The sequence below is a fragment of the Pseudarthrobacter adonitolis genome (assembly GCF_055412845.1).
Genome location: NZ_JBVAYW010000009.1, coordinates 56,593 through 111,202, shown reverse-complemented (window position 1 = coordinate 111,202; position 54,610 = coordinate 56,593). Strand labels below are relative to the sequence as shown.

53 protein-coding genes, 3 tRNA genes and 4 pseudogenes (2 of these 60 running past the window's edge) are annotated in these 54,610 nt (G+C 64.1%); 24 read left to right on the top strand and 36 right to left on the bottom strand.

Annotated features, from left to right (window positions below; genetic code table 11):
- Positions 1 to 351, top strand: partial view of a sodium-independent anion transporter gene (locus tag ACZYZ4_RS11705; protein WP_463861013.1) — the 3' portion only. 168 nt of this gene lie to the left of the window's left edge; only the last 351 of its 519 coding nucleotides appear in the window; its start codon lies beyond the left edge, outside the window; it ends in the stop codon at positions 349 to 351.
- Here ACZYZ4_RS11705 and ACZYZ4_RS11700 read toward each other — a convergent pair.
- From ACZYZ4_RS11700 to ACZYZ4_RS11665, 8 genes are all read right to left on the bottom strand, one after another.
- Entirely contained in the window at positions 341 to 565 is a 225-nt protein-coding gene (locus tag ACZYZ4_RS11700) for a DUF3188 domain-containing protein (protein ID WP_463861011.1), read from the bottom strand. The two genes, ACZYZ4_RS11705 and ACZYZ4_RS11700, sit on opposite strands and share 11 nt — an antisense overlap.
- A 22-nt stretch (positions 566 to 587) precedes the next feature.
- Positions 588 to 1,529: a DUF2797 domain-containing protein gene (locus tag ACZYZ4_RS11695; RefSeq protein ID WP_463861009.1), complete on the bottom strand. Its 942-nt coding sequence runs from the start codon at positions 1,527 to 1,529 to the stop codon at positions 588 to 590.
- 32 nt (positions 1,530 to 1,561) lie between these two features.
- On the bottom strand, positions 1,562 to 2,425 hold the full coding sequence (locus ACZYZ4_RS11690; protein WP_463861008.1) for an HpcH/HpaI aldolase/citrate lyase family protein: 864 nt from the start codon (positions 2,423 to 2,425) through the stop codon (positions 1,562 to 1,564).
- A 134-nt stretch (positions 2,426 to 2,559) separates the two neighbouring features.
- Positions 2,560 to 2,982: an arsenate-mycothiol transferase ArsC gene (locus ACZYZ4_RS11685; RefSeq protein WP_463861006.1), complete on the bottom strand. Its 423-nt coding sequence runs from the start codon at positions 2,980 to 2,982 to the stop codon at positions 2,560 to 2,562.
- Positions 2,979 to 4,382, bottom strand: a complete 1,404-nt coding sequence (locus ACZYZ4_RS11680) for an FAD-dependent oxidoreductase (protein ID WP_463861004.1) — start codon at positions 4,380 to 4,382, stop codon at positions 2,979 to 2,981. Before ACZYZ4_RS11680 ends, ACZYZ4_RS11685 begins: the two co-directional genes overlap by 4 nt.
- Positions 4,383 to 4,563: 181 nt before the next feature.
- On the bottom strand, positions 4,564 to 5,541 hold the full coding sequence (trxB, locus tag ACZYZ4_RS11675; protein WP_463861002.1) for a thioredoxin-disulfide reductase: 978 nt from the start codon (positions 5,539 to 5,541) through the stop codon (positions 4,564 to 4,566).
- Between the two features lie 39 nt (positions 5,542 to 5,580).
- The gene (locus tag ACZYZ4_RS11670) at positions 5,581 to 6,003 is read right to left on the bottom strand and encodes an arsenate reductase ArsC (protein ID WP_463861000.1); all 423 of its coding nucleotides are present in this window, start codon (positions 6,001 to 6,003) and stop codon (positions 5,581 to 5,583) included.
- A gap of 86 nt (positions 6,004 to 6,089) precedes the next feature.
- Positions 6,090 to 6,764 carry an arsenate reductase/protein-tyrosine-phosphatase family protein gene (locus ACZYZ4_RS11665; RefSeq protein ID WP_463860999.1) on the bottom strand — a complete coding sequence of 225 codons (675 nt, stop codon included), beginning with the start codon at positions 6,762 to 6,764 and terminating at the stop codon, positions 6,090 to 6,092.
- Positions 6,765 to 6,810: 46 nt separating this feature from the next.
- Between ACZYZ4_RS11665 and ACZYZ4_RS11660 the strand changes: the two genes are divergently transcribed.
- Both ACZYZ4_RS11660 and ACZYZ4_RS11655 read left to right on the top strand, forming a co-directional pair.
- The gene (locus ACZYZ4_RS11660; RefSeq protein WP_463860997.1) at positions 6,811 to 7,551 is read left to right on the top strand and encodes an aquaporin; all 741 of its coding nucleotides are present in this window, start codon (positions 6,811 to 6,813) and stop codon (positions 7,549 to 7,551) included.
- A 76-nt stretch (positions 7,552 to 7,627) separates the two neighbouring features.
- Complete coding sequence (locus ACZYZ4_RS11655) at positions 7,628 to 7,978, top strand: ArsR/SmtB family transcription factor (RefSeq protein ID WP_463860995.1); 351 nt, start codon at positions 7,628 to 7,630, stop codon at positions 7,976 to 7,978.
- Between the two features lie 5 nt (positions 7,979 to 7,983).
- On the opposite strand, the pseudogene ACZYZ4_RS11650 reads toward ACZYZ4_RS11655, so the two are convergent.
- Positions 7,984 to 8,924 (bottom strand): annotated as a pseudogene (locus tag ACZYZ4_RS11650) (aldo/keto reductase).
- Positions 8,924 to 10,630 (bottom strand): glycoside hydrolase family 13 protein, encoded by a 1,707-nt coding sequence (locus ACZYZ4_RS11645; protein ID WP_463860994.1) that lies wholly within the window; start codon positions 10,628 to 10,630, stop codon positions 8,924 to 8,926. Before ACZYZ4_RS11645 ends, ACZYZ4_RS11650 begins: the two are co-directional and overlap by 1 nt.
- A gap of 110 nt (positions 10,631 to 10,740) precedes the next feature.
- Between ACZYZ4_RS11645 and ACZYZ4_RS11640 the strand changes: the two genes are divergently transcribed.
- Positions 10,741 to 11,904: an ROK family protein gene (locus ACZYZ4_RS11640; RefSeq protein WP_463860992.1), complete on the top strand. Its 1,164-nt coding sequence runs from the start codon at positions 10,741 to 10,743 to the stop codon at positions 11,902 to 11,904.
- Between the two features lie 16 nt (positions 11,905 to 11,920).
- Here ACZYZ4_RS11640 and ACZYZ4_RS11635 read toward each other — a convergent pair whose 3' ends face one another.
- The 7 genes from ACZYZ4_RS11635 to ACZYZ4_RS11605 all read right to left on the bottom strand — a co-directional run bounded on the left by ACZYZ4_RS11635 (position 11,921) and on the right by ACZYZ4_RS11605 (position 17,856).
- Positions 11,921 to 12,577, bottom strand: coding sequence for an SDR family oxidoreductase (locus ACZYZ4_RS11635; RefSeq protein WP_463860990.1), 657 nt, complete (start codon positions 12,575 to 12,577; stop codon positions 11,921 to 11,923).
- Positions 12,578 to 12,593: 16 nt separating this feature from the next.
- Positions 12,594 to 13,151, bottom strand: coding sequence for a dihydrofolate reductase family protein (locus ACZYZ4_RS11630; protein WP_463860988.1), 558 nt, complete (start codon positions 13,149 to 13,151; stop codon positions 12,594 to 12,596).
- A gap of 103 nt (positions 13,152 to 13,254) precedes the next feature.
- Positions 13,255 to 14,034, bottom strand: a complete 780-nt coding sequence (gene yidC, locus ACZYZ4_RS11625; protein WP_463861029.1) for a membrane protein insertase YidC — start codon at positions 14,032 to 14,034, stop codon at positions 13,255 to 13,257.
- Between the two features lie 139 nt (positions 14,035 to 14,173).
- Positions 14,174 to 14,247 (bottom strand) — tRNA-Met (locus ACZYZ4_RS11620).
- A gap of 62 nt (positions 14,248 to 14,309) precedes the next feature.
- Positions 14,310 to 14,381 (bottom strand) — tRNA-Thr (locus ACZYZ4_RS11615).
- 235 nt (positions 14,382 to 14,616) lie between these two features.
- Positions 14,617 to 16,794, bottom strand: a complete 2,178-nt coding sequence (locus tag ACZYZ4_RS11610; protein ID WP_463860986.1) for a DEAD/DEAH box helicase — start codon at positions 16,792 to 16,794, stop codon at positions 14,617 to 14,619.
- 405 nt (positions 16,795 to 17,199) lie between these two features.
- Complete coding sequence (locus ACZYZ4_RS11605; protein WP_463860985.1) at positions 17,200 to 17,856, bottom strand: MOSC domain-containing protein; 657 nt, start codon at positions 17,854 to 17,856, stop codon at positions 17,200 to 17,202.
- A gap of 169 nt (positions 17,857 to 18,025) precedes the next feature.
- Here ACZYZ4_RS11605 and ACZYZ4_RS11600 point away from each other — a divergent pair, with 169 nt between their 5' ends.
- Genes ACZYZ4_RS11600 through ACZYZ4_RS11585 form a run of 4 tightly spaced genes read left to right on the top strand, consistent with a single transcriptional unit; the run spans position 18,026 to position 22,585 of the window.
- Entirely contained in the window at positions 18,026 to 18,595 is a 570-nt protein-coding gene (locus tag ACZYZ4_RS11600; RefSeq protein WP_463860983.1) for a Tat pathway signal protein, read from the top strand.
- Positions 18,596 to 18,597: 2 nt separating this feature from the next.
- Positions 18,598 to 19,809: a glutathionylspermidine synthase family protein gene (locus ACZYZ4_RS11595; protein WP_463860982.1), complete on the top strand. Its 1,212-nt coding sequence runs from the start codon at positions 18,598 to 18,600 to the stop codon at positions 19,807 to 19,809.
- Between the two features lie 31 nt (positions 19,810 to 19,840).
- Positions 19,841 to 21,367 (top strand): APC family permease, encoded by a 1,527-nt coding sequence (locus ACZYZ4_RS11590; protein ID WP_463860980.1) that lies wholly within the window; start codon positions 19,841 to 19,843, stop codon positions 21,365 to 21,367.
- A 9-nt stretch (positions 21,368 to 21,376) separates the two neighbouring features.
- Positions 21,377 to 22,585, top strand: coding sequence for an acyl-CoA dehydrogenase family protein (locus ACZYZ4_RS11585; protein WP_463860978.1), 1,209 nt, complete (start codon positions 21,377 to 21,379; stop codon positions 22,583 to 22,585).
- Positions 22,586 to 22,588: 3 nt separating this feature from the next.
- Here the strand turns inward: ACZYZ4_RS11585 and ACZYZ4_RS11580 are convergent.
- The 5 genes and pseudogenes from ACZYZ4_RS11580 to ACZYZ4_RS11560 form a co-directional block, all read right to left on the bottom strand.
- Positions 22,589 to 23,788: pseudogene (locus ACZYZ4_RS11580) on the bottom strand (MFS transporter); the annotation flags it as partial.
- A gap of 16 nt (positions 23,789 to 23,804) precedes the next feature.
- Positions 23,805 to 24,293 (bottom strand): winged helix-turn-helix transcriptional regulator, encoded by a 489-nt coding sequence (locus ACZYZ4_RS11575; protein ID WP_463860976.1) that lies wholly within the window; start codon positions 24,291 to 24,293, stop codon positions 23,805 to 23,807.
- Between the two features lie 59 nt (positions 24,294 to 24,352).
- Positions 24,353 to 25,516 (bottom strand): cystathionine gamma-synthase, encoded by a 1,164-nt coding sequence (locus ACZYZ4_RS11570; RefSeq protein WP_463860974.1) that lies wholly within the window; start codon positions 25,514 to 25,516, stop codon positions 24,353 to 24,355.
- A gap of 13 nt (positions 25,517 to 25,529) precedes the next feature.
- Complete coding sequence (locus tag ACZYZ4_RS11565; protein WP_463860972.1) at positions 25,530 to 26,915, bottom strand: cystathionine beta-synthase; 1,386 nt, start codon at positions 26,913 to 26,915, stop codon at positions 25,530 to 25,532.
- Between the two features lie 43 nt (positions 26,916 to 26,958).
- Complete coding sequence (locus ACZYZ4_RS11560; protein WP_463861027.1) at positions 26,959 to 27,351, bottom strand: VOC family protein; 393 nt, start codon at positions 27,349 to 27,351, stop codon at positions 26,959 to 26,961.
- 131 nt (positions 27,352 to 27,482) lie between these two features.
- Here ACZYZ4_RS11560 and ACZYZ4_RS11555 point away from each other — a divergent pair, with 131 nt between their 5' ends.
- From ACZYZ4_RS11555 to ACZYZ4_RS11545, 3 genes are all read left to right on the top strand, one after another.
- Positions 27,483 to 28,454 carry a DNA-3-methyladenine glycosylase family protein gene (locus ACZYZ4_RS11555; protein ID WP_463860970.1) on the top strand — a complete coding sequence of 324 codons (972 nt, stop codon included), beginning with the start codon at positions 27,483 to 27,485 and terminating at the stop codon, positions 28,452 to 28,454.
- A gap of 181 nt (positions 28,455 to 28,635) precedes the next feature.
- Complete coding sequence (locus ACZYZ4_RS11550) at positions 28,636 to 29,604, top strand: ABC transporter ATP-binding protein (RefSeq protein ID WP_463860969.1); 969 nt, start codon at positions 28,636 to 28,638, stop codon at positions 29,602 to 29,604.
- Entirely contained in the window at positions 29,604 to 30,410 is an 807-nt protein-coding gene (locus ACZYZ4_RS11545; RefSeq protein WP_463860967.1) for an ABC transporter permease, read from the top strand. The genes ACZYZ4_RS11550 and ACZYZ4_RS11545 overlap by 1 nt, the downstream gene beginning before the upstream one ends.
- Here ACZYZ4_RS11545 and ACZYZ4_RS11540 read toward each other — a convergent pair.
- Positions 30,403 to 32,085, bottom strand: coding sequence for a LuxR C-terminal-related transcriptional regulator (locus tag ACZYZ4_RS11540; protein ID WP_463860965.1), 1,683 nt, complete (start codon positions 32,083 to 32,085; stop codon positions 30,403 to 30,405). The genes ACZYZ4_RS11545 and ACZYZ4_RS11540 overlap by 8 nt on opposite strands.
- Positions 32,086 to 32,277: 192 nt before the next feature.
- On the opposite strand from ACZYZ4_RS11540, the gene ACZYZ4_RS11535 reads away from it, so the two are divergent.
- Positions 32,278 to 32,700, top strand: coding sequence for an ester cyclase (locus ACZYZ4_RS11535; protein WP_463860963.1), 423 nt, complete (start codon positions 32,278 to 32,280; stop codon positions 32,698 to 32,700).
- A gap of 34 nt (positions 32,701 to 32,734) precedes the next feature.
- Here ACZYZ4_RS11535 and ACZYZ4_RS11530 read toward each other — a convergent pair whose 3' ends face one another.
- On the bottom strand, positions 32,735 to 34,411 hold the full coding sequence (locus tag ACZYZ4_RS11530) for an AMP-binding protein (RefSeq protein ID WP_463860961.1): 1,677 nt from the start codon (positions 34,409 to 34,411) through the stop codon (positions 32,735 to 32,737).
- A gap of 103 nt (positions 34,412 to 34,514) precedes the next feature.
- Here ACZYZ4_RS11530 and ACZYZ4_RS11525 point away from each other — a divergent pair, with 103 nt between their 5' ends.
- Positions 34,515 to 34,793 (top strand): putative quinol monooxygenase, encoded by a 279-nt coding sequence (locus ACZYZ4_RS11525; RefSeq protein WP_463860959.1) that lies wholly within the window; start codon positions 34,515 to 34,517, stop codon positions 34,791 to 34,793.
- An 88-nt stretch (positions 34,794 to 34,881) separates the two neighbouring features.
- On the opposite strand, the gene ACZYZ4_RS11520 is transcribed toward ACZYZ4_RS11525, so the two are convergent.
- A complete protein-coding gene (locus tag ACZYZ4_RS11520; protein WP_463860957.1) occupies positions 34,882 to 35,325 on the bottom strand; it encodes a thioredoxin family protein in 444 nt (147 codons plus the stop codon).
- A gap of 159 nt (positions 35,326 to 35,484) precedes the next feature.
- Between ACZYZ4_RS11520 and ACZYZ4_RS11515 the strand changes: the two genes are divergently transcribed.
- On the top strand, positions 35,485 to 36,423 hold the full coding sequence (locus tag ACZYZ4_RS11515) for an ABC transporter ATP-binding protein (RefSeq protein ID WP_463860955.1): 939 nt from the start codon (positions 35,485 to 35,487) through the stop codon (positions 36,421 to 36,423).
- On the top strand, positions 36,420 to 37,220 hold the full coding sequence (locus ACZYZ4_RS11510; RefSeq protein ID WP_463860953.1) for an ABC transporter permease subunit: 801 nt from the start codon (positions 36,420 to 36,422) through the stop codon (positions 37,218 to 37,220). The genes ACZYZ4_RS11515 and ACZYZ4_RS11510 overlap by 4 nt, the downstream gene beginning before the upstream one ends.
- Positions 37,221 to 37,236: 16 nt before the next feature.
- On the opposite strand, the gene ACZYZ4_RS11505 is transcribed toward ACZYZ4_RS11510, so the two are convergent.
- On the bottom strand, positions 37,237 to 37,791 hold the full coding sequence (locus ACZYZ4_RS11505) for an acyl-CoA thioesterase (RefSeq protein ID WP_463860951.1): 555 nt from the start codon (positions 37,789 to 37,791) through the stop codon (positions 37,237 to 37,239).
- Positions 37,792 to 38,059: 268 nt separating this feature from the next.
- On the opposite strand from ACZYZ4_RS11505, the pseudogene ACZYZ4_RS11500 reads away from it, so the two are divergent.
- A pseudogene (locus tag ACZYZ4_RS11500) lies at positions 38,060 to 38,293 on the top strand (LysM peptidoglycan-binding domain-containing protein); the annotation flags it as partial.
- A 104-nt stretch (positions 38,294 to 38,397) separates the two neighbouring features.
- On the opposite strand, the gene ACZYZ4_RS11495 reads toward ACZYZ4_RS11500, so the two are convergent.
- The 3 genes from ACZYZ4_RS11495 to ACZYZ4_RS11485 all read right to left on the bottom strand — a co-directional run bounded on the left by ACZYZ4_RS11495 (position 38,398) and on the right by ACZYZ4_RS11485 (position 41,059).
- The gene (locus ACZYZ4_RS11495) at positions 38,398 to 38,829 is read right to left on the bottom strand and encodes a CBS domain-containing protein (RefSeq protein ID WP_463860949.1); all 432 of its coding nucleotides are present in this window, start codon (positions 38,827 to 38,829) and stop codon (positions 38,398 to 38,400) included.
- 452 nt (positions 38,830 to 39,281) lie between these two features.
- Positions 39,282 to 40,559: a hypothetical protein gene (locus ACZYZ4_RS11490; protein WP_463860947.1), complete on the bottom strand. Its 1,278-nt coding sequence runs from the start codon at positions 40,557 to 40,559 to the stop codon at positions 39,282 to 39,284.
- A complete protein-coding gene (locus ACZYZ4_RS11485) occupies positions 40,556 to 41,059 on the bottom strand; it encodes a hypothetical protein (RefSeq protein ID WP_463860946.1) in 504 nt (167 codons plus the stop codon). Before ACZYZ4_RS11485 ends, ACZYZ4_RS11490 begins: the two co-directional genes overlap by 4 nt.
- A 71-nt stretch (positions 41,060 to 41,130) precedes the next feature.
- Between ACZYZ4_RS11485 and ACZYZ4_RS11480 the strand changes: the two genes are divergently transcribed.
- Positions 41,131 to 42,075, top strand: a complete 945-nt coding sequence (locus ACZYZ4_RS11480; RefSeq protein ID WP_463860944.1) for a DUF4393 domain-containing protein — start codon at positions 41,131 to 41,133, stop codon at positions 42,073 to 42,075.
- Positions 42,076 to 42,100: 25 nt separating this feature from the next.
- Here ACZYZ4_RS11480 and ACZYZ4_RS11475 read toward each other — a convergent pair whose 3' ends face one another.
- The 3 genes from ACZYZ4_RS11475 to ACZYZ4_RS11465 all read right to left on the bottom strand — a co-directional run bounded on the left by ACZYZ4_RS11475 (position 42,101) and on the right by ACZYZ4_RS11465 (position 44,957).
- Entirely contained in the window at positions 42,101 to 42,334 is a 234-nt protein-coding gene (locus ACZYZ4_RS11475; RefSeq protein ID WP_463861025.1) for a helix-turn-helix domain-containing protein, read from the bottom strand.
- Between the two features lie 50 nt (positions 42,335 to 42,384).
- The gene (locus ACZYZ4_RS11470; RefSeq protein WP_463860942.1) at positions 42,385 to 42,777 is read right to left on the bottom strand and encodes a hypothetical protein; all 393 of its coding nucleotides are present in this window, start codon (positions 42,775 to 42,777) and stop codon (positions 42,385 to 42,387) included.
- Between the two features lie 122 nt (positions 42,778 to 42,899).
- Positions 42,900 to 44,957 carry an alpha/beta hydrolase gene (locus ACZYZ4_RS11465; protein WP_463860940.1) on the bottom strand — a complete coding sequence of 686 codons (2,058 nt, stop codon included), beginning with the start codon at positions 44,955 to 44,957 and terminating at the stop codon, positions 42,900 to 42,902.
- Between the two features lie 217 nt (positions 44,958 to 45,174).
- Between ACZYZ4_RS11465 and ACZYZ4_RS11460 the strand changes: the two genes are divergently transcribed.
- From ACZYZ4_RS11460 to ACZYZ4_RS11450, 3 genes are all read left to right on the top strand, one after another.
- Positions 45,175 to 47,385 carry a hypothetical protein gene (locus ACZYZ4_RS11460; RefSeq protein ID WP_463860938.1) on the top strand — a complete coding sequence of 737 codons (2,211 nt, stop codon included), beginning with the start codon at positions 45,175 to 45,177 and terminating at the stop codon, positions 47,383 to 47,385.
- Positions 47,386 to 47,875: 490 nt separating this feature from the next.
- Positions 47,876 to 48,253, top strand: a complete 378-nt coding sequence (locus ACZYZ4_RS11455) for a hypothetical protein (RefSeq protein ID WP_463860937.1) — start codon at positions 47,876 to 47,878, stop codon at positions 48,251 to 48,253.
- Positions 48,246 to 49,502 carry a site-specific integrase gene (locus ACZYZ4_RS11450; protein ID WP_463860935.1) on the top strand — a complete coding sequence of 419 codons (1,257 nt, stop codon included), beginning with the start codon at positions 48,246 to 48,248 and terminating at the stop codon, positions 49,500 to 49,502. The genes ACZYZ4_RS11455 and ACZYZ4_RS11450 overlap by 8 nt, the downstream gene beginning before the upstream one ends.
- Positions 49,503 to 49,540: 38 nt before the next feature.
- Here ACZYZ4_RS11450 and ACZYZ4_RS11445 read toward each other — a convergent pair.
- Both ACZYZ4_RS11445 and ACZYZ4_RS11440 read right to left on the bottom strand, forming a co-directional pair.
- Positions 49,541 to 49,625, bottom strand: a tRNA-Tyr gene (locus ACZYZ4_RS11445).
- 181 nt (positions 49,626 to 49,806) lie between these two features.
- Positions 49,807 to 50,061 (bottom strand): hypothetical protein, encoded by a 255-nt coding sequence (locus ACZYZ4_RS11440; RefSeq protein WP_282329555.1) that lies wholly within the window; start codon positions 50,059 to 50,061, stop codon positions 49,807 to 49,809.
- Between the two features lie 206 nt (positions 50,062 to 50,267).
- Here ACZYZ4_RS11440 and ACZYZ4_RS11435 point away from each other — a divergent pair, with 206 nt between their 5' ends.
- Positions 50,268 to 50,759, top strand: a complete 492-nt coding sequence (locus tag ACZYZ4_RS11435) for a YajQ family cyclic di-GMP-binding protein (protein WP_463860933.1) — start codon at positions 50,268 to 50,270, stop codon at positions 50,757 to 50,759.
- An 82-nt stretch (positions 50,760 to 50,841) separates the two neighbouring features.
- On the opposite strand, the pseudogene htpX reads toward ACZYZ4_RS11435, so the two are convergent.
- Both htpX and ACZYZ4_RS11425 read right to left on the bottom strand, forming a co-directional pair.
- A pseudogene (htpX, locus tag ACZYZ4_RS11430) lies at positions 50,842 to 51,719 on the bottom strand (zinc metalloprotease HtpX).
- A gap of 48 nt (positions 51,720 to 51,767) precedes the next feature.
- Complete coding sequence (locus ACZYZ4_RS11425) at positions 51,768 to 53,039, bottom strand: MFS transporter (RefSeq protein ID WP_463860931.1); 1,272 nt, start codon at positions 53,037 to 53,039, stop codon at positions 51,768 to 51,770.
- A gap of 78 nt (positions 53,040 to 53,117) precedes the next feature.
- Here ACZYZ4_RS11425 and ACZYZ4_RS11420 point away from each other — a divergent pair, with 78 nt between their 5' ends.
- The 3 genes in view from ACZYZ4_RS11420 to ACZYZ4_RS11410 are tightly spaced (at most 30 nt apart) and all read left to right on the top strand, a layout consistent with a single transcriptional unit that may run on beyond the window.
- Positions 53,118 to 53,945, top strand: a complete 828-nt coding sequence (locus ACZYZ4_RS11420; RefSeq protein WP_463860929.1) for a hypothetical protein — start codon at positions 53,118 to 53,120, stop codon at positions 53,943 to 53,945.
- Positions 53,946 to 53,975: 30 nt separating this feature from the next.
- Positions 53,976 to 54,461 carry a Fur family transcriptional regulator gene (locus tag ACZYZ4_RS11415; RefSeq protein ID WP_463860927.1) on the top strand — a complete coding sequence of 162 codons (486 nt, stop codon included), beginning with the start codon at positions 53,976 to 53,978 and terminating at the stop codon, positions 54,459 to 54,461.
- 7 nt (positions 54,462 to 54,468) lie between these two features.
- Positions 54,469 to 54,610 carry the start of a catalase gene (locus ACZYZ4_RS11410; RefSeq protein WP_463860925.1) on the top strand. It continues 1,346 nt past the right edge of the window, so the window shows 142 of its 1,488 coding nt (coding positions 1–142); the start codon lies at positions 54,469 to 54,471; its stop codon lies off the right edge, out of view.

The following is a 54,610-nucleotide window of genomic DNA, read 5'->3' as shown; positions in this document are numbered from 1 at the left end:
CAGCACATCGCGGTCTTCCGGCTGGACGGGGCCATGTTCTTCGGCGCCGCGGATCGCGTCCTGCAGGAAATCAGCCAGGTCCGGGACATCCAGGTGGCAATCATCCGGCTGTCACAGGTGCGGATGCTCGACGCCACCGGGGCCCACGCACTGGTGGCGGTCATCTCGGCGCTGGAGCTGCGCGGTGTGCCAGTCCTACTGAAGGGCGTCCAGCCGCAACACCTCGAGCTGGTGACCAACGTCGGGGTAATCCGCTCGCTGCGGCATCACAAGCACCTGTTCACGTCCCTGCCCGAGGCTGTGGAGCACGCCCGCAGCCACGTGCTCCGGTACGCTGCCGCTATCGCTTGAGGTTCTTCCGGATGGTCTGGCCCCGCACCACAATCCCGGCGATGTGCAGGACCAGGCCAAGGCCGATGACTACCAGGGATGCCATGGCGAGGTCACGGTTGTTGGTGTTGTTGCCCACCAGGTTCAGGATGATCCCGACGGCGATGAGGCCCATGGCGCCGAAGACCAGGACTTTGTACGAGGTGGGCGCTGACTCCCAGAATTCTTTGAGCACCGTGACAGTCTACCGAGCACGTTCAGAACAGCGATTCCTGCACGGCCGGCACCTCCGAGTCGAAGTCCCCCAGGACGATGGTCCGGGCAGCCAGACGGCCAAGGTTCACCACAAAGGCCGCGTCCGTTCCAGCCAGGCTGGCGAGGGCGTTGGTCCCGCTCAGCGCGGTGATTCCGAAGCCGTGCTTTCCCTGCTCCAAGGGATGGGGGTAGGTGTGGCGCGCCGTTGGGGCACAGAGCCCTGCCGCCTGCGCCGGCCGCACCCACAGTTCGTCCACAAGGCTGAAATCTTCGACGGCTGCCTGGCCCAGCAGCGTGCGGACCGCTGCTGCGTGAGCGCTGTTGATGCCGTCCAGTGCAGCCGTTGGCAACGGCCCCGCGAGGGCTTCGGCCTTGGCGGCGGAGCGGACCTGCTGCGCCAGCCCGGCCTCGCGCGTCACCATGTCCTCGAGGAGCCGCACCACCCGGCCGTCCTCCGTCCTGGCAACGTACCGCGCCACCACGGCTCCCTGTTCCGCGAGCCGGTTCCATTTCCTCAGGTGGGACGCTGTGCCCACCTTGCTGGCGCCGCCGGCGAACGTGGCCACGTAGAGCCAGTGATCCTGCAGAAGGTAGGTGCGCAGCCCGTCCGGAACGCGGCCGCCCCGGTGGAAATCGTGGATGAGGCGGGAATCGTCCAGCACAAAGCAGCGTTCGCACTGCTTGCCTTTCGCGGCGGGGGCGCTTGCCGGGCACAGGATGTGGTCGCGGCTGGTGGCTGAGTGGACCTTGTGGTGCCCCAGGCAGAACCTGCCGTGATCGGCCACCGCGAAACCGAGCTTGGCGCCCGCCTCGAGGCTGACCTCGCGGAGATCCCCGGACGGTGATTGGAGGCGCAGAACCGGGCTGCCGCCGTCGTGCCCTACCGACTGCGCCGGGGCGCCGTCCCAAAAGACCCCGTGAACCAGATAGCGAGTATCGGTCACGGGGTCTCCTGTGCGTTGGTAAACGGGTGGCGCTACAGCGCCGGCTGCACGCCGAATGCTACTGCGAGCTTCATGATCTTTTCGGCACGGCCCAGGCGGGGCAGGTCCGAACCGTCGCGGATGACGCGGCCGTTGGCTTCAAAATCGGACATGAAGTCCGTGGCCCAGGCGACGTCCGACGGGGTGGGGCTGATGACCTCGTTGATGACGTTCGTCTGATCGATGGCCAGGCACAGCTTGCCGGTCATGCCCATCATCACGGTGACGCCGGTCTGCTCGCGCAGGATGGGGTGGTTCGTGCCGACGGTGGGGCCGTCGATGGGGCCCGGCAGGTTGCCGACGCGGCTGGCAACCACCAGTTTTGCGCGCGGGTAGGCCATGGCCTCCGGGGTGGCCGCCATACCGGTGTCGCGGCGGAAATCGCCGGAGCCGAAGGCCAGGCGGAAGGCGCCCTGGGCCTTGGCGATATGGTTGGCTTCCTCAATGCCGAGCGCGGATTCCACGAGCGGGATGACGGGCGTCTTGCCGTCCATCCGGTGGAAGCTTTCAGTCACCTGGTCAGCAGACTCGGTCTTGGCGAGCATCACGCCGAGCAGTCCCGGGGTTCCGCGCAGTCCGGCCAGGTCATCGGCCCAGAACGGGCTGGTGGCATCGTTGATGCGGACCCAGGCCTGGCCGCCGCCGCCGAGCCAGTCAACCACGTGTCCGCGCGCCTCGTCCTTTTGCGACGGGTCCACGGCGTCCTCGATGTCCAGGATGATCGAGTCAGCGCGCGAAACAGCCGACTGGTCAAACAGTTCGGTTTTCATTGCGTTGACCAGAAGCCACGAACGGGCGATTTCTGCTGGGATGTTGCGTTTGGGCCGTAAGGTCTCGGTGGCGGTGGGTGACGTCATGGTACTACCGTATCTGCCCGGGCACCGCCAACGCTAAGCGATGGTGCCGGACGTGCTGAACAATACAAGGAGCACCGGTGGTTGACCTCCTCGAGACCGGGTTTCGACAGGCTCAACCACCGGTTTGGACAAGCTCAATTCCCTGTGAGTTCCGCATACAGCTTCCGGACACGTACGTTGATGTCGTCGCGGACGAGGCGCATGCGTTCCATGCCTTCGATGCCCCGGGTGGAAGGTTCGTCCGTTTCCCAGACCTCGAAGCGGGCAGTGCTGTGGGGTTCGAGTTTGGCTTCGGTGCCCAGGACAATGACGACGTCGACGGCGCCGAGCACCTCGTCGGTGACGGGCTTGGGGTGCTCGCCCGTTACGTTGATGCCGAGTTCGTTCAGGGATTCCACGGCCTGGTTGTTCAGGGAGCTGCCCGGCTTGGTGCCTGCCGAATATACGGTGACGGTTTCCCGGGCGAGGTCCCGCATAAGACCGGCCGCCAGTTGGGACTTGCCGCCGTTCTTGCTGCAAACGAACAGGATGCCGGGAGTTTTGCTGCTTTCGGTCATGCGTTGGTGTCTTCTTTCTGTTCTGTGGAGCGGCCGTGGACCAGCCCCGTGGGGAATCCAACGAGGACCGGTTCGGGCGCGGCGCAACAGCCGCTCTCCGCCGAGCCGGCAAGGTCTGCTGTTGAGGCCGCGGGGACGTCGCAGCTGGTGCCGCCGTCGGTGGAGCAGACCCCGGTTTCGGGCAGTTCGAGGTGGACGGTGTCGGCGGCTTCATGGTCGCCGGCGAGGGCTGCGGCGACGGACCTGACCTGTTCGTAGCCGGTGGCCAGCAGGAAGGTCGGGGCGCGGCCATAGGACTTCATGCCGACGATGTAGAAGTCCTTCTCGGGGTGGGCGAGCAGCTTGGCGCCGTGCGGCTGGACCGTGCCGCAGGAGTGGAATTCGGGGTCGATCAGCGGGCCCAGCTCGACAGGTGCTTCGACGGCAGGGTCAAGGTTGAGCCGGAGTTCGCGCAGGATGTCCAAGTCCGGCCGGAAGCCTGTGCACGGGATAATGACGTCGGCGTCCAGGGTGCGTCCATCGACGGCTTCTACGGTGACGCCGGAATCCAGTGTTTTGAGGGAGGAGATGCCGAAGCCGGTGTGCAGTTCGATGGTTCCGGCCTCAACGAGTCGGCGGAGCCGGGCTCCGAGTTGGCCGCGGGCCGGCAGGCCGTCGGCGTCGCCGCCACCGTAAACCTTTTCGGCGGATGCACCGCGTACGGCCCACAGGATGGTGGTTCCGGGCTCTTCCTTGGCGAAGGAAGCCAGATAGATAAGCGTATTCGCGGCCGAGTGTCCGGCGCCCACAACCAGGACGCGGCGGTTCGCGAAGGAGGCGCGGTCCCGTCCGGTGACGTCCGGCAGCGGAGAGGAGATCCGGTCGGCGGCCGCGTTCTCGCCGATGGCCGGCAGGCCGGAAGTTCCGAGCGGGTTGCGGGTGGACCATGTGCCGGAGGCGTCAATGACGGCTGCCACCGTGTAGTCGCGGACCTCGCCGTTCTCGTGTTCGACCCGGACCGTGAAGGGTGTGGTATCGCGGTTCCGGGTGTGGGTCTTGTCCATGCCCTGCCGGGTCACTGCCAGGACACGGGCGCCGGTCTGGAGCCGGGAGGCGATCGCGGGGATCGCGGCCAGCGGGGCGAGGTAGTGATCGATCAGTTCCCCGCCGTAGGGCAGTGCCGTCAGGCGAGGGGTCTCCCATCCGGTGGCGTCAAGCAAACGCACGGCAGCGGCGTCGAGGTTGAACCGCCAGGGTGAGAACAGCCGGATGTGGCGCCACTGCTCGATGGCGGATCCCGCCGTCGGGCCCGCTTCAAGAACCAAAGGCTCCAGGCCGCGTTCGAGCAGGTGGGCCGCGGTGGCGAGTCCCACGGGGCCCGCGCCGATGACGGCGACGGGAAAGGTCTTCACTGGATCCATAGTGTCCTCTTTTTCATCCGTTGTGTGGCGGTTCGGGTTGAGTGCCTGCCGGATCCTTGTGGGACCGGCAGGCCAGGGCGGCGCTGTTCAGCAGCAGTCCAGATCGTCCTCGTCACAGCAACCCGTGTCGGTGCAGCATCCGGTGTCCATCCAGCTCACCCCCTCTCCCTACCTTGGGTGGTCAGGCGTGGGTCGGCTCTTCGACCAGCGCCGTGGCGATGCTGTCCGCGTCTTCCAGTGCGGCGAGGTAGCGTTCCGCATCGAGGGCGGCGGCGCAGCCGGTGCCAGCGGCCGTGATCGCCTGGCGGTAGCGGTGGTCCACGGCGTCGCCACAGGCGAAGACGCCGGCGAGGTTGGTGACGGTGGTGGGCGAGTCGACCTTGATGTAGCCGTCGTCGTCCAGGTCAACCTGTCCGGCGACGAGTTCAGTGCGGGGCAGGTGCCCGATGGCCACGAAGATCCCGGTGGCAGACTGTTCGCGGGTCTCCCCGGTGCGGGTGTCGGTGAGGGTGACGCCGGTGACTTTGGGTTCGCCGTGGATGGCAGTGATGGCTGAGTTCCAGGCGAAGCTGATCTTGGGGTTGTCCTTGGCCCGCTGGGCCATGATGCGGGAGGCACGCAGCTCGCCCTTGCGGACGACGACGGTCACGGACTTCGCGAACCGCGTCAGGAAGGTGGCTTCTTCCATGGCGGAGTCGCCGCCGCCGACCACGATGATGTCCTGTTCGCGGAAGAAAAAGCCGTCGCAGGTGGCGCACCAGGACACGCCGTGTCCGCTGAGCTTCTTCTCCTCCGGCAGACCCAGTTCCTTGTAGGCCGAGCCGGTGGCAAGGATGACCGCAGGTGCCTCGTGGGTCTCGCCGGCTCCGGTGACCACGCGCTTGAGATGGTCTGCCAGCGTGACGTCAGTGACGTCGTCGAACACGATGCGGGCGCCGAACTTTTCCGCCTGTTCCTGCAGCCCGTCCATCAACTCAGGTCCTTGAACGCCGCCCGGGAAACCGGGGAAGTTCTCCACTTCTGTGGTGTTCATCAAGGCACCGCCGGCGGTGACCGAGCCGGCCAGGACCAACGGGGCGAGACCCGCGCGGGCGGCGTAAATGGCGGCCGTGTAGCCGGCGGGACCGGACCCGATGATGATCAACTGTTCGGTGCTCACGAAGTTCTCTCCTGGTTCTCGAAAATGCGCGGGGGTGGGTTACTTGGCGGCCGGGATCAGCGACTCGATGAGTCCTTCGATGCGGGTCTTGATTTCGTCGCGGATGGGGCGGACAGCGCCCACGCCCTGCCCGGCTGGATCCTCGAGGACCCAGTCCTCGTAGCGCTTGCCCGGGAAGTACGGGCATTCGTCGCCGCAGCCCATGGTGATCACGACGTCGGACTCCTTGACGGCCTCGGTGGTGAGGACCTTGGGGATCTCTGCAGACATGTCGATGCCCAGTTCCGCCATGGCCTCGACGGCGGCCGGGTTGACCTTGTCGGCGGGCTGGGAGCCTGCGGAACGGACCTCAATGCCGCCCTTGGACAGCGTGGTGAGGAAGGCGGCGGCCATCTGGGAACGGCCGGCGTTGTGGACGCAGACGAACAGGACGGAGGGCTTCTTGGCGGTTTCGGTGCTCACGGGTTTCTCCTGGAATCAGAACATTGATAGTGATCGATACAGTGAGTATCAGGTTACATATTGATGCTTGTCAATATATTGCGGCATTAAGCGGCGTGCAGGCGGGGCGAGAGGTCGTCGATGCGGTGGGAAATGTCACTGAAGGCGTCCTCGAAGGCTTTGGCAGTATTGAGCCGCAGGGGATCCGGGACGGACCAGTGGATGCCTCCCAGGCCAGGGAGTTCCTCATGGGCGTTGTCGCACACGGTCACGACGAGGTCTTCATCGCGCGCCACTTGGTCCAGCCGGCGCGGGGCGAGGTCTGCGAGAGTGACGCCGTGGCGGCGGGCGACATGGATGGCCCCCCGCGCAATGCTATCCGCGGGATGAGTTCCGGCCGAGGTCGAGGGGATTTTACTGACCTGATTCCAGAGCGCGGTGGCCAGTTGCGACCGGGCACTGTTCCGCGTGCAGACGAAGAGGACACGACGGGCCCCGCGCTCAGCCCCCGGCGCCAGCCCTTCGAGCGCCCCTTGGGTAAGCCGGAAGTAGCTACGCCGCCGGTCCGCCTCGGATCGGTGACGGGTCGCCAGGCCCGCTCCTTCCAGTGTGCGCAGATGGTGGGACAGCAGGTTGGACGGCATTCCGAGCTCGGCCTGCAGTTCTGTGTGGGAAACGTCGCCCAATGTCAGCAGGTCCACAATGCGCAGCCGCGCAGGATCTGCGAGGGCGGCATGCTTTGCGACCCGCGCCTGAAAGGCTTCAACTGGCTCAGTAATCATTGGTTCAATTTTGACTGAGTTAATTTCTTGAGTCAAGCTTGTTGGCATGACTTCCAACCAGTCGCCGTTGTGGCGCCGCGCCGTCGCCGAACTGCTCGGCACCAGCCTGCTCGTAACCATCGTCGTCGGTTCCGGGATCGCCGCGCAGCAGCTTTCCCCCGATGACGTGGGCCTGCAACTGCTCCAGAACAGCACCGCCACCGTCCTGGGTTTGTCCGTCCTGATCCTCGTGTTCGGCCCCGTCAGCGGCGCGCACTTCAATCCTGTGGTCTCGCTCGTGGACTGGATGCTGGGCCGGCGAAGCGGAACCGGGTTAACCCTGCCGGAGCTCGGCACCTACGTGGCTGCCCAAACCGTCGGCGCAATCAGTGGCAGCGTTCTCGCGAACGCCATGTTTGAGGTGGGAACCTCCATCTCGGTCAAAGACCGCGTCACTACCGGGACCCTATTGGGAGAAGTCATCGCCACTGCAGGACTCGTCCTGCTGATCTTCGCCCTCGCTGCTACCAGCCGGGGCGCCCTCGCAGCTCCGGCCGTGGGTGCCTATATTGGAGCCGCGTGCTGGTTCACGTCCTCGATGTCGTTCGCGAACCCGGCAGTGACCGTCGGCCGCATGTTCAGTGACACGTTCGCCGGCATCGCACCTGCTTCCGTTCCCGGCTTCGTCCTGGCGCAGCTGATCGGAGCGGCGGTAGGCCTGGGACTGGTCGTCGTACTCTTCCCCTCCGCCGCGCGAACCGCGGACGACGTCGTTCTTCCGCACTCCTCAGCAAAGACGAGCACCTAAGCGTCGCCCGCACCGACGGGCAGGGAACGCGCACTCCATACATTGATGCTGGTCAATATTCAGGCATAATGGGTACATGAACGTGCTCCCCACCCTTGAGCCGAGTACGGAAGAAGCCTGCTGTACACCGGCAGGACACCCCGCCCTGGGCGCTGATGAGGCCAAGCAGAAGTCCCTGGTCTTCAAAGCCCTGGCCGACCCGAACCGGCTGCGGCTGCTGTCCATGGTTAAGGCCCAGTCCTCCGGCGAATCCTGCGTGTGCGACCTGACAGCGTCACTGGACCTGGGCCAGCCCACGGTCTCCCACCACCTGAAAATCCTGGTGGACTCAGGTCTGTTGCACCGCGAAAAGCGCGGAACCTGGGCCTATTACTCCTTGGTTCCAGGAGCACTTGACGACGTGGCCGGGCTTCTCACAACCCTCTGACCGCCTCAGGGGATATTGCTGCCCCGCGCAGTAACCCATAGCCCGTACCACTCGGCCCGCGTCAGGGCTTCTGCCACCCGTGCGGCGTCCGCGCAGGCAGCGATCCTTGCCGGATTCACGGTCCCGATCACCGGCGCGATCCCAGCGGGGTGCTTCATGAGCCAGCCCAGGAGGACCGCCTCCCCGGTGGTGTTGTGCTCCCGTGCCAGCTCCCCCACCAGCACTCCAGTGCCAGCTTCCGCCGCCGTCGGGTCATCCGGACCCGCACCGGTGTACAGCCCGCGGGCCAGCGCACCATAGGCCTGGAGGGTGACGCCGTTGCTCGTGCAGTATTCCAGCGTGCCGTGCGGAAAGCTGTAGTCCAGCGACTCGGCATGGTTCACCAGGACGGTACTCTCCAGCCAGGCGCGCTTCAGAAGGCTCATCTCCAGCTGGTTGGCCACCACGGGCACCTCCAGCCGATCCTGCAGGGCCTGGATCTGCGCGCCGGACATGTTGGACACGCCAAGCGCCCGCACCTTGCCCTCGGCCAGCAACTGCCCGACGGCGGCCGCCACCTCCGCAACGTCCGTCAGCGGATCGGGGCGGTGCAACAGGAGCACGTCCACATAGTCCGTCTGCAGCCTCTTCAGGCTGCCGTCGACCCGTTCCAGGATGGATTCCCGGCTGAGGTCATAGTGCGTGGCCAGCCCGCGTCGTTGAGCCGGATCCCGCCCTTGGTCTGCAGCCTGATCCGATCCCGCAGGCCGGGCGTTGCCGACAGCACCTCGCCGAAGACCGCCTCGGACTTGCCGCTGCGGTAGATATCCGCGTGGTCGAACAGCGTGATGCCGGCGGCCAGCGCAGCCTCGACGGCGGCAGCGGCCTCTTCGACATGGTCAATCCCATGCGGTTCGTCGGACCAGCTGCCACCAAGGCCCATGCATCCGTAGATGAGTTCCTGCATCAGCGCAGCCAGGCGGTACTGTTCGCCGGCAGGTTGCCCTCCTCCAGCGGGGAGCTGCTCACCAGCAGCGTTCCTGCCGGCAGTTCGACGGCGGTGTCCCCGAAGTTGGTGACGGACTGCCAGCTACCGGGGCGGCGGAAGTGCAGGACCTCGGGGTTGCCGGTCTCCACCCACTCCAGATCCTCGTTGGCCCGCAGTTGTCGGCGCAGCTTCAGTGCGGTGCGGTACAGCTCCAGGGTGGAACCCTCTGCGCCGTCCTGCGCCTCAACGGCGTACTTGCTGAACCAGTCGGGCTGGGGCAGGTGCGCGCCGCCGTCGCCAAAGCCGAACGAGGTTCCCTCCATCTTCCACGGCAGCGGCACGCGGCAGCCGTCACGGCCAATCTGCACACCGCGGTCACGGAAGAACGCTGGATCCTGGCGCTCGGCGTCGGGGATTTCCGTGACTTCGCGCAGCCCCAGCTCCTCGCCCTGGTAGAGGTAGGCCGAACCCGGGAGCGCGAGCATCAGCAGGGTAGCCGCGCGGGCACGCGACAGTCCCAGCTCCAGGTCCAGTTCCTCGGCGGGGGCGCCGGCCAGCAGCCAGGCCTTGCCGTCCTGGCTTCCGGCGTGCTTGCCGGTGCCCTGCGGCAGGCCATAGCGGGTGGCGTGGCGTACGACGTCGTGGTTGGAAAACACCCACGTGGATGAGGCACCGGTCTCCTTGGCTTCGGCCAGGTTCCGCGTGATGATTTCGCGGTATTCCCCGGCATTGAAGGCGGCCTGGAGCAGGTCGAAGTTGAAGGCCTGGCCAAGGCCTTCGGGGCTGGCGTAGCGGCCACGGCGGGTGGCGTGAACCCACGCTTCGGCCACGGCCGTGCGCGGCGGGTTGTACTCATTGAAGACCTCGCGCCATTCGACGTAGATGTCGTGGACTTCGTCGCGATCCCAGAACGGGTGCGTCCCGTCGTCGAACCCGTCCGTGCCGGTGTTGGCAGCGCTGAGCTCCAGCTGGGAAAGCAGCGGTTCGGTCAGGTCCTTGGTCAGCGCGTGGGCCACGTCCACGCGGAAGCCATCCACACCGCGGTCGGACCAGAAGCGGAGGGTCTTGAGGAAGTCATCGCGGACCTCGCGGCTGGACCAGTTCAGGTCCGGCTGCTCCTTGGCGAAGATGTGCATGTACCACTGGCCGGGCGTGCCGTCAGGTTCGGTGATACGCTCCCAGGCCGGCCCGCCGAAGACAGAGTGCCAGTCCGACGGCGGCAGCTCGCCGTTGGGGCCCTTGCCGTCACGGAAGATATAGCGTTCGCGCGCCGCGGAGCCCTCCGGCGACGCGAGTGCCTCCTTGAACCATTCATGCCGGTTGGAGGAGTGGTTGGGGACGATGTCCGCGATCAGCTTGATCCCGGCGCCGTGCAGCTCCTTGGCCATTTCGTCGAAGTCCGCCAGGGTGCCAAGTTTGGGGTCGACGTCGCGGTAGTCGTCCACGTCGTAGCCGCCATCGGCCAGTGCCGACGGGTAGAACGGGCTGAGCCACACGGAATCGATGCCCAGCGCCTTGAGGTACGGGACCTTGGCCGTGATGCCCTTGATGTCACCCAGGCCGTCGGCGTTGGAGTCGGAGAAGCTGCGCGGGTAGATCTGGTAGACCGCGGCCTGGCGCCACCAGTTGGGATCGCTCATGCGGTCGGGGTCGGACAGGGTTGCCAGCGTGGCGGTGGAATGCAAGGGAATCCTCAGGGGTTCGGGCCGGTCTGATGGACGAGTATATTTAGATAGAATCTAAATATACTCTCGGGATCATTATCCGGCCCCACTCTCTGACAGGTCAAGGACACATGCACGAAACCGGCGCCGCCACCCCGCAGCTGCTGCGGCGCGTCAATGCGCACGCCGTCCTGGGCTGCCTGCGCAACACGGACGTTGCCACGGGAACCGACCTCATGGCGCGGACGGGACTGACCCGCGCATCAGTGATCGCGGTATGCGAGGACCTTATCCGGCGGGGCTGGATCGCCGAGCTGGACTCCCCGCGCGGCGCAGGTCCGCAGAAAGGCAGGCCCGCCCGTCGCTTTGAACTGAACGCCCGGGCCGGCTTTGTCCTGGGAATCGACATCGGGGCCGCAACAACCACCGCGACGGTTGCGGATCTGCGGGGAATCATCGTGGGCACCGCGAGCGGCCGCTTCCGCACCACGGAAATCCCGGCCGCGGAACGGATCGGCGTGGTGGACCAGGCTTGCCGTGCCGCCCTGCAGGCAGCGGGCACAACGCCCGACGCCGTACTGGCAGCCGCGGCCGGCCTGGCGGCCCCGGTGGACCGCAGCGGCAAGGTTCTGGTGACCCAGCCCTTCTGGCGACAGTTCGACGTCGGTCTCCGGGCCGCCCTCGAGGATCTCCACGGCTGGACGGTGCTTTTGGAGAATGACGCCAACCTTGCCGCACTGGGGGAACGGTGGCGGGGGTCCGGCGTCGGCGTTGATGACCTGGTGGTCATCCTGGCCAGTGAGCGGATGGGCGCGGGAATAATCGAATCCGGGCGCCTGCTCCACGGACATTGCGGGGCCGCGGGCGAGATGGGATACCTCGAGATGATCGAGGGCGTAGGAAGCTCAGCCGGCATCGCCGCCCTGGCCCGCGAATGGTTTGCCCCTCCGTTGAACCCCGCCGTGGAGGCCCGCGAAGTCTTCGCGGCCGCCGCGGCGGGCGACCCTGCCGCCGTCGCGGTCCTCGACCGTCTCTCCGAGCGCGTGGCGCGGGTGATCGCATCGGTGGCCATCATGGTCAACCCGGAGCAGGTGGTCATCGGCGGGGGCGTCGCCGAATCCTCCAGCGCCCTGCTGCCCGGTATCACGGCCCTGCTGCCCCGCTTCACAGCGACGGTCCCCCGCGTCACGGTATCCCCCTTGGGCGACACGATCGTGACCGTGGGAGCCGTCCGGCACGCCCTGGACTACGTCGAGGCCCATGCGCTGGACCTGGAGCTTGCGGCCACCACGTAGGGGCGGTGGCCACGCGCTACGGCCGCGGCTCCAGTGCCGCGGCAATGGGCAGCGTGCCGTCGCGGAACTCGATGGTCCGGCCGGCCGTCTCGGGCAGGTCAAGCACCGCGGCAGCCACACTGGCCGTATTGCTGCGGGAGGTTGCCCCACTGCCTTCCCGGCCGGGGTCCACTTCGATAAGCCCTGTCCCCGGCTGATCCGTCAGAGTTCCTGGGCCCAGGATGGTCCAGGCCAGTGGCGTGCCCCGCAGGTACTCATCCGCCGCTGCTTTGGCGTCTGCATAGGCGAAGAAGCTGTTCTCCGTTGGGATGCCGTGGTCCGGTCCCGCGCCCAGGTAAGAGACCATCACATAACGCCCGACGCCGGCTTCGGCCGCCGCGTCCATCGACCGGATGGCCGCGTCACGGTCCACCGCATAGGTGCGCTCCGGACTTCCACCACCGGCCCCGGCGGACCAGACCACGGCGTCATGGCCCCTGAGTGCCTCGGCGATTGCCGCCGTCGTCGAATTTTCAATGTCCAGGACCGACGGCGTGGCGCCGGCAGCGGCGACGTCGGCCGCATGGTCCGGGTTGCGGATGATCGAGGTGACGCTGTGCCCTTCGGTGGTGAGGAGCGCGGACAGGTGGAGGGCCACTTTGCCGTGGCCGCCGATGATAGCGATGCGGGTCATGCCCCCATTCTGCCCCTCATTCACGGGTGCGGTAGCGAAGGTAGACCACGCCGTTGCCGAACCTGTGCTCTTCGAGGAGTTCAAGCTTCAGATTCTGGCCGCCAGGCAGGAAGCGCAGGCCCCCTCCGACCGCAACCGGGTTCAGGAACAACTGGCATTCGTCCACCAGTCCCGCCTGGAGCGCGGCGGCGGCCAGGGTGGGGCCGCCGATACTGATGTTCGTATCGGTAGTGCCTTTCAGTTCCCGGACAGCGCCAGGATCAAAGGTCCGCTCAATCCTGGTTTTGGCAGTGGACGCACCGGTGAGCGTGGTGGAGTAGATAACCTTGTCTGCCCCTTGCCAGATGCGCGCGTAGTCCCGGATGTAGTCCGGCTGATCGGGGGTATCGAAGGTTTCCCACACAGACATGACCTGGTACATACGGCGGCCGAAAAGGTAGGTGCCCACATCGCGTTCGAGATCATTGACGAACGTATGGACTTCCTCGTCTGGCTCGCTCCAGCTGAAGTTGCCGTCCAGGTCCGCCACGTAGCCGTCCAGGGACGCGATGCCTGAGTAGATGAGCTGGCCCATGCGGCCCATTATGCCGCCGTCGCCCGGTGTTGGGTAGGCGCGCCCGCGCTGAGGGGTGGGCTCTCGGCGCTATGCCCCGTCCTTAGCGCCGAGAGCTCGCCACTCACTTAATGAAGAACTGTTGCGCCAAGGTCCAGAGGTTGGTGGTGGTCCAGTAGATCAGGACGCCGATCGGAAAGAGGACGCCGCCAACGCCGAAGATGAGCGGCAAGACATACAGGATCATCTTCTGCTGTCGCATCAAGGGATTATCCGCGGATTCCTCAGGCATACTCCTGGCCATGATCCGTCTTTGCGTGATGAACTGTGCGGCCGTCATGGCCAGGATCATGAGGATAGTCAGGACTGCTACCGCGGCCGGATCACCCCCGCCGTGCAGCACCGACGCTGACAGCGGGGCGCCCAAAATGCTCGACTCGTCGAACTGCACCACCTGCTCGTGACTCATCGCTCCGATGCCCTGGTCTTGCCTGGCTGCACCTGTGATTCCGGAAAGGACCTGGAAGAGGGCGAAGAAGAACGGTACCTGGATCAGCACGGGCAGGCAGGCGGAGAGAGGATTGGTCCGGTGTTCCTTGTACAGGGCCATCTGCTCCTGCGCCATGGCCTGCCGGGACAGCTGATCGGTCCTGCCCTTGTACTTGTCCTGCAGCTTCTTCAGGTCCGGTTGCAGGAGCCGCATCCGGCGCTGGGCGTTGACCTGTCTCAGGAACACTGGAATCAAGGCGGCACGAATGATCAGCACCAGCCCGATGATGGAGAAAGTCCACGTCCAGCCGTTCGCAGCAGGCATGCCGATAGTGCTCAAGACATCGTGGAACCAAACCATGATGGCGGACACCAGCCACTTGAACGGAACCATGATTGTTTCGAAGAAGTCCACCGATATCCCCATCGCCAAGTGCTGCAAAGCTACGGCGAAAAGCCTCGCTTGTCACTGCCTAGCGCCATGGAAACACGCTAGCTCGGCTGGAGAACAGAAAAGCCCCCGGAATCTCGTGGGATTCCGGGGGCTTAGCCTGTAGCGGTGGGGAGGCTCGATCTCCCGACCTCACGATTATGAGTCGTGCGCTCTAACCAACTGAGCTACACCGCCACGAATGAGAAAAACCTGCGCCAAGCCGGTCAAAAACCGCCTTGACACAGGCCCTCATCCAGAGCCCCCCACCGGAATCGATCCGGTGACCTCGTTCTTACCAAGAACGCGCTCTACCACTGAGCTAGGGGGGCAACGAGTAAATACTCTACCGGAAGATTTGGCCACCAACAAATCGGCTTCCGAAGGATGCCAAAAGCGCCAAAAGTGCCGGAAATTCGGGCTCCCTGGGGCCTTCGGACGGCCAATGAACCGGCCCGGGGACGGATCCCTAAGAGGATGTGACCAAGCGAACTTAAGCGGCAAAGTTAAAGCAGAACGGGCCGGCAGGAAGCCGGCCCGTTCTCAGTTCACTTTAGGAAGCAGTGATTACCACTTGTTGCGGGGCTTGAAGCCGCCTTCGGTGCGCGGCTTGCGTGCCGCGTCGGTGCCCACGCTGCGCTCGTTGCGGTCGCTGAAGGAGCGGCCGCCGCGGTCAGCGGAGCTACGCTCGCCGTCGGTCTTGCGGAATTCCTTCTTGAACCCGCCGTTGCCCTTGAAGTTGCCGCCACGGTCTCCGCTACCGGAGCCACCGCCGGAGTAACCGCCGCGGTCGCCGCCACGGTTGCCACCACCGGAGTATCCGCCGCGGTCGCCGCCACGGTTGCCCTGGTAACCGCCGCCGTCGCCGGAGGGCTTGCGGCCGTTGTCCAGCTCGAGATGGATCAGCTCGCCGCCGATCCGGGTGCGGGACAGCGCCTTCAGCTGGTCGGCGCTAAGGTCCGCCGGGAGCTCCACGAGGGAGTGGTCCGCACGGATGTCGATGCCGCCGATGTTGGCCGAGGAGATGCCGCCTTCGTTGGCAATGGCGCCAACGATGGAACCCGGCATAACGCGCTGGCGGCGTCCGACGGCGATCCGGTAGGTGGCGTTGCCCTCGGTGAGGGTACGGGTCGGGCCACGTGAGCCGAAGCCGTCCTTGGAGCGCTCGCGCTTCTGGAAATCGGGAGCTGCGGCCAGTTCCTTGACCAGCAGCGGCTGTCCACCCTGGGCCATCACGGCCAGCGCGGCAGCGATTTCCGAAGCCGGCACGTTGTGCTCTTCCTCGTAGGAGGAGATGAGGTCGCGGAACGGGGCAACGTCCTCGGACGCGAGGGTCTCCGTGATGCGCTCGGCGAACTTGCCCAGGCGCAGCGTGTTCACGCTCTCGGCCGTGGGCAGGTGCATCTGCTCTACCGGCTGGCGGGTTGCCTTCTCGATGGAACGCAGCAGGTACTTCTCCCGCGGCGTCATGAACAGGATGGCGTCGCCGGAACGGCCTGCACGGCCGGTGCGGCCGATGCGGTGGACGTAGGACTCGGTGTCGTGCGGGATGTCGTAGTTGACCACGTGGCTGATGCGCTCAACGTCAAGGCCACGGGCCGCGACGTCGGTGGCCACCAGGATATCGATGCGGCCTTCCTTCAGCGCCTCGACAGTGCGTTCGCGCTGCTGCTGCGGGATGTCGCCGTTGATGGCTGCAGCCTGGAAGCCGCGGGCCTTCAGCTTGTCAGCCAGGTCCTCTGTGGCCATCTTGGTGCGCACGAAGGCGATGACGCCGTCGAACTCTTCGACCTCGAGGATGCGGGTCAGGGCGTCAAGCTTGTGCGGGCCCATGACCTGCAGGTACCGCTGGCGGGTGTTGGCGCCGGTGGTGGTCTTGGACTTGACCGAAATCTCGGCCGGGTTGTTCAGGTACTGCTTGGACATGCGGCGGATCTGGCTCGGCATGGTGGCCGAGAACAGTGCAACCTGGCGGTCCGACGGGGTCTGCTGGAAGATCTGCTCCACGTCTTCGGCGAAGCCCATGCGCAGCATTTCGTCGGCCTCGTCCAGCACCAGGTACTGGAGCTCGGACAGGTCCAGGGAACCCTTGGAGATGTGGTCGATCACACGGCCGGGAGTACCGACAACAACCTGGGCACCGCGGCGCAGGCCGGCGAGCTGGGGGCCGTAGGCGGAGCCGCCGTAGACGGGGAGGACGGTGAAGTCATCGATGTGCTTGGCGTACGAGGTGAAGGCCTCGGCAACCTGGAGCGCGAGCTCGCGGGTCGGGGCCAGGACCAGGGCCTGGGTCTTGCGGGACGGGCCGTTGAGGTCGTGGAGCTCGGCCAGGCGGGACAGTGCCGGTACTGCGAATGCTGCAGTCTTACCGGTGCCGGTCTGGGCGAGGCCCACGACGTCGCGGCCTTCAAGCAGCAGCGGGATGGTTGCTGCCTGGATGGGGGAAGGCTTTTCGTAGCCGACATCCTGCAGGGCGGCGAGGACGCGGCCGTCGATGCCGAGATCGGCGAACTTGACGCCCTCTTCTTCGGCTTCCTCGGCCTTGGCGGGGGCTTCTTCGACCTTGGCAGCAGGCGCCTCGGTCTGAGCGGCGGGCGACTCTTCGACCTTGGCGGGGGCTTCAGCTTCAGTGGCGGCGGGCTCTGCTGCGGGGGCAACGGCCTCGGTGAATTCGACTGCGACGGTTTCGGCCGTTACTGCTTCGGCGGTGAAAGCTGTCTCGTCGTTGGTCTGATTTTCAGGCATAGGGAAATTTCCTCATCCATAGGGGGCCAGGCGGCACAACCCGAGGTGAGCGGAGCCGCAATACGTGTGCCGTGGGTGCCGGGCATACATTGACCGGCCGGTCACTTAGAAGTCCGGCGCTTTCGCAATCCCGTGGCAGGACTTCCCGCTGCATCTCTTGGCTGCTATCCCAGCAGTCTGTACAGCGTTTTCTTTAGCCGGCTCTCCCTATGAAAATGCCCGCATCACAATGGCGGGCCCCAACACTTGCCAGTCCTGCCTCAAAAATTGGGCAGGAATAAGGGATTTCCGGAGTGGGGGATGTTTCAAGTGTAAGGTACGGATCCGCTTTGCGGCTAATTGAACGTACGACGACGGAGGTGAGCTTGCGCACATAGCTCCCCTGCCCGCGACTCCAGCGGGCCGTTACCGGCCTGACCGCCGTATCAGGGCTTCGAATTTCTGGCTGAATTCGGGTTGCTGCAGGCGGATCTCGCCGTCGGCGTCTGCGTCCCGGAGGATTTCCATGGACTCCAGGTCAGGCTCGCTGAACCACTTGCCGACAGTGATGCCGTGGTTGGGCACAAAGACACGGTGGATGTGGGCCCCGGTCTGGATGCTGCCGGTGCGGATCACCCTGAGGTAGGCGCCCACGCGCCCTGCCTCCGTGAAGCGCTTGACGAAGCGGGGTTCGTCAAGGCGCCGCTGGAAGGTGGCGCAGGGCGTGCGCGGGGAGGTGACTTCCAGCTCCACGTCCAGCCCGATCTTCCAGCGCTCTCCAATGATGGCACCGGTGGTTTCGATGCCGGACACGCGAAGGTTTTCGCCGAAGATCCCGGGCGGAAGATCGCGCTGGAGCTCGCCGGCCCAATAGTCCGCGTCTTCCTGGGAGTAGGCGTAGATGGCCTGGTCCTCCCCGCCATGGTTGATCCGGTCCGCCTGGACGTCGCCGTGCAGGCCCAGCCTGTGAACACGGACCGGGCCCTCCACCGGGCGCTTGTCGATGGCCGTGACCCCCACGTTCCCCTCATCGGCAAGGAGTTGGTGGACGCGGCAGATGGCAAGCACAGATGCGGTTTCCATGGCTCCAGTGTAGGTTCCCGGGCCCGCATTGGGACTCTGCGGCAGGGTGGGGACTTCTCCCCCGGTTTCCTCTCGCAGCTGGCCAGGGCAGCGGCTAGGCTGAACTTAGGATTGAGCTTCCGGCGCACAGCTGCGCCCACATTCAGCATGGACTACCAGGGGGGACGTCATGGACCCGGAAAAGGACCAAGGCAACGGTCCGGACAAAGACCAAGCCAAGGTCCAGGGCGCGCCGAAACCGCCGCCCTGGCAGGTTCCCAAGCCGGAGTTGCGTCCTGAACTCCTGAATGAACCCATTCCCACGGTTGATCCCTTCGCCCGGGACCGCGAGCGCCAGGCCCATGATGTGGCCGCGCGCAAGAAGCGTTCCCAGCGGCGGACCGTTGTGGTGGGGTTGGGTGTCACTGCGCTCCTCGCGGGCACCATCACCGCCGTCGTGGCCAGCAACCAGGACGAGGCCGACTACGCCCAGGTCTGCTTCAACGACGAAACCGGCGAGCGCGTGGAGGACACGCAGTGCAACAGTTCGGCCGGCCGCAGCGGTGCACTCTACGCGTGGTACTTCTACTCCCGCGGCGCCAGCGTTCCCGGGGTGGGTCAGAACCGGTCCTCGTACCCGAGCTACACCAGCACCATCCCCAGCGGCGCCAAGGCGTCCACCGGGTACAGCACTAAGGGCGGAACGGTCAGCAGGGGCGGCTTTGGCAGCAGCTCCAAAGGTGGAAGCACGGGGGGCTAGGCGTGAAGCGGTTGTTATCGGAGCCCAGGCCTGACTGGAAGCAGAAGATCGAAGAGCAGGGCCTGGTCTTCTCCACCACCACCATGCCCGACGGTAAGAAGATCGAATACTGGAACGAGGCCGCCTACTACGAATTCACCATGGACGAGGTTGAGACGCTGGAGGTCACGGCCGAGGACATGCACAAGATGTGCCTGGAGGCAGCCAAGTTTCTGGCCACGGGCGCCATGGGGAACATCGGCATCGGTCCGCAGGCGCTGGAGCTCGCGGCTGACTCTTTGCAGGCCGCGGACATGGACGTCTACGGGCGCTTCGACTTTATCTATGACGGCCAGGGCGGGCCCGCCAAGATGCTGGAGTACAACGCCGACACCCCCACCGGCCTGATCGAGGCCGCCGTCGCGCAATGGTTCTGGCTGCAGGACGTGTTCCCGGAAAGGGACCAGTGGAACGGCATCCACGAGGCCCTGATCCGTCAGTGGAAGAAAATGCAGTACCGCACCGGAATGAGCACGCTCCACATTGCCCATTCCGAGGCTGAGGAGTCCGGCGAGGACTGGATGACGGCCGGATACATGCGGGACGTGGCCAGCCAGGCGGGCTGGACCACCATCGGCATCAACATGTCCGATATCGGCTGGGATCCCAACCTGAACCGCTTTGTGGACCTGGACAACTTTATGATCAGCACCATGTTCAAGCTGTACCCCTGGGAGCTGATGATGAAGGAGCCGTTCGGGCACCGGCTGCTGCAGCGCGCACACAATCCCCGCTGGGTGGAGCCTGCGTGGAAGATGCTGCTCTCCAACAAGGCCTTGCTGGCCGCGCTGTGGCACCTGTACCCGGACCACCCCAACCTGTTGCCCGCCTACCTCAACGAGCCCGGGCCCCTGAAGGAATGGGTGGCCAAGCCGCTGCACGGGCGCGAAGGCGACAACATCAGGATCCATGCCCCGGGCATCAGCCTGGAGCAGCCGGGCGGGTACGGCCGTGAGGGCTGGTGCTACCAGCAGTTCCATGCGCTGCCGGACTTCGACGGCAACCACCCCGTCCTTGGCCTGTGGGTGGTGGACGGCGAGTCAGTGGGCTGCGGGATCCGGGAATCGGACGGCCCCATCACCGATTACTTCTGCCGTTTTGTGCCCAACACCATTGACGCCCCAGCGCCGCTTGCAGCGCAGGCCCACTCCAGCAAGGCAGGTATCGCACTATGAGCCCCCTGATATTCCCGAGCCCGGTGACCGTATGAGTGCGGAGACGACGACGGCGGGCGGCGCTTCCGGCGGATCCTCCGGTGGCGCCGTCCCCGCCAAGGGGCTCCGCGCGGGGATCCTGGACCTCGGCGACTCGGTCATGCTGGGCCTCGCGTCTACGGCACCGGTGTATTCGCTGGCCGCCACGCTGGGCCTGATCGTGGCCGTCAACGGAAACTACACTCCCCTGATCCTGGTCCTCGGGTTCATCCCCGTCCTGTTTATCGCCTACGCCTTCCGTGAGCTGAACAGCGCCATGCCGGACTGCGGCACCACGTTCATCTGGTCCCGCCGGGCGTTCGGTCCCTGGGCCGGTTGGCTGGGCGGCTGGGGTGTTGCCCTGGCCGGCATCGTGGTACTGGCCAACCTGGCACAGATGGCAGGCCAGTACCTGTGGCTGCTGATCGGCGACGGCTCGCTGGCCGAAAACAAGGTGGTGGTCACGGCCACCGGTGTGCTGTTCATCGTCTTTATGACCCTGGTGAATTTCCGGGGCATCCGGCTGGGTGAGCACGTCCAGCGCGTCCTGACGTACGTGCAATACGTCTCGCTGGGCATCTTCGCGCTGGCCATCATCGTCAGGATCGCGGGCGGGGCACCGGAGGGACAGGCGTTCGATTTCGAGTGGTTCAACCCGGCCGGCGCCTTCGCGGACCCGTTCGCCGTGGTGCACGGTTCGCTCCTTGCCCTGTTCATCTACTGGGGCTGGGATACCTGCCTCGCGGTGAACGAGGAGACCGAGAACCCGTCCACCACGCCGGGACGTGGCGCCGTGATTTCAGCCTTTGCCCTGGTGGCCATCTATGTCTCGGTGGCCCTGCTGGTGATGATGTACGCCACGGTAGGCACCGAGGGCATTGGCCTGGGCAACGAAGCGAACCAGGCCGACGTCTTCCTGGCGATGAAGGACGTGGTCCTGGGTCCGTGGGCCTGGCTGATTGTGGTGGCCGTACTGGCTTCGGTCCTGTCTTCCACGCAGACCACCATCCTGCCCACGGCCCGCGGCACACTGTCGATGGGCGTGCACGGTGCGCTGCCGCCTAAGTTCGGCGAAGTCCACTCGCGCAACCAGACCCCTGGATTCTCCACCCGGGTGATGGGCGCAGCGGCCGTGGTGTACTACGTGGCCATGAGTTTCCTCAGCGAAAACCTGCTCTCCGATTCCATCAGCGCCATCAGCCTGTTCATCGCCTTCTACTACGCGCTGACGGGCTACGCGTGCTTCTGGTATTTCCGCGGCACCTTCCGCGAATCGGCCCGCAACCTGTGGTTCCGCGGCATCCTTCCGCTGTTCGGTGCAATGATCCTCTCAGCGGCGTTCTTCATTTCCGCCGTCCAGATGTGGGATCCGGCGTACGGTGACACACAGATATTCGGTGTCGGCGGGGCGTTTGTCAGCGGCGTGGTGCTCCTGGCCTTGGGCGTCGTCCTGGCCGTGGCCTGCCGGTTCCTGCCGTCAACGCGGGAGTACTTCACCGGAAAGCCGACGGCGGCGGCCGCCAGATCGACCTCGGCTTAAGATACTCAGATGAGCGACGCTGAAGTCACCGCCGAAGTACCCGCCGCACCGGACCCGTCGGACATCCTGGCCCTTGATGCGCTGCTGAGCGCTGACGAGCGTGCGCTCAGGCAGCGAATCCGAGATTTCACCGACCAGCGGATCAAACCGAACATCGCCCGCTGGTATGACGACGCCGTCTTTCCGCTGGAGCTCGCTACCGAACTCGGCGAACTGGGCGTCCTGGGAATGAACCTGGAAGGCTACGGCTGCCCCGGCCGTACCGCCGTCGAATACGGCCTGGCCGCCATGGAACTCGAGGCCGGCGACTCCGGGATCCGGACTTTTGTTTCGGTGCAGGGATCCCTGGCGATGACGGCCATCCACAAATGGGGTTCGGAGGACCAGAAGCAGGAGTGGCTCCCCCGGATGGCGGCCGGCGAGGTCATCGGCTGCTTCGCCCTGACCGAACCCACGGCGGGGTCCGATCCGTCCTCCATGACCACCTTTGCCCGCCGGGACGGTGCCGGGGACGACGCAGGCTGGGTCCTGGACGGCGCCAAGCGCTGGATCGGGCTGGCCTCGGTGTCCGGGGTGATGGTGGTGTGGGCCAAAACCGACGACGGCATCCGCGGCTTTCTGGTGCCGGCCGGAACGCCGGGCGTGACGGCCACCCCCATCGCACAGAAGCTGTCCATGCGTGCCTCCATCCAGTGCGATGTGGTGTTCGACGGCGTCCGGCTGGGACCGGAGGCCATGCTGCCGGGCGCGCTGGGCCTGCGCGGGCCGTTTACGTGCCTGAACGAGGCCCGCTACGGGATCGTCTGGGGTGCCATGGGCGCCGCGCGTGATTCCTACGAGGCCGCCCTGGCGTATTCCCTGGACCGGCTGCAGTTCGGCAAGCCGCTGGCCGGGTACCAGCTCACGCAGGAAAAGCTGGTGAACATGCTGCTGGAGATCCAGAAGGGCACCATGCTGGCCTTCTATCTGGGGCGCCTCAAAGACGAGCACAAACTGCGGCCCGAGCAGATCTCGCTGGGCAAGCTGAACAACGTGCGCGAGGCCATCAAGATTGCCCGCGAAGCCCGTTCCATCCTCGGCGGCAACGGCATCACACTGGACTATTCTCCGCTGCGGCATGCGGCCAACCTGGAATCCGTCCGCACCTACGAGGGCACTGACGAGGTCCACACGCTAGTGCTGGGTCAACACATCACGGGCCTCGGCGCGTTCCGGTAGCAGCTACGCGACCCCTGCCGGGACCGGTTCCTTGGCGGCTGCGTCCTTCCGGATGGTCGCGCTGATCACGGCGGCGATGGTGCACATCGCGGCCGCGCCGAGCCAGGCGTAGGTGTACTGGCCGGTGGCGTCGCGGATGGCGCCGGCGCCGAGGGCAGCGGCGGCCGCGCCCAACTGGTGGGCCGCGAACACCCAGCCGAACACCACGCTGCCGTCGGCGCCGAACGTTTTCCGGCAGATTGCCGCGGTGGGCGGCACCGTAGCCACCCAGTCCAGGCCGTAGATCACCACAAAAACGATCATGCTCGGCTGGACGGTGGAGCTCAGGAGCAGCGGCAGCACCAGCAGTCCGATCCCCCGGAACTGGTAATAGACGGCCAGCAGGATTTTGGGGTTGTAGCGGTCGGTCAGCCAGCCGGAGGCGATGGTGCCAAGGATGTCGAAGATCCCGACGACGGCGAGCAGCCCGGCCGCTGTGGTTTCGGGCATGCCGTGGTCGTGGGCGGAGGGGATGAAGTGGGTGCCGATCAGCCCGTTCGTGGTGGCCCCGCAGATCGCGAATCCGGCCACGAGCGCCCAGAACGTCCGCACTGTGCTGGCCCGCTTGAGCACCTGCAGGGCGCGCACTGCGGCGTTGCTGCTGCGCCCACTTTCCACGGGGTCCGCTGCCGCAGCAGGGGCCGCAGCCGTTCCCTCCTCAGGTGCCGTTTCACCGTAAGGCAAGGCGCCGACGTCGGCCGGTGAGTTCTTGAGGAACTTCAGCACCAGCGGAACCACTGCCAACGCGCCTGCGGCGATCAGCAGCGATGCCTGCCGCCAGCCCGGATCCTGGGCCAGCATGGCGATGAACGGCAGGAACACCAGCTGGCCGGCTGCGCTGCCGGCGGTGAGGATGCCGATCACCAGGCCCCGGCTCTTGGAGAACCAGGTGTTGGCGATGGTGGCGGCGAAGACGAGGGCCATGGAGCCGGTGCCCAACCCAATCAACAGTCCCCAGGTCAGGAGGATCTGCCAGGACTGGTTGACCAGCACCGTGAGCGCGCTGCCGGCGCCGATCATCACCAGGGCGGTGGCGGCGACGGCCCGGATCCCGAACCGTTCCATCAGGGCCGCGGCGAAGGGAGCGGTCAGGCCAAACAGCACCAGGTTGATGCTGACGGCTGCGGACAGAACGGTGGACCAGCCGAACTCCGTCGCCGGCGGGTTGTTTCGGTGCCGCTCATGCGGCGGTGGCCAGTTGCACCGGCGCGTCCGTCCGGGTGAGGCTGTGCCAGCTCGTGTTCGCGGCCGTGAGCCGCTCCCCGCAGCCGGTGCAGGTGTCCGCGGAGCTGGTCCGCTGGCCGCAGCCGGAGTGGATGACATACATGTGGGCCTGGTCCGAGGGCCCCGGGAGGTGCTTTTCCGCCCACATGACCACAGCGTTCAGCACCGGGAGGGCGTCCTCACCCTTAGGAGTCAGGACGTACTCCTGGCGGGGGCGGCCGCCGTCGTCGTACGCCTTCTTCTTGAGCAGCCCCGACTCCACGAGACCCACCAGGCGCCTGGTGAGTACCGAGTCCGCGACGGCGAGCCGGGACTTCATGGCGTCGAAACGCCCGTTGCCGAAAAAGACCTCGCGGAGCACGAGCAGGCTCCAGGGGTCACCCAAAATGTCGAGACCGCGTGCCAGGCTGCAGTTGCGCTGGGACCAGTCGGAGCGGAGTACCATAAAGTCACCCTAGCTAACTTTCTTGAAGAAAGCCAGGGTGCCAGTGTTCGGAGAGGGTACTACTTGAGGAAGGTGAAGGCCCGCTCCAGATCGGCGATGAGGTCTTCCACGTCTTCGATGCCGCAAGACAGCCGGATCAGGTTGACGGGAACAGCCAGTTCAGTGCCCTTGACCGATGCGTGGGTCATCTCCGAGGGGTAGTTCATCAGCGATTCGATGCCGCCCAGGGATTCCGCCAGCGTGAACACCGACGTGTTTTCCGCAACGGTGCGGGCAGCCGCTTCGCCACCCTTGAACTGGACCGACACCATGCCGCCGAACTTCTTCATCTGCTTCTTCGCCAGCTCGTGGCCGGGGTGGGAGGGCAGGCCCGGGTACAGGACGGCCTCCACCTCGGGGCGTTCGAGCAGCCATTCGGCCACGGCCTGGCCGTTGTCGCTGTGCCGGTCCATGCGCACGCCGAGCGTCTTCAGGCCGCGGGTGGTGAGGAACGCGTCCATCGGGCCGGACACCGCACCCACGGCGAACTGCACAAAGCCGATCTTCTCCGCGAGGTCCGCGTCGTTGACCACAACGGCGCCGCCCACCACATCGGAGTGCCCGCCGATGTACTTGGTGGTGGAGTGAACCACGACGTCGGCACCCAAGGCGAGCGGGGTCTGCAGGTAGGGGGACGCGAAGGTGTTGTCCACCACGAGGAGGGCCCCGGCGTCGTGCGCTACCGCGGCGAGCGCCTCGATGTCGGTGATCTTCATCAGCGGGTTGGAGGGGGTCTCCACCCAGACGAAGCGGGTTTTGTTCGCGGCCACAGCTTTGCGCACCGCATCCACGTCCGCCATGTCCACGGGGGTGTTGCCGATCCCCCAGTCGCCGAGCACGCGGCTGATGAGCCGGTACGTGCCGCCGTAGGCGTCGTTGCCGAGCACAATATGGTCGCCCGGCCGGGTCAGCGCCCGGATCAGCGAGTCCTCCGCTGCAAGGCCGGAGCTGAAGGAGTAGGCGTGGGTTCCGCCTTCGAGGGCCGCAAGCTGCTCCTGCAGGGCGTCACGGGTGGGGTTGGTGCCGCGGCCGTATTCGTAACCGTCGCGGAGCCCGCCGATGCCGTCCTGGGCGTAGGTGGAACTGAAGTGCACCGGCGGGACCACAGCGCCGGTGCGGGGCTCGAAAGCCTGGCCGGCGTGGACGGCGCGCGTGTTGAAACCCTGGTTTTCAGAAACAGACATGGAGTTCCTTTAGCTAGTTGCTGAGGTAGGCGAGGAGGTCGTGGCGGGTGAGGATACCCACGGGGGCGCCGACGAACGTCACCATCACGGTGTCCACGTCGGAAAGCAGCTCGCGGGCTGCGGAGATGGTTTCCAGCGAGCCCATGACCGGCAGGCGGGGCCCCATGTGCTCGGAGATCTTGTCCGTCAGCTTGGCCTCGCCGCGGAACAGCTTGGAGGTCAGGGTGCGCTCATCCACGGCTCCGAGGACCTCGCCCATCACCACGGGCGGTTCCTGCGAAAGGACCGGGATATGGCTGACGCCGAACTCGTTCATGATGTTGATGACGTCGCGGACGGTCTCGTTGGGGTGGATATGGACCAGATCCGGCAGCTCGCCGGTCTTGGACTTGATGACCTCGCCCACGGACGCTTCTTCGCCGCCGGAGAGGAAGCCGTACGAACGCATCCACTGGTCGTTGAAGATTTTGGCCAGGTAGCCGCGGCCGGAGTCGGGCAGGACGACCACCACCACGGCGCTTTCGGGGAGGTCTCGGGCGGTCTGCAGCGCGGCCACCACGGCCATGCCGGACGAGCCGCCAACCAGCAGCCCTTCCTCGCGGGCCAGCCGCCGGGTCATGGCGAAGGAATCGGCGTCGGTGACGGCGATGACGTCGTCCGGGACGGATTTGTCGTAGTTGGCCGGCCACATGTCCTCGCCGACGCCTTCGACGAAGTACGGGCGCCCGGTGCCGCCGGAGTAGACCGAACCTTCGGGGTCCGCCCCGATGATCCTGACCCGGCCGCCGCCGGCCTCCGGACGGTCCGCCGAGATCTCCTTGAGGTAACGGCCGGCGCCGGTGATGGTGCCGCCAGTGCCGGCGCCGATCACGCAGTGCGTCACCAGGCCGTCCGTGTCCTGCCAGATTTCCGGTCCCGTGGTCTCGTAGTGGCTGCCGGGGGCGGCCGGGTTGGAGAACTGGTCAGGTTTGTAGGCGCCCGGAATTTCCGTGACCAGACGGTCCGAGACGCTGTAGTAGCTCTGGGGGCTGTCCGGGGCGACGGACGTGGGTGTGACCACGACTTCGGCGCCGTAAGCCTGAAGCACGGCGCGCTTGTCCTCGCCCACCTTGTCCGGCACCACGAAGATGCATTTGTAGCCTTTTTGCTGGGCGACGAGCGCCAGACCCACGCCAGTGTTGCCCGACGTCGGCTCAACGATGGTCCCGCCGGGCAATAGTTTGCCGGTCCGTTCGGCCTCTTCGATCATTTTCACCGCGATGCGGTCCTTGATGGAGCCGCCGGGATTGATGTATTCCAGCTTGACCAGGACAGTGGCTTTGAGGCCTTCCGTCACGTGGTTGAGCTTGATGAGCGGCGTATTTCCGATGAGGTCCAGGACGGACTGCGCGTACTTCATAGGTACAAAGTTACCGCCTGCCGCCACAGGTCCTGCCCGGGGCTCAGCTCCCTGCCGAGGAATCTGTCTGCCAGAGGCCCAAGGTGTTGCCTTCGGTGTCCTTGAAATAGGCGTAATAGCCCATGCCGGGAACGGCGTCCTTTGCCTGGGCGACAGTACCCCCAGCGGATTCGACCTGCGCCAGCGCGGCGTCCACGTCCTCCACATCGATGGTGATGATGGGGGTCTTGAGGTTGTCCGTGCGGGGGAACAGGGCCCCGTTGATGGCCCCTGGCGCGCTTGGCGTGCCTGTCTGTTCGTCCGACGGCGTGGTGATGGCGATGGTGTAGTCCATCTCCTGCATGGGACTCAGGGTCCAGCCAAACGCGCTCTGGTAAAAGGTGTTGGCGCGTTGGTTGTCATCGGCGGGGATCTCGAAATGCACTACTCCAGCCACTGCGTGCTCCTTGGGTTGTGGAAGGGAAGGCGCGGACTCCCCGCGCCACACGATGGAGTCTAGTCCCGGCATCTTCGCTCTGTAAGGGGTCCGGAAGCTACGTTGTCAGCCCACCGTGGGACCATGAATACATGACCATCCTTGACGCCCCGTCCCGGCTTGCCGCCGCCGGGGATGCGTCCCTGCGGTGGTATCCGGACGGCCCGTACAGCCTGCACCAGACGCTGGGCACACTCCTGCGGGGTACGGGAGATCCGTCGTTTTCGTTCCGGCCGGACGGGATATGGACGGCGTTTACGACGCCGGACGGCCCGGTCACGCTGCGCCTCACCGCTGCCACGGATGGGGCTGTGGATGCCCAAGCCTGGGGTCCCGGTTCCGCCGCCGGACTCGCCGGGGTGCCCCTGCTCCTGGGCGCCGAGGACGACTGGTCGGCGTTTGACGAACCCCACTTCCATGCCACGCTCCCCCGGCTGGTCCGTGACGCCCGACGCCGGAACCTGGCTGTCCGGCTGCCCTCCACCGGGCGGGTGGTTGAATGCCTCGTGCCCACCATCCTCGAGCAGAAGGTCACCGTCATTGAGGCCCGCCGCGGCTACCGGTACCTGATGTACCGGTTCGGCTCACTTGCTCCGGCGGCCGGAAGCGCCGCGCCGGAAGGGCTCCGCGTCCAGCCCATCCCTGAGCAGTGGCTGCGCATCCCCTCGTGGGAATGGCACCAGGCCGGAGTGGGTCCCCAGCGTTCGGCGACCGTTATGCGGGCCTTGCGATCCGCCGTCGCGCTTGAACGGCTGGCCGCCTTGCCGGCGGCGGAGGCGGCAGCAAAGCTGCAGGTGATTCCCGGTATCGGGGTGTGGACCGCGGCCGAAGTGGTGCAGCGGACGCACGGCTGCCCTGACTCCATCGCGGTGGGCGACTACCACCTCGCCGCCTATGTGGGCGCCGCCCTCACCGGAAGACGGACGGATGACGCGGGCATGCTGGCCCTTCTTGAGCCGTGGACCGGGCACCGGCAGCGGGTGGTCCGGATGATCGGCCTGAGCGGTTTCCGTAAACCGACGTTCGGGCCGCGGATGACGATCCAGGACCATCGCCGGCACTGACGTCCCCGGGTTCTAGCGCTCAGGGCCACAAGTGTCCGTTCGTGCGGCCTTTGCATCGCCCCTTTTTCGTGGACTTCTTACCGTGGACTTCTTACCGTGGACTCGGGCCGCGGATGGGTATAGCGTGGCGCCATGGAGCCCCCACCAGAGCCCCGGAGTTCCGAGTTCTCTGGAGTCACCCATGATCCACACTGACAAGCTGACCAAAACTTTCGTCGTCAAGAAGGAAACGGTAGAAGCCGTCAAGGGAGTCGACATCGATGTTGCCCCGGGCGAGCTTGTCGCCTTCCTTGGCCCGAACGGCGCGGGCAAATCCACCACCCTCCGTATGCTCACCACGCTGCTCCGGCCCACTTCCGGCACGGCAACGGTCGCGGGCGTGGACGTCGCAGCGGACCCGGCCGGAGTACGCGCCCGGATCGGTTACATCGGCCAGGGCAACGGCGGCGGCCACAGCTTCCGGGTCATCGACGAACTGATCATGCAGGGCCGCTTCTACGGTATGAACTCCACGGATGCTGCCGCCCGGGCGCAGGAGCTGCTGAAATCCCTGGACCTGGCTGACCTCGCCAAACGCACCGTTATCAAGCTGTCCGGCGGGCAGCGGCGGCGGATGGACGTGGCCTTGGGCCTGATGCACTCCCCGCGGCTGCTGTTCCTGGATGAACCGTCCACCGGCATGGACCCGCAGAACCGGGCCAACCTATGGGAGCACATCATGCGGATGCGCGCCGAGCACGGCACCACCATCGTCCTGACCACGCACTACATGGACGAGGCCGATTCGATGTCCGAGCGCGTGATTGTGATTGACCACGGCCAGATCATCGCCGATGACACAGCCGCCCGGCTGAAGTCCAACCTCGCCGGTGACCTGCTGGCCGTTGAGGTTGCGGCGGATTCCGCAGCGGGCGTGCGCGGGCTGCTGGGGCGGGCCGCCGCGGGCGGTGAGGTCAACGAAAACTCGTACGACGGCGTGGTCCGCTTCCGTCTGCGGCTCACCGAAGGCGCACGGCTGGCGCCGGTGCTGCTGCAACAGATGAACGACGCCGGCGCTCCGGCCCAGTCCCTGGAGCTGAAATCGCCAACCCTGGACGACGTGTTCCTGGAGTTGACCGGCCGCAACCTGCGGGAGGGAGCAGACCGCTGATGGCTGTGCACAGCACCACCGAGATCATGGAAAGGCCGGGCCTCGTCCAGATCCTGCATGACACCAAATACGTGTTCTGGCGCGAGATGCTGCTGCCGCTGCGGGATCCGTTCTCGCTGGTCTTCTCGCTGCTCCAGCCTCTCGTGTTCCTGGGCCTTTTCGGGCCGTTGCTCGGCGCGGCCGTGGGCGCACCGGCATTCGGCGGCCAGTCCACACTCCAGTGGTTCCTGCCCGGCGTCGTGGTCATGATTGCCCTGTTCGGCACGTCCATGACCGGCTCCAACCTGCAGTATGAGCTGATGACCGGTTCGTACGAGCGGATTCTGGCCACGCCGCTGTCCCGTTCGTCGCTGATGATCGGGCGGGCGCTGAAGGAGTGGGCGCCGCTGGTGGTGCAGGGCTTGCTGATTGCCGTGGTCTGCATCCCGTTCGGCTTTGTCTTCTACCCGTTGCATGTGCTGTTCGGCCTGGTCGTCCTGGGCATTTTCGGCATCGGACTCGGCGCCCTCTCCTACGCGCTGGCCCTGGTATCGCAGAACAAGGAGTGGATCTTCTGGGGTGTGCAGCAGACGCTGCTCTTCCCGCTGATGATCCTGTCCGGCATCATGCTGCCCATCGAAGCCGGACCGGACTGGATGAAGACCGCCAGCCTCTTCAACCCCCTGACCTACCTGGTCAACGCTGAGCGCGAACTGTTCGCCGGCAGCGTCGGGACCGACACGTTCCTGGGCCTCCTCGCCGCATCGGGGACGGCCGCCGTCGGACTCGTTGTGGGCGTCCGGGCCATCAACCGCAACATCAATTAGAGCCCAGGCGGGCGGCGTAAACTGCAGCTTCAGCACGGTTGCGAAGGCCCAGCTTGTCCAGCACACTGCTTACGTGGGGGGCCACTGTCTTGTGGCTGATGAACAGCTGCCCCGCAATTTCAGGATTCGAATAGCCCTCAACCAGCAGCCCGAGGATTTCATGCTCACGCCGGGTGAGGACGCCGGCTTCGCGCGGAACCGATCTGCCCCCGGCGCCCCACGATCGCAGCAGTGCCGCTGCCGTATCGGCCTCATGGGACGCCCCCAGCTTGTCCAGCGCTGACAGGGCAGCGCGGGCTTCGGAGATAGCGAGCGTGGGCTGGCCTTGGGCGAAAACACTCGCAAGTTCGAGCCGCGTGCGCGCGGCTTCCAGCGGAAGCTCCAAGTGCCCGAACCATTTGAGGGCGTCTTCAAAGTAACCCGTGGCAGGCTCCAGCCGGCCCTCGGCAGCTGCCACCCGGCCTCTGGCCAGGGCGGCATGCGCGGACACCAAGCGTACTCCTCCGGCGCTGGCGTCAAGGTCGCCAAGGTGCTCGGCGGCCACTGCAGCAGCCGCAGGATTGCCTGCTGCCAGCTGAGCCTCCACCAGCAGGCTGCGTGCGCCCGCTGTTTCCAGAGAGGTCCGGTGCCCGCCGGCATGCAATGTAGGAACGACGTCGCCGGTACCCTCATTTTCCGAACGAAGCCAACGCTCTGCCAGGGCCACGGCCGCCACCGGTTCGTTGCTTCCGAGGGCCAGGCCCGCCGCCACCAGGCTGGTCTCGACCGGAGCGCCGATCCTCTCGATCAAAGCCCTGGCCTCGTCGAAATGTCCTTGGCGCAGACGGAGCTCGGCGAGACTCGCGATGGCCCTGTGGTACATACCGGGGAAGACGTCCTTCGTACTTGCCGCCGCATGCCGCAGCTCGTCCTCGGCTTCGGCCCAATGACCCGTCAGCAGGAGCACCCGCCCGTGGACCATGCGGCACTGAGCGTAAAGGTATGGACAGCCGTAGGCCCTCATGTAGTCATCTGCAGCCAGCGACCATTGGGTAGCCCGCCCGAGGTCGCTGAGGAGGTCGCAGACCGTCAGCATCGAGCAGCTCGCCATGACCACGGTGTAGAACGTCGTTCCATCGCCACCCAGGGCGCTGGCCATCGCCTCGTCCACGCAGCGAAGCCCGGCCTGGACCTCGCCACCCTTGACCAGGACCACCCCGCGCTCCGCAAGCGCGCAGACTGCCAGGTCCGGGTCGCCCAACTCATGGGACGTGGCCAGCGCGCGCTCGATCAGGTCGCGGCAGTGATGGGCATCCGTAGCCAGCAGCGCCGCGCAGTAATCAACCCAGGCCCGGGACAGTCCGTCGCCGGGCCCGGCCATGCTCTCCGCACGGGCAAGCCAGCCCCGCGCCGCGGCCTCGTTGCCAAGGGACATCCCGTAGACAAGGCACAGCCATACAGCGGAATCGATTGCCTCCGGAACATTGCCAGCACGGCGGCTGGCAGCGTAGGCGCGCTCACGGCAGCGGACGCTTTCACCAAGGTCGCCGAGAAAAAAGAGGGCGTCGCCCAAGCCTGCGAGCGCGCCCGGCGATCCGGTGCCCGAGAGAACCTCCTCAAACGCGGCGCGCGCATCCACCCACCGCCCCGCTTCCAGTGCCGCGTAGCCTCTCGCTGTCACTTCCTCCAGCGTCACGATTCAATTAGAGCACTTCACACTGCCGTTCCCTAGGGACGGAACTACGGGCGCGGGCCGCGGGATCCGCCCTATGGGCGCCGCCGGCATCGGTCAGGAAATGGGTCAGTTGACCGATCCGCCCGGCCTTGGAGCCCGGCAGTCTGGAGTTGTCCCGAACAGCGGACAACAGGACCATTCAAGGAGCAAACGATGAGCGCAGACGTAATTGCCAGGTCAGTGGAGGCCCTTAACTCTCATGATGCGAAGGCCTTTGCGGCAACCTATGCCGTGGACGCGGTTGTCAACGACCCGCTCTACCCGCAGCCGTTGAAGGGGCGGGACGCCATTGAGCAGGACATGGTGGAACTCCTGCGGGCCTTCCCCGACGTCAGTCTCACCGTGGGGCCCCTGTTCCAGGACGGCGAGACGTTCGCAGCCGAGTACACCCTGCGCGGGACGCATCAGGGACCATTGGCATCGCCCGGTGGCGAGATTCCCGCCACCGGAAAATCCTTCATCAATAACGCGGCTGTCTTCTCGAAGTTCAATGCTGAAGGGGAAGTCACCGAGGAACGCCGCTACTACGATGTTGCCGGCCTCATGGCGCAGCTTGGGGTGACCCCGGGAACCTGAGCCGACAACCTCCCCTCGACGAGACTGCTGGCCGTTAGAGCCCCAGCCGGGCCACGGCTTCCTCGCGCATCTCCACCTTGCGGATCTTCCCCGAAACGGTCATCGGGAAGCTTTCGCGGACGTCCACGTAGCGCGGGATCTTGTAGTGTGCCAGCTTCCCGCGGCAGAAGTCGGCCACGGCGGACGCGTCCAGCGGTTCCGCGCCCGGCGTGAGGATGATGCAGGCCATCAGTTCCTCGCCGTACTTGGCATCGGGCACCCCGATCACCTGCACGTCCTGGATGGACGGGTGGCTATACAGGAACTCCTCGATCTCGCGCGGATAGATGTTTTCTCCGCCGCGGATCACCAGGTCCTTGATCCGGCCTTCGATCACCACGTAGCCGTCGTCGTCCATCCGGGCGAGGTCGCCGGTGTGCATCCAGCCGTCGGCGTCGATGGCTTCCGCGGTCTTGTCCGGCTGGGCCCAGTAACCGGCCATCACGGCGTAACCCCGGGTGCACAGCTCGCCGATCTCGCCCCGCTCCAGCACCTCGCCGCTGCCATGGTCCACGATCTGGCTTTCCAGCCTGGGCATGGTGCGGCCCACGGTCTCGGTGCGCTGCTGCAGGGTGTCACCGTTCCGGGTCATGGTGGACACCGGGGAGGTCTCGGTCATGCCGTAGCAAATGGCCACATCCACCATGCGCATCTCCGAGATCACCCGGTTCATCACGTCGATGGGGCACACCGATCCTGCCATGACGCCGGTGCGGAGCGTGGCCAGGTCGTAGGAGGCAAAGTCCGGCAGCGCCAGCTCGGCGATGAACATGGTGGGCACGCCGTACAGCGATGTCCCGCCGAAGTCCTGGACCGCTTCCAGCGCCGCCGCCGGCGTGAAGCCGCGCCCGGGGATGATGGTGGCCGCGCCGTGGCTGAGGGCTGCCAGATTGCCGATCACCATCCCGAAGCAGTGGTAGAACGGCACCGGAATCACCACCCGGTCATGTTCCGTGTAGCCCAGCAGCTCCCCGATCGAGTACCCGTTGTTCAGGATGTTGTGGTGCGTCAGCGTTGCGCCCTTGGGGAAGCCCGTGGTCCCGGAGGTGTACTGCAGGTTGATGGGATCGTGCGGGTCCAGCTCCGCCATGCGGGCTTTCAGGCCGGAATGGCCGACGGCGTCAGCCCGCTTGAGCAGCTCGGCGTAAGTCAGCTCCGCGTCGCTTTGGGGGTCACCTGCGTCGAGCCCGTCCATTCCGTGATCCGGCAGGAACACCAGCTCCCGCAGGTCCGGGCAGTCGGCGAGCGCCTGGCGCGCCATGCCTACATAGTCGCTGCTCCGGTCCGACGGTGCCGCCACCAGCATCCGCATACCGTTCTGCTTCACCGCAAACTCCAGTTCGTGGCTCCGGTAGGCCGGGTTCACGTTCACCAGGATGGCACCCACCTTGGCCGTGGCGTACTGCAGAAGGGTCCATTCGGCGCAGTTCGGGCTCCAGATGCCCACCCGGTCCCCCTTGGCCACCCCCGAGGCGAGGAGCGCACGCGCGAGGCGATCGACGTCGTCGTTCATTTTGGTGTAGCTCCAGCGGCGGGCGTCAGCGCCCGGCACCGGCGCGGCCTCGATCAGCGCGTCGTGGAAGGGGAACCGGGCCACCACCAGCTCGAAGTTCTGGCCGATGGTTTCCTCGAGGAGCGGGACGTCAGTGTCCCCGGCTGTGTAAGCGCGCATGGTGGCACGCTACCAACAGGAGCCGGGCCAGAGAAGCGCAACAGGAGGGTGTCCGCGCGTAAACAGGGCGGACCGCCTGCATCGGCCCGGTATTGTGAAATCCATGAGTGCACCCATCGACCTGCAGACAACGTTCATCCCCAACGACGGCGAGTTCTTCCGCGTGAAGCTCGCCCTGGAAATCGCCATCGACGAGGTGGTGAACGAACCCGGCTGCATCCGCTACGAGCTGACCGAGGCCACCGAGGCCAAGCTGGTCCTCACGGAACGATGGGCGTCCGAGGAGGATCTCGACAAGCACTCCAAGGGCACGGCCGTCCAGGACCTGAACGAATCGCTGAGCGCGCTGCTGGCCGAGCCCGTGCAGCTGGAACGCCTGTAACCTTCAGTCAAGAATCGGTTAAAGCGAAGCGGGGTTTCTCACTGAGAGGCCCCGCTTCGAGGTTTAAGGAAGGTTCACCCTTCCGGAATCACGCCTCAGGGATCTGCGTGCCGTCCTGGGGGCCGGCGCTCTTGGTGGCGCCCGGGTTGCTTTCCGCGGCCGCTTCAGCTTCCGCCTGCGAGCGCGCCACATGGGCGTGGACCTCGTCCATGTCCAGGGCCTTGACTGCGTCGATGACCTGCTCCAGCTGCTGGGCGTTCAACGCACCCGGCTGGGAGAAGACCAGCACCTTTTCGCGGAAGGCCATCAGCGTGGGGATGGAGGTGATCCCGGCCTCGGCTGCGAGCAGCTGCTCTGCCTCGGTGTCCACCTTGGTGAAGGCGACGTCCGGGTGCTTCTCGGAAACGGCTGAATACGTGGGCCCAAACTGCTTGCAGGGCCCACACCATTCGGCCCAGAAGTCAACGAGCACAATGTCGTTGCCTTCGATGGTCGATGCGAACTGTTCGCCGGTGATGTCAAGGGTAGCCATGGTTCAACGGTACGCGAGGGCACCATGGATGTCGCGGCCGGCGGTGCGCTGTTCGCTTCCCGCGTCATCGGGAATATCCGCGGCTGGCCGTGTACACCGGACGTTGGGAAGCCTACTCTTGGGCTCATCAGCCGCTGACTGCCGCACACAGGAGGGCGCATGGCCCGCGCAATCTCCACCAGGTCCCTCACAAAGAAATTCGGCCGGCGGGAAGTGCTCCACGGGGTGGATTTCAGCGTGGAGGCAGGTTCCGTGTTCGGCGTGATCGGCCCCAACGGAGCGGGCAAGACCACCACCATGCGCTGCCTGCTGGACATCATCCGCCCGACATCCGGGGAGGTCCTCGTGCTGGGTACGGATCCCCGGGTGGGAGGTCCGGAACTCCGCCGCCGGATCGGCTACCTCCCCGGCGAGCTGTTCCTCGAAGGACGTGTCACGGGCCGCAAACTCCTGGCCCACTACCAGGCCATCAGCGGTCCCGTGGCGCGGGGCCGGATCGATGAGCTGGCCGAACGGCTGGCCCTGGACCTGGACCGCCACACGCGCAAGCTTTCCAAGGGAAACAAGCAGAAACTGGGGCTGGTCCAGGCATTCATGCACGATCCCGAGCTGCTGGTCCTCGATGAGCCCACCAGCGGCCTGGATCCGCTGGTCCAGCAGGAGTTCCACGCCATGGTGCGGGAGGCGCAGAACAAGGGGCAGACCATCTTCCTGAGTTCGCACGTCCTCAGTGAGGTGCAGCAGACCGCTGACACGGTGGCCATCCTGCGGGACGGCCAGATCGTCACCGTCGAGTCCGTCAGCAGCCTGCGCGAAGGCGCGGTGCGCCACCTTCGGCTGATGGCTAACGGGATAACAGCGCACGACGCCGGTGCGCTGCTGGGCGGGGTGCCCGGCGTCGGGCATGTTGAGGTGCTGGAGTCCGGCGGCAGCGTCACCCTTTCGGCGACCGTGGAGGGGGCCATCCAGCCGCTGGTCAGGGCCCTGGGCGCTCTGGAGCTGACGGACCTGGTGCTGGAGGAACCGGATCTTGAGGAGTCGGTACTCAAGATGTACTCAAGTCCGGCAGAAACGGACCAGCGGGACGCCGCGCGATGAGCACCACCCTGCCGATCTTCCGCCGGGCCTTCTTTGATTCCTGGCGCTCCACCGCGGCGTGGGCCGCGGGCCTGGCCGCCGCCACGTTCCTCTACCTGCCGCTGTACCCGTCCATCGGCGGGAGTGCGCAGATGCAGGACATGATCGATGCGCTGCCTGCGGAAATGACCAAGGCCATGAACTACGACCAGATCGCCTCCGGCCCCGGCTACACCCAAGCCACGTTGTTCGGTCTGATCGGCTTCCTGCTGATGACCATCGCCTCCGTTTCCTGGGGAGCCGCCGCGGTGGGCGGCAACGAGGAGTCCGGCCAGATGGAGCTCACGCTCGCCCACGGTGTGACGCGTGTCCAGGTGGTGCTGGAGCGCGCGCTTTCCCTGTTTCTACGGGTGGTGTTGCTCGCAGCGCTGGTCTTTGTGCTTGTCCGGCTGCTCAATGATTCGGCCCAGCTAGACATCCGGCCGGAGAACCTCTTCGGCGCGGCTGTGCTTTTCTCCGGTCTTGCCCTCCTGAGCGGAACTGCCGCCCTGTGCGTGGGCGCTGTATCCGGCCGGCGGACCTATGGCCTGGCCGCCGGTGCCGCAGTGGGGGTCCTGGGATACGTCTTCAACGCGGTGGGACGTCAGAGCGCGGACGTGGAGTGGCTGCTGAACCTGAGCCCCTACCACTGGGCATACGGCAATTCGCCGGTGGCCAACGGGGCGGACTGGGCGGTTGCCGCGTGGCTCTGGGGCATCTCGGCAGCCCTGGTGGCGCTGGCCGCCGCGGCGCTGCACCGGCGCGACGTCGGGGCGTAGCCGCCATGATGTACGTCTAGGCCCGCGCTTCCCACAGGTGCGGGGCCGGCGTCCGACTGCCCGGAAGGGCGTTGGTCTCGCGCCATTCGTGGATCCACTCGGGAAGTTCCAGCTCGGCAGGAGGCTGGCCAAATTCGCGCAGGATCTCCTCCTGGCTCACCGGCCTGCCCTTGCTGACCAAGCGGGTGGCGATGTAGGCACGCGCATAAATCTCGCCGTCGGACACCATACGCTGCTCAAAGTAGATGGCCTTGGCATCCAGGCCGATGATCTTTGTTTCGATGGTGTACTGCTGCCACAGCTGCAGCGACTTCCGGAAGGCGATGGTCTCCCCCGCTGCTACCGGGCTCCAGCCACGCCGGCGCATTGTCTTCCACACGCCGCTGCGGACCATCAGGTCAAACCGGCCCAGGTCCATAAGGGAAAAGTACATGCCGTTGTTGACGTGCATGGCGATGTCGATGTCGGTGGGCAGGACCCGCAGCGGCAGGGACGACGAGTCCCAGATAGTCAGTGCGGAGCGGCGGGCGGACGTGAACAGCATCAGGAGGGTTCGCAGAAGCAGGTGCATGCTCCAATGTTACCCACCAGTAACTTGCTGGCAAGTCCGCAGGATCGAGCAGCCACGTAGGATTTTCCTGGCGGCGTATGCGTGGCAGGTGATTGGCCGCGTAGAGGGCAACGGCGCGGAATGGCTTGAGACGGTGATGTGGCTGACGTGGGGTATTTTCGCCCTCGACTACGCCGCGAACCTGTGGCTGGACACGGACCCCCGCCGCGGGTTCTTCCGGAACCTGCACGCACTCCTGATCGTGGCCCTTCCATTCTTCCGACCGCTGCTTTTCATCACGGAGCACGATTTCTGCGGCGGGTGGGCGCGTTTCTCCGGCATCGGCGTGGGCGAGACCGTCAGCATTCCGGGCTACGGGACGTACACGGCGACAGCCAGGGGCCGGGTCCCCAACCCGGGAACCACCAACGATGTCATCGCGGTATTCGGCGGGTTCCCCCGGGCCATCCTGCAGACCTGCATCCCCGGGACCAACCAGATGCTCCTGATCGCGCTCAACTAGGCTGCGGTCCAGCCCAGTTCGCGGTCCAGCTTTTCCGAACTTGTTCGCGGTTCCGAACCTTAAGGCAAGGAGCCGCGAACAAGGCCATGCGGGAATTTGTCTGACTACGCAGACATCGGGTGGCGTTCCGAAATGTGCTCCACCAGTTCGCCCACGCGCTCCTCGGTGTAGTTGCGCGCAATGTCGCCCTGGCTGATGATGCCGACCAACTTATGGTCGGCGATGACCGGGAGCCGCCGGATTTGGTGCCTTTCCATGATGTCGATGGCGGCATCAACATTGGCATCGGCGTCCACCCAGTGAGGGCTGCCTGTGGCGAGGTCGCGGGCCAGCATCTCGCGTGGATCACGGCCGGCAGCAACGCACTTGAGCACGATGTCGCGGTCGGTGATCATGCCCTTCAACTTGCCGTCATCGCCGCAGATCGGCAGCGATCCGCAGTCCAGATCCATCATCATCCGGGCGGCATCTGCGAGGGACTGATGCTCCTTAATACACTGTGCATCCGTGGTCATAAATTCACGTACAACGCTCATTGGTTCTCCTTCATCGATTGATGTATCGACACAGGGCATCGGGGGCACGTGCGCCGATGTTGCCAGCCTACGCCGAGGCCAAGGCTGATGTCGACGACGATTTCTCCCCGATTTTGGGCACAAAAAAACCTCCGGAACCTGGTGGTTCCGGAGGCTTTTCCTTGGGTGGCAGATGAGGGATTCGAACCCCCGTAGGCGTTGCCAGCTGATTTACAGTCATTTGACACGCGTAACCTGCCGGAACCGCCCGAACCTTCTAGCCTGTCATTCCAAGGGATTTGGCGGTTCGACCAGGTTGACCGTCACCGCCCGTAACCAGTGATCATCGGCGTTGTGTGCTCACGTGGTGATCACGTCCGGGGTTATTGGCCGCCATGCCAATGCCCACGGGATAATGTTCGGCGCCTCAGGTTCCGGGTGAAGGGCCAGCGCTCTATGTCATATCACGACCCCTAAAAGGGCAACTTGGGTACCTCAGTTAGCTCGCCTGTGTTGGTGAGGACGGGGGCGTCGTTCTCGAAGGAACAGTCCTCCACGCGCACTCCTTTGGCCATCACAGTCATCCCTTCTCTGATGGCATCAAATTCTTCGAAGACGTTTCCTTCGAAACGGCAATGTTTGAAGTACGCTCCCTCGCTTATCAGCAAGAACGTCCCCGACCTGAAGGTGCAGTTGTAAAAATGGGCCGTGCTGCCCGGAACATTCAAACTGAAGCTGGCTCCGTCAAGCATCAAGTTCCGCACAAAGAACTCTGGCCGCTTCGAATACTCGTCCGTTCCCTTCCTATTTGCGACGCTCAACCGTCCGCTCAGCAAGATACAGTCTGCTATGACGAGGCTGCTGCCGTTGGAAAGACTAAGGTCTTCCACCGCTACGTTCCCTCCCCTGGTCTCCACCTGTCCTAAGTAGTAGCCACGCGCTGCCAGACGTCCCCCGCGAATGAGCAGGGAACCGCCTGTTTTTACAACTACTTTGCTTAGGGATGGCAAGCTTCCAGGCTCAACGAGGACAACTCGGGACTGGCTCCAAGACCTCTCCTCCGGGCAGTCAGGCCGCAACCGGGTCAGAACCACATCGAGGGTGGCAGCCACTAACTCCTGCCGGACACCTTCCTCTTGAGCGGATTGCCCAGACCTGAAGTATGCTCCGAGCAAATCGATACAGACTTGTCTTTCAGCCTCGTTTTCATTCGCGGCCCAGTCATCCGCCAATGCAGCAAGGCTGTAGATGCCTGCAAGCCGTACAGGCAGATGACTGGAACCTAGCTGTTCAGCAGTTTGGGCATACCGCGTCCTCAACTCAGCAGTGACGGCATCCTTTCGGCGTTCCTGGTCGAGTCCGTGCTGCTTTGTAGAAAGTTGCAGGGCTTCAGCCGCCGTCTCCTGTGCCTTGGCGGCAGTGCGCTGAGCCTCCGCGCCGATTCGCTGCGTTTCTTCGGCGGTTTGCTGCCGTCGGTAGGAGAAAAAGAGTGTGACGCCCACGCCGAGCGCGGCAGCCGCTGTCACAGCGTTTCTGACAACCTCAAACCACTTGTCCTGGCTCAACTTTGGCTCCTGAGTGGGCCACCACCAAGTTCCCGTCTCGTAAGCAGCGAAGAGCCAGATCGTTCCACCCACTACACCGAGGGAAGCAATGAAACCCCAAACGAATACGAGGTGAAGCTTCATCGGTTCACGCTGGGCGGCTGGTTTAATGTCCGGCCTGATTCCGGCGTCTAGCTCGACGTTCACGACAGCCCTACCAAGTGGCTTCCGCTCACCGGGTATTCGGGAACCTTGATGTTCAGGTCATGTTGCGCCAAAGCAACAAATGCCTGCTTTTTTTCGAGGTATTGGTCAATCGCAGCCCTGAACTCAGACCGCTCATCCAGGGAGGTGTCGAAGACAATTGCGTGGAATATCTGGTCGCAGATGGTTTCCACCTCCCTGGCAACTTCTCGAACGGGGCCAGGTGCCAGCAACTCCAGTGCGCCAAGTTGTGCATTGCTGAAGGCTGCGAAAGTTTCGTCCTTGCTGACCTGTCCTCCCCGGTAACCAGAGCAGGCGACCACGAGCGCTTGGGCGAGGTTCAAATAGTTTCCGTAAGCCTCAACTTTTTGATCCCTACGCCACTTGTCATGCTCGTCGTTATTGGATGCAACTCGGTTGTACACACCAAAAGCACCTGCTACCAGTCCACCACCAAACGCGCTAGCCACAATGGTCGGGAGGAAAGCACTCAGTTCAGTCATGGGTTCATGCTAAGCGGTCACTGGGGCGGGTCCGCTCTCGTGGTTCGGAGTCACCCCGATATGCTGTGGCGATGACTGGGGAACAGATAATTGGGGCTGCCGGAGTAGTGGCAGGGCGAATCGTGCATGAGACCGCCAAAGATATACGGGATACCGAGCAGACCATCCGGCAGGAGCTAGTAGCGGCGGCAAAGGAAACAGAGCCTTTCAAGCAAGCTGCTCATCTCCGCGCCAAGCGGATCGCAGTAAAGGAAGCTGTTTTCCTTCAGGTCTTTCGGCCAATCAGAAAAATGCTCGGCCTGAGCGCCGAATACTTCGAGCACGGCTTTGAAGAGGATATGCGGCCCCGTGTCGAAGCAATCCCGGAGGAACACAGGGTTGCGCCGAAACCGTCCATAGCCGCACCTGCCATGCAAGGGCTTGCGTTTAGCCTAGATGAGCCAGAACTGAGGAAGCTCTACCTGGACTTGCTCGCTTCAGCCTCCGATGACCGCCAGAACAGCGGTGTGCACCCTGCGTTCGTCGAAGTCATTCGCCAACTTACGGCGGAAGAAATCCCTGTGCTCAAGTACCCTCTTGCAACCTTAGCTCTGGCGGTAGCCAGCGTCATCGGTAAAACAAAGGAGGGGGCACAACTCAAACTCCGCTCTCACCTGATTGAAGTAGTGGACACGTGCCCTGGACTCAACTCGATCCCTGAGCTTTTGCCGACGTACGTAGATAACTGGGTTCGCTTAGGACTGGTGGAAGTTCAATATGACGAGCACCTTGCGCGTGCAGCAGCCTACGACTGGGTGGAGGAACACCCGGACTTCAAGGCTGCAAAAGAAGCTCAGCGCGATCCAGACATCATCAGCGTCGAATTTGTCCGGGGAATCCTGCGCCCCACGGCCTTCGGTGTGGCCTTCGCGAAGGCGGTTGGGATGGAAAAGTCCGAGGCGTATCTGGACTACGTAAACGATCAAGTGCGCACTTCCGTAGCCTCACAGTCAAAAGCGACGGAAGCTCAGGGATGACAGGGGCCACAGCGAGCTTCTCTGCTCAGGCGTTTAGGTAGCGGTAGACGGACGGCTCCGAGATGCGGAACAACTCAGCCAGCCGTGACACGGTGAAGCCTTGGGCCCGGAGAGTCTTCAGTTCGCCTACTTTAGACTCGTCCAGGAGCTTCCGGCGACCCCCTCTGGAACCGCGTGCCCTGGCAGCTGTTTGACATGGAAGAACGGCTTGGACTCGTTGTCGTTTGGCTCGAACTGAATTGAATCTCTCTGGATTGATTTAGCGACGCCACCTGGCCCAGACCGTCAGCTTTCCGTGCAGCCGGACTTCTAGCGGAATTTCGCTTCCGGGTCGGAAAAACAACGGGTATTCCCGCCGAGGGCGATGCCGTATTTGCCTGTGGTAAGTCCCATGACGAACTTTTTGGGGCCGAACACGCCGGTTCTTCTGACAAAGTTTTCGCCTCCGTCGGTGTGTTGCGTGACGGTGAAACCGGTAGTCTCAAACTCGGTCTTGACCTTGTCGTGGAGAGAATCCATTTCTTCCCGGCTCAGCGGGCTCCGATGGGCATCGAATGAGACTTGGGTGCCCTCTGTCCCGTCAGGGAGGGGGCAAACCATTCCTGGTTTGTCGGGTGTAATTTTTGTCCAGTCGCCGGGGGCGAGGGCTTGAATTTTGGTGAAGATGTCGAGGTACTCTTCGCGGGCTTGTTCTGATCCCATGGTCTGCTCCGCAGTGCTGGTAGGAGGATTGGTGGTCGTTGTGGTCCCGCACCCTGAAAGGGTGAGAAGAACGATCGCTGCGGCGGGAAGGACACGCCTGCACCGACGGCGGAGTTTGGTGGTCATCGTTTCGCATTCGTGAGTTGATCGTCCAGGCCGAGAGAGATCTTGGCTTGGTTAATGCTTGACTCGGTTCCCCTGTCGAAGTATCCGTAGATGCCGTTCTCGCCTTCAGTTTGTCCGCCATGGGTCTTCGTTGGGTGCTCGATAGTGCCATCCGGCGCTGTGGCACCGTCAGTGCCAAACGTGACCGCGCCGAACTCTGGGTCGGTGGTGTATTTGCGGTACCAGCCCACGCCATGCCCGATTCCTGCTGTGAAGTCCACGTTGTAGCTTCCCCGATAAACAGTGCCGCCGGGATTCAGGTGGAAATCAGTCACGGAGGTCACGTTATCAGGGGCACCAATATCACCTACGAGGACGAGGTTATCGACAGGCAGCCCAGCTTTTGCTGCTTCCATGGCCCCAAGGGAACCCATGGAGTGCCCTACGGCTGTTGTCATGGCCGCGTTGCCAAGGTTTTGATGAACAGCGTTGAACCCGGTCAGGTCCTTGCTAAGGGCCGTCCCAACGACCTTTGCCTGGTCGTTGCTGAAGACACCAAGCTCACGCGCCGGTTCAACACCTATCCAGGCAACAACAGCAACACGATCTGGGTCGATCCCATGAGGAACAGCAAGTTCACGTTGATCCAATCGTTGATCATTGGCCTGCTTGGTCTTGGAAGCCATGTCATGGCCAATGATGGTGTTCAAGCCGGGGACCTGGTAGGTGGCATTCGTGGCAGCGTCGAGGTCTCCGACTGAGATGGACGCACCGTACCCGGTGTCTGATCCTTGCTTCAGACCAAAAGGTATAAAGCTCACTAGCTGAAAATCCGATGACTCGTCATCGACTTCGGCGACCTTCTTCGTGCCATCGGTGTTGTAGAGAGTTTCCCAGATCTTGTTGACCATGCCTTCCTGCGAGACTTCATCAACTTCGCCGACGTGGTCCTGGCGGTACGTCTTCCAGTGGTCGTGGAGCATCTCCAACTTTTTCCGGTTGGCGATATCGCGGGCGGTCGCGGTGACACCGCTCAGGTTCCCGATGACCCCGGGCAAAGCATCAATCAGGAGGTGCTGGATTTCACTGACGGTAACTTTCCTGGTATCGGTGTTGACTGTTTGGCCGAGGCTGGACCACCAGGTCGCCGTCACCACGGGGTCCAGTCCTGGTTGACTCAGGAGCTCCTGGAGCCGGGCGGTGTTGCCACCTTTACCGAGCCAGGCTTTCAGCTGCGCGGCACTCATGGTCCCGAGGACGTTCAAACTGACGTGCCCCGGGGGCGCGAACTCTATGAAAAGCCCGTTCAGAACACTGTCAGACACAGCGCCGCTGCCTGCCGTTTCGAACGCGGTGGCGATCTGCTCTATCCAGTCAGCATCAGCGGCGTTTACTTCCAGCAACTGCTCGAAACCAGTCACAAACGACGCAGTCTCGATGTTGACCCAGGAACACACTGCGGTGAATCCGCTCCACGCGGTGCGGACCCTGGTGCACTCTGCGTTCAGGATGTTCGTGGAGGTGCGGGACAGGGAGGCGAATCCGCGCAGCTTTCCTGGATCAGCCGAGGTCGTTCCACCTCCTGATCCGCCCGCGAACCGATCACGGTCGCGCGGGGAAAACGCTGCTGAAATCGTCGGTGCCGCTACGGGCATTCCCTCGGGCATCGGGTCAACGATCATGGTTGCAAGGGCCACGGACTTGTGCACAAGATCCCCGGACAAGAGTTCCTGTTGACGGACATCGTCGCGTTGCCGCCAAGCACCCATTTCCTTCTGCCGGGATTTCTCTTGCTCGGCTTTAACTTTTGCGTCGCGGACGTCATCAGCCAGAGCAGCCAGAACACCGGCAAGCCTGCCGCGATCATCGGACCTGATGCCACACGCCTCGGTGAACAAGCGCGCATAGCCGCCCTCAAAGTCCTGCATGGCATGATCCACAGCACCGCCCAGGAAGCCGCCCTCAGCACGCAGAACCTGCTCCGCCGAGTCAGCAGCACTCATCAGCGCATCAGCTGCACCAACGTCAAAAGCAATCCCCATGCCCGTCCCCCCCCAACAGAACAATAAATCCAATGATTAGCATAACCCTCTCGTTGTCACCACGCTGGATCGGACACGTAGAGGGGCGAAGCCTTGGCTACTTTGGCCTCGGACCCATCGGAGTAGACCACAAACCCGTTGGGAACGAAAAGTGACGGGATGGTGTCGCGATAATCGGGGATGTACTCATCGAACTGACTCGATATCCGTCGATAGTTCAAGGAAGGGCTGCGGTGGTTATGATTCGAATATGCCGAACCCTCGTTTGTCCCTAGCCCTAGAACGTATTGGCCCTGGAGACTGGGAAGTATTTGAAAAGTTCGCGTCAGAGTTCTTAGCCGTCGAGTATCCAGCCCTGAGGACGATGGCAGCTCCGAACGGAGACAAGGGCAGAGACGCCGAAATATTCACGATTGACGGTGTGTCGAAAGTTGCCTTTCAGTACTCCGTCACGGCGAATTGGAAGACTAAGATTACGAGTACGCTGGACACTCTTAAAAAGAATTTTCCTTCGGTCACCACCGTGATCTACATGACCAACCAGGTGATCGGTCCGGCTGCCGATGAACTCAGGGAAGAGTCTCGACGTGATCGGAAAATAACTCTAGATGTCCGAGACCGCTCCTGGTTTGTGGACCGTGAGGAGTCCTATCCTCAACGACGAGTGGCAAGCGAAGAGCTGGCTAAGAAATTCGTAGATCCACTCCTGTCTAGTCGAGGGGTCATCGACAGAATATCCATGCTGACAGCGGCTGAGAGTAAGGTCGCAGTGCTGCACTTGGCACTCGATGACGAAGATCAGGCAACCGATCAGAGTCTTACCAAGAGCTGCTTCGACTCATTGGTCTTGGCTGCCCTTCACGATTCGAGCACAGACAAAAGACTCAGCCTGAGTGAAATCCAAGACGGCGTCGCCCTCCGCATGCCTGTGGGGAAGCGAGGACAGGTCGATGCTCTGACGCTGAGCGCATTGAATCGTCTGTCCCGGAAGGGGCCCGTCAAACACCACAAATCGAGTTCCGTGGCGGGAGACACGTACCATCTCAGCTTTGAGGAGGCCAAGAAGATAAATGATCAGACAGCCCAGTTCCTTCTCGATGAAGATGTTTTAGACGCGGAACTCAATCTGGCGGTTCGCGCCCTCGATGTACCCCAGGAACTCAACGAAACACAGTTGACAGAAATTTGTCGACAACTCCGAACAGCTTTGGAAGAGACACTCTTGGAACGAGGTGAGTCTTTTGCCGAAGCCGTGGAAACAGGAGAACCATTCCAGCTCAGCCCAGTAGCCATCGCGGACAAAATTACAGCAAAAGGTGGAATCAAAGAGCTCAGTTCTGATGCCGCAGCCTCAGCGATAATGCATGTGTTGGAGCAGCCCTCGCCTCAAACACAGTCCCATCTTCGGCGACTAGCCGACGCCTACACACTTTTCGCGTTCCTGAAACAAACCCCGGACGTCCAGAAAGTCATGCTCAACGTATTCAGTGAAGGCGACATCTGGATGGACACCTCGGCGATCCTGCCACTGATCGGAGAGAGCCTGGTAGACGATCCGGAGGAACGCCATTTTACGATTTTAATGCGGGCAGCCGTAGACGCTGGGTTGCGTCTATTCGTTACGGAAGGAGTCGTGGAAGAAGTTGAAAGACACCTCAACTTGGCCGTTGCCTACAGTCACAACACAACATCCACTTGGACGGCAAGAGTCCCATTTCTCTACTCGGCCTTTGTGCTCTCAGGCCGACCAGAGAGTGAATTCTTGGACTGGCAAAGAGACATCTGTGGACGCGAACAGCCGTTGCAGGACGTCAGCGACTACCTTGCCGACGAATTCTCTATCGAGACGAAAAATCTCCTAGAGTATTCCAATGCCGCATCGATCGAACTTCGGGGCGCAGTTCAGGAACTATGGAACGAGGCGCACGAAAGAAGGCGTCAACGAGGTGACAACGGAACCGACCAAGCGACACGGTCCCGCCTGGTTGCCCACGATGTTGAAAACTCCGTGGGCGTCATCGAGTATCGACGAACAATCGGGCCATCACCCATGGGCTACCGAGCATGGTGGCTGACCTTCGATGGAACAGCCATGAAAATGAAGGAGCACCTAAGGGAACGCCTTGGTTCTCAGGCGCCTCCGTCGCCCGTACTGAGCCCGGATTTCCTCACTCAGTTGCTTCGCTTGGGCCCCCTTCGCACTGCCATCGAGCAGGATCTGAGAGTGCAGCTACCTCTGCTTACGGACATGAGCGTCAACCATTACGCTCCGCGCGCTCTGCTCGATTTAGCAAGAGAAACCAGAGAAAAGTCGTCGAGCCAGAATGAACGGGTAGTACGTCGCGAAGTCCGCGATGCGGTGAACCGTGCAAGACAAAAGATGGGTCCAGCGGCAGTTGGCGGCGCTCGAGCAATGGAGGAGCGGGTCGCCGCTTCCATTCAGCATCAGGTACCGGAATGAATCCGACCGGTCTGACACGGGCCTGCGCGAGCACCTCCAACGCCTCGGCCACTACTAGGACTGCGCCCCGCCGGGAACGTCAGCTTGGAGACCATACTGTTGGCGGAGCTCCCCAATTTTCGCCATGAGCTCGTCGACTGTGACAGTGCGTACTTCAACAGGGCTACCTGGAGACCCGCCCAGGTTTACGTTCTGCCGCCGCCCGTAGCGTTCTGGTCTCGTGCGCTCAAGGAACCACGCCGCAGCCTGCCATGAGGTGTTGGCAGCTGCACTGATCTGCTTCAAGGTGTTGACCTCGGCGCAAGCGCGAGCCCGCTCTGTCTGATATTTGAAGACTACGAAGGCCCACTCGTCGGGATCAAACGGTTCCGGGCATCGGCCGAGCGCCTCGACGGGGTCGCCGCAGCATGCTTCCTGTGCCAGTGCCTCTCCGTCCAGACCCTTCATGTCCAACCGTTCGACCTCTCTCTTGGAGAGCGGAGAACGGGCCATGGTCGCCCAAGAGGTCGTAGCCCTCGCGCAACTATTGGATATGTCGCTCCTGCAGCTCTTCACTCCTCCGGGGCATGTCCACGCGATCGTGGCGGGCACTTTGAGCGTTCCTGCTGAGGCGCTGCTGGCGGAGACAACGGGCGATGAGCACGCGAAGCAGCTGACACACGCATTGCGTGGCCTTGAGCAGACGAAAGGGAAGTTCTTCGCCCTGGTTCAGGAGCAAAACGCGCTTGTGGACGAGGCGAAAAATGCGCTTTGGGGCAAGGCCACCAGGGAACTGTCCCAAGGTGACAGCACCTTGAATGTTGATGAGCTCAACCGCTACACGGATGAGATCAGTCACAGGCACCAATCGGAGGATGGCAATGGCTAAGGTTAGCCGCCGCTGCGGATGCCGTGACGAAACGGGCAAGCAATACGGGGCACGGTGCCCCAAGCTCAAGAGCTACCGCCATGGCACATGGGGATTCAGGCTTTCCGCCGGTTTTGATCCGGCCACGGGCAAGCGTCGCTACATCAGCGAATACAAGCACCCCTCAGCCGAAGAGGCAGAAGCAGCCTTGCGGGAGGCGGAGAGGTCGCTGACGAATCAAGTCCATGACTTCAAACGTACGAAGGTATCCGGGTATCTCCATACGTGGCTGGCCTCCCAGGAGGAACACTCCCAGCTCAAGCCCTCCACGCTCCGCATGTATCGGGCTTACATTGAGAACGACATCGCCCCGGCGTTCGGAGAGAAGCTCCTTCTAAGGGAACTTCGCCGCCAGCACGTGGCCGGACTCATAGCTGGTCTTCAGGCCGCTGGCCGTGGTGCCGTTACCATAAAGCGCATCCACGCCACAGTCTCCAGCGCTTTGGCCGATGCCGTCCAGGACGGTCTTCTTGGGGAGAATCCGGCCTCCGGTGCCCGGCTCCCCCGCGTGGAGAAAACAAAAATCGAGGTATGGGAGCCCGCCGATGCCGGGACATTCCTTGATGCCGCCACTGAGCACCGCCTAGGGGCATTGTTTGAGGTTGCCATACTGTCCGGTATGCGCCGCGGGGAACTATGTGGGCTGCGCTGGCAGGACGTGGACCTTGCAGCCCGGCGGCTGGTTGTCCGTGTCCAGCTTGTGCAGGTAGGCAAGGAGATACTTGAGGGCACCATCAAAACAGAGGCCGGACAGAACCGTGTTGTGGCCCTCTCCGATCGTGCCGTTGCCGCTCTCCTGACGTGGCAGTTCCAGCAGGCACATGAACGTGAAGCATGGGGTGAGGCTTACCAAAACTCCGGGCGCGTCTTCACCTATGAGGATGGCCGCCAGCTTCGGCCGGGCTACCCCTCGAAGCTCTTTGAGCTGATGGTGGAGAAGCTGGGCCTGCCGCCGATGCGTTTTCACGACCTCCGGCACCTGCACGCGTCGCTGATGCTGGCTTCAGGTCAGGACTTGGCCATCGTGTCCAAGACCATGGGCCACAGCAACAGCCAGATCACGCGGGACCTGTACGCACACATGGTGGGTGACGCCGCCAGGAACGCCGCTGAAGGAGCCTCCGCACTGCTACCCGTGTCACGCAGACGTCAAGGTGTGCTCACAAGTGTGATCACCGGGCATGAAAAAAGCCCTTCCGGTACCTCCTAAGAGATCCCGGAAGGGCTAAATTCCTTGCCATTACTGGCTGGTGGCAGATGAGGGATTCGAACCCCCGTAGGCGTTGCCAGCTGATTTACAGTCAGCCCCCTTTGGCCGCTCGGGTAATCTGCCGAACTTCAAAAGAAGATCACCCCCGGCTGCAGTATTCGGAACGTCCGTTTCCGGGCCGTTCCGCTTCCAGTAACCGCGGGCAAGACAACTTTACAGAACTTCTGCCGAAGAATCGAATCGAGGCGGCAGGCCCATGAAAACGCCGCCAGAAGCCCCGCAATTCCGCGGAAAACCCGGGAACTCAGGCGTCGCCGAGAATCCGTCCGGCCAGCCTTGCCTCGAACTTCACGGCCTGCTCCTCCGTGATCTGGTTCAGCTGGACCGCCCGCAGCAGATCCTCGCTCACACCGTCCATGCGGGCCGAGGCATCCGGAACTGGGCTGAAGATGATGGAGGCGGCGATGGCTGCTGCGGCAACTGAGGTTGCGGCGGTAGCCACGGCACCAGCGGCTGCGGCGGTGGTTCGGGTGACGTAACGGACGGCGGTGCGTGGCATGGTGTTCCCTTTCGAGCTATTTCCAACTGGTTCAACTCTCCATCGCCCGGCTTCGTTCCCACTGTGCGTCCGCTATAAGGGAACTGTGAATCCGGAACAGCGCCGAATCCGCTCCAGCGCCAGAGCCGATCCGTACTAGGCTTGAATGCAGAGATCCACGCCCTGCAGAAGCATTTTCGCAGGCACCCACCGGCACAAGGAGAATCATGGCAGGCGAGTCAACGTTCGACGTCGTAAGCAAAGTGGACAAGCAGGAAGTGGCCAACGCGCTGAACCAGGCACAGAAGGAACTGGTCCAGCGCTACGACTTCAAGGGCGTCGGCGCCGAGGTCGATTTCAGCGACGAGAAGATCCTGATGAAGGCGAACTCGGAGGAACGCGTCCTGGCCGTGCTGGACGTCCTCCAGTCCAAGCTGATCCGCCGCGGCATCTCCCTGAAGTCCCTGGACACCGGCGAGCCGTATGCATCCGGCAAGGAATTCCGCCTGGAAGCCTCCATCAAGGAAGGCATCGAGCAGGACCTGGCCAAGAAGATCAACAAGCTGATCCGCGATGAGGGCCCCAAGGGCGTCAAGTCCCAGATTCAGGGCGACGAACTCCGCGTCTCGTCCAAGTCCCGCGATGACCTGCAGGCCACCATGAACCTGCTAAAGGACTTCGACGAGGCGGACCTGCAGTTCGTCAACTTCCGCAGCTGACACGCCTCCGGGCGTAGGACACGCGATCGGGCTGGGACCACTGAAGACGTACGACGGCGGCGCCCCAGTTCGTCAGGTCGCCTTAGTTAAGGGCCCGGCCGGCAATCCGTTCCAGCCGGGCAATCCTGTCCTTCATCGGCGGGTGCGTGGCGAACAGCTTGGTCATCGCCCCGCCCCGGAACGGGTTGGCGATCATCAGGTGCGAGGTGTTGACCAGCTTCTGCTCCTGCGGCAGCGGGGCGATCCTGACCCCCTGCTCAATCTTGAGCAGGGCTGAGGCGAGCGCCAGCGGATCGCCAGCGGATCGCCAGTGAGCTGCGAACCGTCCTCGTCGGCGTCGTACTCCCTGGTCCGGGAAATGGCGAGCTGGATCAGCGAGGCGGCAAACGGCGCCAGCAGTGCCATGGCCAGCATGGCCAGCGGGTTGGCGTTGCGCCGGTCTCCGCCGAAGAACAGCAGCATCTGGCCCACGGACGTGATGACGCCGGCCACCGCGGCCGCCACCGAGGACGTGAGGATGTCCCTGTTGTATACGTGCATCAGCTCGTGCCCCAGGACCCCGCGCAGTTCGCGGGCATCCAGCAGCTGAAGGATTCCCTCGGTGCAGCACACGGCGGCGTTCTTGGGATTCCGGCCGGTGGCGAACGCGTTCGGGTTCATGGTGGGTGAGAGGTAGATGCGCGGCGTCGGCTGGTTTGCCCGGACGGAGAGCTCCCGGACTATCTGGTACAGCTGTGGTGCCTGGGCCTCCGTGACGGGGTAGGCCTGCATGGACCGGATGGCAATCTTGTCGCTGTTCCAGTAGCCGTACGCCGTGGTGGCCACGCCGATCAGGGCCATGATCCAGATGGGCGCTGAACTGCGGGTATTGATCCCGATCAGGCCGCCCAGGCCCAGGAGCACCGCCCACAGGACGCCAAAGAGCGCCGCAGTTTTTAGGCCGTTGTAATGCTTGTGCACGTCCGCTCCTCCACGTCGCCCTGACAAAGTAGCCAACAAGGCACGGCCCTAAGGCACCGGGTCGCGGGCATCGTACTTCCGGAAGCCCGGCTGCAGCTGTGCCGCCAGCCAGGCCACAGCGACGCATAATACCCCGCCCAACAGCAGGACCCAGCCCTCGCTCAAAATCTTAGTCCCGCCGCCTGCCAGCAGGTCACCCACGCGCGGGCCCCCGGCCACCACCACAATGAAGACCCCCTGGAGCCGTCCCCGCAGGTGGTCCGGCGCAGCGGCCTGCAGGATGGTGTTGCGGAAGACGGCGCTGATGGAGTCTGCGATTCCGGCCAGGGTGCAGCACACAGCCGCCGGGACCAGCCAAAGGGTGGCCCCGCCGTCGTCCGTCCGTCCTGCAAGGAGCACCACCACGCCGAAGCCCGCAATGGACGCGCCCCAGCCCATCACCGACCACACCACGGCACTGCCCTGCCACCGGACATGGCCGAGCGGCCCGGAAAACAGACCTGCCAGGAATGCGCCCACCGCGGTGGAGGCCAGCAGGATGCCCACCGTGGCTTCGCCGCCGCCGATCATCAGCGCACCGATGGCGGGCATCAGCGCGCGGGGCTGGGCGAGGATCATGGCCACGAGGTCGATGATGAAGGTCATCCGCAGGTTGGGCCGGGTGCCCAGGAACCGGAACCCTTCGATGACAGACCGGATCCCGGCCCGCCCGGCGCTTCCCGAAGGCGGCATGGACGGCAGCCTAAAAACGGCCCAGAGCACAAACGCGAAGCTGATGAAGTCGATGGTGTAGGTCCAGCCGAAGCCCACCCACACCACCAGCACACCCGCCAGCAGGGGTCCCACCGTCATGGCCACCCCGAACGAAATCATGCTCAGCGCGTAGGCCGCGGGAAGCAGTTCCTTGCGGATGAGCGTGGGGATGATGGCACTGCGTGCCGGCTGGTTGATGGCCTGGGCGCCGCTTTGCAGCGCCACCAGGAGGTAGAGGACCCAGACGTTTCCCAGCTGCAGCCAGGACTGCAGGGCGATCAGGCCGGTGGTCAGCCAGAGGACAGAGGTTGCCAGGAGCGCCACCGTGCGGCGGTTGTGGGAGTCGGCGATGGACCCGCCCAGCAGGCCGCCGAACACCAGCGGCACCAGCGCAAACACACCCAGCAGGCCCACATAGAAACTGTCCTGCGTGAGGCGGTACACCTCCAGGCTCACGGCCACCAGCGTGAGCTGGCTCCCCACGGCCGAAACGGCGGAACCCAGCCAGAGCCGGCGGAAGGCCGGGCTCTCCCGGAGCGGTGTGATATCGGCCAGCAGTTTCCCCACCCTGCAACCCTAATGGCGCAGCAGTGTCCTGTTCTGTCACACGCTTGGTATCCTCAGGCGGGGGAAAGGGGTTGGCATATGAATGTGTCCAGGCGGCTGCTTTTTACCTCGGCTTTCTGGGAGGTTGCCCGGCCCCGGACTGCCCTGAACGCCGGCCATCTCCTGATCCGGCTCACGAACCCGGCCATCGCGTTCGATCTCCGCTCGGCCACCGACTGGCTGCACTGCCACAGCATTGCGCGGCAGGCCCTCGCCGATGTTCTGGGTGCCAGCCGCTGCACAGTGGCGTTTGCGCACCGGTGGCACCCCATTGGAGCGGCCATCGGCGAACCGGAGGTGGAGTCCTCCACACCCACGTTCCACGTGTTCGGGCGCTGGGACGCCGAGCCGGTCACGCCCGGCGAACAGCTGCGCCTACCCGCGCAGCGCCGGGTGCCGGCCGCAGCGGAACAGCTCAAAGAGTACGACGGCGGCCTCCGCGCCGCCCTGCGCCGGTTGGCTGTGGAGCAAGAGGCAGTCGCGAGATGGCAGTTCGCGGCAATGCTGACCAGCGACACTGCCGCGAAAGGCCATCTCAAGGATCCGGCCCCGCCGGTGGACGGCCCCCTCCCGGAAGTCACTGCCAGGACCCCGCAGGTCAAGGCCGGTGCGCACCACACCGTGCTCGCGCCGGCGGTGCCGCCGGCGCCGGACGGACCCGGCCTGACGCCCGGCCACCTGCTGGCGCTGGCCGCCGCCGTCCAGGGACTGACCGATCGCCCCGGCGTGACCGGGCTGAGCTGCGTGGTGCCGGAGCCCGGACCCGGCGGCCTGGAAGTCCACGCCATGGGCCGCTCGGCAGGAGAACCGGTCAACCCTATGCAGGAATTCCTGAACCTGCCGAAGGTTAGCCAAGCCTTATTGTGATCGACTCATAATAAGTGGTTCAATAGGAGCATGACGGAACACTTTGGCGGCCACGACGCATGGGCTGCTGCCCTGCGTGCCCACGGCCGCCGGGTGACCAAGCAGCGGCTAGCCGTGCTGACCGCCGTCGAACATCACCCGCACTCCCCTGCGGAGAGCATCCTGGCCGCCGCGCGCACGGAACTTCCCGAGCTGACCGCGCAATCGGTTTACGTGGTCCTGGGCGACCTGACCGATCTGCACATGCTGCGCCGCTTCGAGCCGCCGCATTCCCCCGCCCTGTATGAGACCCGCGTCGGTGACAACCACCATCACGCCATCTGCATCAGCTGCGGCCGCGTGGAGGACGTCGAATGCGCCGTCGGGCACGCGCCCTGCCTCACCCCGCACTGGGATGAGAACTCCAAGCCGATGACCATCCAGATTGCCGACGTGATGTACCAGGGCATCTGCCAGGACTGCCAAGAGTCCCAAAAACTTCCTTCTGAACGTCCCTCACAAGTAATCGAGAAATAGGAGAATAATGACTGCAAACATCTCAACAACCCAGTCCGGCGCGCCCGTCACTTCCGACGCGCACGCACAGTCCGTCGGTGCCGACGGCGCCATCATCCTCACGGACCACTACCTGATCGAAAAGCTCGCCCAGTTCAACCGCGAGCGCG

What these genes read in the sequence shown, in the direction of transcription:
- ACZYZ4_RS11690 (WP_463861008.1), bottom strand. Translation starts at nt 2,425, where the DNA reads ATGACGTCACCCACCGCCACCGAGACCTTACGGCCCAAACGCAACATC.
- ACZYZ4_RS11685 (WP_463861006.1), bottom strand. Translation starts at nt 2,982, where the DNA reads ATGACCGAAAGCAGCAAAACTCCCGGCATCCTGTTCGTTTGCAGCAAG.
- ACZYZ4_RS11680 (WP_463861004.1), bottom strand. Translation starts at nt 4,382, where the DNA reads ATGGATCCAGTGAAGACCTTTCCCGTCGCCGTCATCGGCGCGGGCCCC.
- ACZYZ4_RS11665 (WP_463860999.1), bottom strand. Translation starts at nt 6,764, where the DNA reads ATGATTACTGAGCCAGTTGAAGCCTTTCAGGCGCGGGTCGCAAAGCAT.
- ACZYZ4_RS11660 (WP_463860997.1), top strand. Translation starts at nt 6,811, where the DNA reads ATGACTTCCAACCAGTCGCCGTTGTGGCGCCGCGCCGTCGCCGAACTG.
- ACZYZ4_RS11655 (WP_463860995.1), top strand. Translation starts at nt 7,628, where the DNA reads ATGAACGTGCTCCCCACCCTTGAGCCGAGTACGGAAGAAGCCTGCTGT.
- ACZYZ4_RS11640 (WP_463860992.1), top strand. Translation starts at nt 10,741, where the DNA reads ATGCACGAAACCGGCGCCGCCACCCCGCAGCTGCTGCGGCGCGTCAAT.
- ACZYZ4_RS11635 (WP_463860990.1), bottom strand. Translation starts at nt 12,577, where the DNA reads ATGACCCGCATCGCTATCATCGGCGGCCACGGCAAAGTGGCCCTCCAC.
- ACZYZ4_RS11630 (WP_463860988.1), bottom strand. Translation starts at nt 13,151, where the DNA reads ATGGGCCAGCTCATCTACTCAGGCATCGCGTCCCTGGACGGCTACGTG.
- ACZYZ4_RS11610 (WP_463860986.1), bottom strand. Translation starts at nt 16,794, where the DNA reads ATGCCTGAAAATCAGACCAACGACGAGACAGCTTTCACCGCCGAAGCA.
- ACZYZ4_RS11605 (WP_463860985.1), bottom strand. Translation starts at nt 17,856, where the DNA reads ATGGAAACCGCATCTGTGCTTGCCATCTGCCGCGTCCACCAACTCCTT.
- ACZYZ4_RS11600 (WP_463860983.1), top strand. Translation starts at nt 18,026, where the DNA reads ATGGACCCGGAAAAGGACCAAGGCAACGGTCCGGACAAAGACCAAGCC.
- ACZYZ4_RS11590 (WP_463860980.1), top strand. Translation starts at nt 19,841, where the DNA reads ATGAGTGCGGAGACGACGACGGCGGGCGGCGCTTCCGGCGGATCCTCC.
- ACZYZ4_RS11585 (WP_463860978.1), top strand. Translation starts at nt 21,377, where the DNA reads ATGAGCGACGCTGAAGTCACCGCCGAAGTACCCGCCGCACCGGACCCG.
- ACZYZ4_RS11575 (WP_463860976.1), bottom strand. Translation starts at nt 24,293, where the DNA reads ATGGTACTCCGCTCCGACTGGTCCCAGCGCAACTGCAGCCTGGCACGC.
- ACZYZ4_RS11570 (WP_463860974.1), bottom strand. Translation starts at nt 25,516, where the DNA reads ATGTCTGTTTCTGAAAACCAGGGTTTCAACACGCGCGCCGTCCACGCC.
- ACZYZ4_RS11565 (WP_463860972.1), bottom strand. Translation starts at nt 26,915, where the DNA reads ATGAAGTACGCGCAGTCCGTCCTGGACCTCATCGGAAATACGCCGCTC.
- ACZYZ4_RS11555 (WP_463860970.1), top strand. Translation starts at nt 27,483, where the DNA reads ATGACCATCCTTGACGCCCCGTCCCGGCTTGCCGCCGCCGGGGATGCG.
- ACZYZ4_RS11550 (WP_463860969.1), top strand. Translation starts at nt 28,636, where the DNA reads ATGATCCACACTGACAAGCTGACCAAAACTTTCGTCGTCAAGAAGGAA.
- ACZYZ4_RS11545 (WP_463860967.1), top strand. Translation starts at nt 29,604, where the DNA reads ATGGCTGTGCACAGCACCACCGAGATCATGGAAAGGCCGGGCCTCGTC.
- ACZYZ4_RS11535 (WP_463860963.1), top strand. Translation starts at nt 32,278, where the DNA reads ATGAGCGCAGACGTAATTGCCAGGTCAGTGGAGGCCCTTAACTCTCAT.
- ACZYZ4_RS11530 (WP_463860961.1), bottom strand. Translation starts at nt 34,411, where the DNA reads ATGCGCGCTTACACAGCCGGGGACACTGACGTCCCGCTCCTCGAGGAA.
- ACZYZ4_RS11525 (WP_463860959.1), top strand. Translation starts at nt 34,515, where the DNA reads ATGAGTGCACCCATCGACCTGCAGACAACGTTCATCCCCAACGACGGC.
- ACZYZ4_RS11520 (WP_463860957.1), bottom strand. Translation starts at nt 35,325, where the DNA reads ATGGCTACCCTTGACATCACCGGCGAACAGTTCGCATCGACCATCGAA.
- ACZYZ4_RS11515 (WP_463860955.1), top strand. Translation starts at nt 35,485, where the DNA reads ATGGCCCGCGCAATCTCCACCAGGTCCCTCACAAAGAAATTCGGCCGG.
- ACZYZ4_RS11510 (WP_463860953.1), top strand. Translation starts at nt 36,420, where the DNA reads ATGAGCACCACCCTGCCGATCTTCCGCCGGGCCTTCTTTGATTCCTGG.
- ACZYZ4_RS11505 (WP_463860951.1), bottom strand. Translation starts at nt 37,791, where the DNA reads ATGCACCTGCTTCTGCGAACCCTCCTGATGCTGTTCACGTCCGCCCGC.
- ACZYZ4_RS11495 (WP_463860949.1), bottom strand. Translation starts at nt 38,829, where the DNA reads ATGAGCGTTGTACGTGAATTTATGACCACGGATGCACAGTGTATTAAG.
- ACZYZ4_RS11485 (WP_463860946.1), bottom strand. Translation starts at nt 41,059, where the DNA reads ATGACTGAACTGAGTGCTTTCCTCCCGACCATTGTGGCTAGCGCGTTT.
- ACZYZ4_RS11480 (WP_463860944.1), top strand. Translation starts at nt 41,131, where the DNA reads ATGACTGGGGAACAGATAATTGGGGCTGCCGGAGTAGTGGCAGGGCGA.
- ACZYZ4_RS11470 (WP_463860942.1), bottom strand. Translation starts at nt 42,777, where the DNA reads ATGGGATCAGAACAAGCCCGCGAAGAGTACCTCGACATCTTCACCAAA.
- ACZYZ4_RS11460 (WP_463860938.1), top strand. Translation starts at nt 45,175, where the DNA reads ATGCCGAACCCTCGTTTGTCCCTAGCCCTAGAACGTATTGGCCCTGGA.
- ACZYZ4_RS11455 (WP_463860937.1), top strand. Translation starts at nt 47,876, where the DNA reads ATGGTCGCCCAAGAGGTCGTAGCCCTCGCGCAACTATTGGATATGTCG.
- ACZYZ4_RS11450 (WP_463860935.1), top strand. Translation starts at nt 48,246, where the DNA reads ATGGCTAAGGTTAGCCGCCGCTGCGGATGCCGTGACGAAACGGGCAAG.
- ACZYZ4_RS11440 (WP_282329555.1), bottom strand. Translation starts at nt 50,061, where the DNA reads ATGCCACGCACCGCCGTCCGTTACGTCACCCGAACCACCGCCGCAGCC.
- ACZYZ4_RS11435 (WP_463860933.1), top strand. Translation starts at nt 50,268, where the DNA reads ATGGCAGGCGAGTCAACGTTCGACGTCGTAAGCAAAGTGGACAAGCAG.
- ACZYZ4_RS11420 (WP_463860929.1), top strand. Translation starts at nt 53,118, where the DNA reads ATGAATGTGTCCAGGCGGCTGCTTTTTACCTCGGCTTTCTGGGAGGTT.
- ACZYZ4_RS11415 (WP_463860927.1), top strand. Translation starts at nt 53,976, where the DNA reads ATGACGGAACACTTTGGCGGCCACGACGCATGGGCTGCTGCCCTGCGT.